Below are 51,494 nucleotides of genomic sequence, written 5' to 3'. Positions count from 1 at the left end.
TGCCGAGTTGGGCAAACTCGTTGGCCCCCCAACAAAAGGCGCCTTCGGTGTTCTTCGCGCACACATGCCCGCCGCCGACGCTGATCGCGTTCACGCCGTCAATCTGCGGGAACTGAAACTCTTCAGAGAACTCGGTTCCAGGCAGCGCGGCACCAAGCTGTCCGCGATCCGCGCGCCCGAAACACGCGACCTTGCCGGCGCTGTTGACGAAGCAGGCGAAGTCGAAGCCGGCTCCGCCATCCACGACATCGGTCACTTCGGGGATCTCCACGACCTGACTCGGCGCGACTTCGGACAAGAAGGTGATGCCGCTGCAGCGCACCGTGTGGTCTTGCATCAACGCACACATCAAGCGATCGCGCATCGGTAGGATCCGCTCAACCCCAGCCTCGAGGGTGGGCAGCTGCTCGACGGTATAGGGCTGAAGGTCGGCGGACGAATAGTCTTCCAGCGCTTCGTAACCCCAGCACTTCACGGCGTGGCTCTGAGTGAGCACGCAGGCACGGTGAAAGCCCACCTCGACCTGGATCACGCGCTCCCCAATACCTGCGATCCGCTCGGGCTCCGCGATCGCACCGGTGTTGCCGATCGGCTGTAGGCCGGTGGTAGCACTGCCCCAACAGTACACCTCGCCGTCGAGTGTCAACGCGCAGGTGTTGAACTCCCCGGCGTCCACTGCGGCGACTCGACCATCCAGGCTCTTCACGCGCGACGGTTGCTCGAACTCGGAGAAAACACCACCCCCCACCTGCCCCGCGCTGTTCATGCCCCAGCACCATACCGAGTGGTCCGCGGTCTCCGCGCACCAGTGGTAGCCGCCAGCGTGCGCCGCAGTCACTTCCCCGGGGATCTCGATCACCCGGTGAGGCACGACTTGGGGCGGAGCGTCGTAGTTCTCCAACGAGTAGTCGAGCAGGCCCCAGCACTCCACCACGCCTTCCTTCAAGGCGCACGTACTCGCCAAACCCGCCTCGAGCTCGACTTCGGTCTGCTGGATGGGCGGCGTCGGTCCGTCAGTCGCTTCAGTGGTCAGTCCCCCGCATGCTGCGCACACCAGTGCCAGCGCTCCCCATGCCTTCTTCATGAGGCAATCCTAAACTATTCGCGTCCCCCGCTCCCGATCGCAACGGTCGGTCACTACAAATGCGAGCAAACTATGGAACAGCTCAATTCAACCTCGTTGTTGCCTCGGCGGGCCTTGATGAAGGTGCCTCGCCAGCAGCGCTCGATCGAGATGGTGCACGCCATCCTCGATGCCTCGCGACAGATTCTGGAGCGCGATGGACTCGCCGCGTTCACGACCAACCACGTGGCGGATGCCGCGGGGGTCAGCGTCGGCTCGCTGTATCAATACTTCCGCAACAAGGACGCATTGTTGCTGGGGTTGGTCGAGCGCGGCTTGTTCGAAGCTCATGACGCCGCGTGGAAAAGCGAAGCGGTGCAGTCTGCGACCAGCTTCGAAGAGGCACTGACCGCGCAACTCCGGACTTTGATCGGGCATTTGCAGCCACGGCGCGCGTCGCTGCGGGAGCTGTTGGGGGGCACGCCGTTGCTCTCTGAGACGGGTTTCATGGCGGCGGTGGAGAGCATGGTGCTCGACTGCTTGGGTCGTCTGGAGGCGGCTCATGGCCGCTTGCCTGCGCCGCCCGCCGCGCGTTTCGTCACGGTAAACGCCATGGCTTTCACCTTCTTGCGTTGGCTGACGGAGTCCCCCGCACACGTGCGCGAAGAGGAGTTCGTGCACTCCGTGGTGCAGCTGGTGGTCAGCTTGCAGAAGGCGTCGCTCGCCCGCGCGAGTTGAATGCGAGTAACTATCGTCTTCTATTGAAGGGCGAGGAGAGGCCGATCGTCGGTCTCCGGAAAGGCTGTCCATGACTCGCCCTGCACTCGCCACTCCATTTTATGCGTCGATTTTTGCATTATTTCTAGCTGGTTGCGGCGCGGACGACGGTACCGCAACCGAGACCCCCGAGGGGCCCCAGCTGAAGGTCGCGTGCCAGACGTCGCTGCCAACCGCCGACGAACTGAGCGGCCCGCTGGTGCTCGGCTTCATGCACCCGGATCCCAGCGAGCTCATCGTGCTCGACGCTCAAGTCGACATCGCGGAGGACTCGAGCGAGCTCCAGATCACCATCGATGGTCCTGAGCGCTGTGGCCCCGCGCAACACTTCGAGCCGCTGCCCCTGAACGCCGACGGCACCTTCTCGGCGACGGACATCACACTGAAGTTTCCTCGCGGCATCAACGACGACCGCGCAGAAGAGGCGCTCGTCGATTTCAGCGGCGGCTTCTGCTCCAGCGTGGGATCGCTCCAAGGTAGCTACACCGGCACCTCCCTCACCCAAGAGGCAACGCCGATTGAAGGCGCCTGGTTCATCGCGCGAGTGACCGACGCAGCCAGCATCAAGCACACCTGTGCTGCGGTGGGAGAGTGAGCACCGTCAGGGCGTAGCGTGTCCCGACCTACGTCGTGACTTACAGCGACGGCTCGTCTCAAGAACACCTGCGGTTCATCACCTACTGAGCTGCTGGTACTGAGCCAGCTCAACGCAGCCGCACGCGCCGCAGCGCTGGTCCCCTGTGTTCCTTCAAAGCTCGACCCGCGTGGGGATCTCAACGAGCGGCGGAGCGGTTCCTGACGCCTGATTCCCCCAACACCAAACACCTTCCGGATTGGCGACACAGCCGTAGTTTCCCCCGGTGACGAGCTCCGTGATGTTCGGTGGCTCGAAGAAGCGCTGGGGAGGCCTTTGCTCGTTGTCCCACGCGTTGAGCTCCCCCGACTCCAGCACAACCGCAAAGTAGGAGATCTCCGGCGGCGCCGCGGCGTAACGGGGGAGCGTCGCAAGGCGCACGCCGCTCAACTCTCCAACCCAGGAGGAGGGCGTGAATCGACCGCCCTCCAACACCCGGCAGAGCTGGCTATCGCCCGTCTGACAAAGCCGAGTCACCACACCATCTGCCTCGATCGGCTTCGCGACGGGCAGCTCCGCCTTGACGCCTCCCCACGCGTAAACGCGCCCGTCGTCCATCAAGGCCCAGCTCGAGCGATCCCCCGCGGCAACGTCAACTACCCGTCCGTCGAGCCCTTCCACCCGCACGGGCTCGAAGCTGGTCATGGCCCGGCCGTCTCCAAGCTGGCCGCTGGTTCCCAGCCCCCAGCACTCCACGCTCCCATCACGGATCATGACGCAAGCGTGAAATCCACCCACAACAAGCCGATCGACTCGACCATGCAACGCTGAAACTTCGGATGGCTCGCTGGATAGGTCGTGAGGCTTCCAGCACCAAACACTCCCATGCGCGGACAGCGCGCACGCCAGGTAGTCGCTCATGCTGATGCCATGCCACTCACGCTCGCCGAGCCCCGCAACCGGAACCGCCTCGGTGTCCCCAACCCGCCACCGCACGATCGCGCCATCGCCTGAAATCGCGAACGGACCTTGAGGTCCCGCCGCAAGCACATTCTTCGGCCCCGCGGGAGGCGGCCCATCATCGAGCAGCGGACCATCCTCCGCCGCGCCACAGCCGACACACACCAGCGCACACGTCAGCACGCCGCGCGCACTCCCCCAGCCAAACATGACCGCACGGTAACGTGAGCCCATCCCCGACCGCAACGCATTCAGGTTTCCGTTGAGGATGCGTGCAATTTTGGGGGTGAGGAGCGCCGGTCGGTCACTTCATCCAAGTGCCGCTGCCGCTCGGTCGCCGAACACGACTCGCCAAGACGGCACCTCGGGCCGTACTCTTCGCGAGATGCAGCGTCTCCCGTTTCTCTTGTTCCGCACGGTCTTTGTGCTCGGCGCCGTTTCGCTTCTAGCCTCGGCATGCAGTAGCGACGGCAACGCTGGCGGCGGGGCCAGCGCGAACACGGATCTCGACTGTTCCTCCCAGAGCCACGTGAGCGCTGGGCAGCTCGAGGGGCACGACCTGCGAGGCGAAGCAGGCTTGTTGCAGGGACGGGCGGGAGACAACTGGTACCTCCAGGGTGTGGTCGACGACTTCTACTTCACCGCCGCTCGCACACCGAGCGAAGACGTGGGCGTCGGCCGCGCGCATTTCACCTCGGAGACCAGCGCAGAACAAATCTGCGTGGCAAAAGCGGAGTGGGTCGATCCTGCCGAGCTGCTCCAGGCGGGCGGCTCCGCGCTGCTGTTCTCCGGCTTCAGCACCTTGGGCTCCTGCGCCGACGTCCAGGGCCCAACGCAAAAGCTCAACTTCTGTTACTCCTACAGCGCTACCGGTACCGCCAACTGCGATTCGTACGAGGCACGCGTGTTTGGAGAGCTCTCCGGAACTCCCATTGATGAGCGTCGCCCCTGGCTGGGCGCGCGACAACACGTGTCGGAGATCCCTGAGTCACTCGACACCGACTTCGAGGGCGGTGGGCGCCTCGAATACGCCCAGCAGTCAGACGGCAGCTACAGCGGCTCACTGCGCTTGGAGCTCAACGGCGCGATGCGCGTCTACTGCGTGAAAGGTGTCACTGGGGCCGCCCCCGCCGATGCTGAACAGCAAGAGCTCACCCTCGACGTCGTCGAGCTGGGCAGCTGCCCCGGAACGCCGCTAGCAGGTGAAATCAGCGCCTGCTTGTACTGACGGCGGCTACTCCAAGAACACCTGCTTCGCGGTACCCGTGTTGATGTAGCCACCGGTCTGGCCATATTGCGTCGAGCCCCAGCACCACACTTCGTCGGCGGTGCGCGCGCACACATGACCCTGGCCCGCTGACACTTGCTCTACGCCGCTCAGCGCTGGCGCCTCGGCGTAGGGCTCGACATACCCAGACTCCCAGCAGCCGAGCTCCTGGGAGCTCGTGATGCCGCACGACTGGTTGCCTCCAAGGTGTATGTCGGACAGTGGCTGCTCGAGCGACTTCTCCATGGGGAAGTCGATGCGCTCGTCGCCGCTGCTCCCCCAGCAGAAGAGCCGCCCGTCATCGAGCAGCGCGCAGGCTTGATCCGCAGTCGCGCTGGCGAGCCGAGTGACGGCGCTCGGAAACTGAATGCGCACCGGGGTCGCCACGCTGTGCTCCGTCTGCGCTCCAAGGATCCCCGTGGTCTCCGCGCCCCAGCAGTACACTTCGCCTTCGAAGGTGAGTGCACAGCTGTTGTTGCGCCCGGCGACCACTTGCTGCGCCTTGGGGAGCCCTGCGACCTTGAGTGGCACCTCACTGTCGTCGAAGCCGTGCCCCAGCGCACCTCTCCCCCCCCGACCCCAGCACTCCACGCTGCCGTCGCGGATCAAAGCGCAGCTGTGGTAGCCGCCAGCGCTCAGCTGCTCGACTCGTCGGTGAAGCGCGGTCACTTCCTCGGGGAACTGGATCTCTTGTAGGCTCCCTGCCTGCCCCTGGTCCGATTGGCCCCAGCACCACACGCTGCCATCCATGCTGAGCACGCAGGTGTGGAGCCCGCCGCTCGAGATGCTGTGCACCGCGACGTTGAAGTTGCGCACTGGCACCGGTTCGAGCTGGCTGCCATGGAAACCATTGCCCAGCTCACCGTGATCGGCGCGCCCCCAACACGCGACCCTCCCGTCGCCGCGCAGCGCACAGGTGTGGTCAGCGCCAGCGGACAAGGTCACGGGAGTGCTCTTCGGGATGAGCTCTTCCGGGCTCAGCTCAGGCGAAGTCGCCTGGCCGCCACAGGCGACGCAGAGCCCAGCTGTTCCCAGCCAAAGCGCGGCATTCCGAACAGGCTCCTTCGTCACAGCGCGATCCTCGTCGCCGGGGACTCCTGAATCAAGTCTTGCTCGTCCACCACCAGGGTCCAGCACCACACGCCGTCTGGGTTACGCGCGCAAGAGAACGCGCCGCCAGCGGAGACGTCGGTTGCGTCTTCCGGTGCGGGGCGCCAGCGCGGGCCGTCGTCCCGCGTCCAGCAGGTGACGTGCCCCGAGGTGAGGAGCCCACAAGCCTGCACCCCACCGGTGGCGATCCACGCCACGCGATCCGGCTCCTTGAAGCCGACAATCGGGCCCACGTCGCCGTACACCACAGGCATGGCGGCGTTCGAGTAGCGACCCCAGCAGCGCACCCGCGAATCCGCGAGGATCACACACGCCAGGTCACCGCTCGCCTCGGAGAGGCTCGTCACCTGGTCCTCGATGCGGATCATCACGGGCTTCGCCGAGTCGCCCTTCACGCTCTGGCCGAGGTTGCCATAGGCCGCCGACCCCCAGCACTCAACGACGCCGCTCTCGAGCAAGGCGCAGCTCCAGTCCGCTCCCGCCACCACCTGCTGCGCCGCACCGCTCAAGCCCTGGACGCGCACGGGCGCGGCGCTGTCTTTGAACGCCGCGTTGCCGAGCTGCCCGTGTCCACCGGCGCCCCAACACCAGACGGCGCCTTCGCGGTCGAGCACGCAGTTGTGTTCTGCCCCCGCGCTGAGCTGGTTCACCAGGCCGTGCAAGCTCTCTAGCTCGAGGCCTTTCGCGCTCGACTTGCCGACGCCGTTTTGCCCGTGGGAGGCGGAGCCCCAGCAAAACACGCTGCCGTGCCCGGTGAGCACGCAACCGTGGGCGTCGCCAACCGCCACGGAGTGGAGCCCACTCGGCAGCCCCGGCACGTCCTCCGCCGCGGTGTATTGGCCAGCTTCGAGCGTCCAACACGCCGCGCGGCCATCCGCCCGCAGCGCGCAACCCGTCTCTTGCCCTACGGTAACGGTTAGCGGCGTGCCGGTAGGCGTAGGCCCTGTATCCGTCCAGCCCTCACCCCCAACGCCCGTGCCTCCAAAGCCGCCGCCAGCGGCGCCTCCGTTGCCCCCGGCGCCGAGGCTGTCCGTGTCCTCCGAGACGCGCCCGAAGCAACCGGGCACCAGCAAGACGAGTAACCCAACCCAAGCAAGACCCGCAAAGCGACCCTTCATTTTGCGGAATCTACCACGGGTGCGCGTCCCCGCGGAACTCCCGGTAGCGCTCGCATCAGCCCGCCAACTCGGTTGCCAGCGCTACCGGGTGGTACTCGCGGCGCTCACAAGTGTGTGTGGGGGGGGGCCAGGAATCGTAGCTTCCGTTCACCCTTGGGGGTGAGGGCGAGGCCAAACACCCCACCGCGGAACCGAAGGGGCCTCGGCTCAGCGCGCCACTCAGCCCCCTTCACCCGCGCCCCGAGACCAAAAGCCATACCCGCAAAACATTTCCGCAGGGACACATCCGAGAGAGTTTCGAGATCGCAATGCAACGCCGATCTGTCGCCCGCCGGGCCGCGGCAGTTGCTACCTTCGGCGCCACAGCAGGGCTCACCGCGCCGCTCGCCGTTGTGAGCGTGCGCGCAGGGCCGACCTTTGTCTAAAAGGAGACCTATCCCATGAGGAAATTCACGAGTAGAGCAGCAGCCAAGCTCTTCGCCGTCGCCGGGCTACTCGCCCTCAGCAGCCAAGCCGCCTGCGTGACCGACGTGGGCACGGAGGGCGACACCGAAGAAACCGCCAGCCAGGGCGATCAGCTTTCGTATGCTCCCATCGGGTTTGCTTCGGTTTTCGGCACCGGCGCGCCCCCGGCGCTCTGGGCCTACAACAGCAGCGGAGGCGGCATCAACGTCACGAGCTCCGGGACCGGCCTGTATAACGTGACATTCGCGGGCCTCGGCAGCGCTGGAGGCAACGTGCAGGTGGTCGCCATTGGCACGAACAACAGCCGCTGCAAGGTTGGGAGCTGGGGCGCCAGCGGAAGCGACGAGGTAGTCCATGTGCGTTGCCACACGGCAAGCGGCAGCCTCGTAAACTCACCGTTCGTGGTGCGCTTTGCGCGGCCTGACGGCGGCTACGACGGCAACGGCGCCTACCTCTGGTCGGGTTGGGCCGCTCCCCCGGAGAACACGCCCTTCAACGTCGACCCCACGTACAGCTGGAACTCCAGCGGCGGAACCAACCGCGTCGTGCGCTTGGACGACGGCCTCTACCAGGCCTTCCTACCAGGCCTGTCCGGCGCGGGCGGTAGCGTGGAGATCACTGCGTATGGCGGCGGCAGCGAACACTGCAAGGTCGGAGGCTGGGGAGCCCTGTCCGGCGAGACCTTCGTCAACGTGTATTGCTTCAGTTCGACGGGCGCACCGGCGAACACCAACTTCACCCTCAACTACTTGGCGCCCAAGCAGGTTGGCGCCTACAACTACGGTGCGTACTTGTGGGCCCACAGTTCGACGGGGAGCGACTACGTGCCGTCGTCCATCTACTCCCACAACACGGGCACCGACCTTTACTCGAGTTGCCCGGGCTACCTCGGCGACAACACCGCAGGGCGCTGGGCCACCGGTTACTACTACGCGCGGCACTCCTTGTTGAGCGCGCTGCACAGCGCGCCTCATATCACCGCCTACGGCTCCGACTCGAGCTACTGCAAGCCGTCCACGTGGGACAGCTGGGGAGACGGCACCGAGGTGCGCTTGCGTTGCTTCAACGGCACCGGCAGCCCGGTGAACACGCGGTTCGTGGAGACGTACACCAGCAGCTTGACCCGCGGCCCCAGCTGACCGCTCATCCGCGCGGCACCGTCGGACACGGCGGTGCCGGCAAGCAATGCAACGGCATGATGTTCATGCTGCGGCAAGGTGGGAAGTGCTGCGTTAGTTTCCGGGTTTGGGGGTGAGGAACGCTGAAGTGCGACCGAGCTCACCCCGCGCTGCGCTGGTCGGCCGGCAGAACCGTTTTTCCGTGGGGCAGTACCGCCGTGGCCCGAAGCCGCAGCCGCTAACGAGGTGGGCACACAGCTCGCCGAGCGCTTCCAGGTACCCTTCCACTTCCCTCACCCCCACGAGCCCGACTTCGCCCCCAGCTGGCTGGAGCTCAACGGAGCCCCTTGATTTCAGCTACTTCGCGCGCCGAGCTTGACTAAGGGGCCGCCGTGCCTAACCTTCCCGGACCTGCCGAAAGACAGCTTCGCCATGGGGGCGATCGGTTTCGACGTGGGGACTGAAGGACAATTTGCGTGTAATGGCGCCCGATCCATTTCTAAGCGGGCCGTTACTAATTGCGAACGACAACGCGATCGCTCTGGCTGCCTGAAAAACAGCCTAGCCGTCCAAGGGTAAGATTGTCTTGGTAACCTAAGGGCGTCACTACAAAGACTGGGTCACGCGAGAGAGCCCTCGATAGCGCGACTGAGATCAGTGAGGGATAGGTCCTAGCCGAATCTAGGAACCGTGTCTCAGCGGTACTGAGGCTACGCACGTGAACGAAGGTTGTTTGGATGCCTTGCGGACCCGGGTTCGATTCCCGGCGCCTCCACCAAAACGGGCTAGCGCTAACGCGCTGGCCCGTTTTGCTTTCGGCTTGGAAACCTTCACCCCTCCGGGGTGCACTCGCGCCTATCGGCGCGTGCGGGCATTCGCCCGCACCGTGGCTCTCACTGGACTCCGTCCAGCCCGCTGGACTCCGTCCAGTTCGAGTCGATTCCCCTCAGCTCGGAGGCTTGGGGCATCGCTTCGCTCGCCCGGGCCGTGGCTTTTCCTTACGGAATGGCTACTGGCGGCCAAGGTAGTCAAGCGCGCGGGCGGCGACGTCGGGCGGATTCAACAGTCGAATGGCGGCCGCCGATAACTCTTCTAATGGCGGGCTTGGGTCGGGGGCCCCCACGTCCAGATACACGCTTTCAGGCAGGATGCCGCGCTCGCGGGCCGTTGCGAGGCCACGGGTAAGGTAGGCGTGGGCCTCCTCGACTACACCGTCCGGCATGTAGCAACCCTCGCGCACGATCGACTTCTCCCTGGCGTGCAACAGCTCATCCACCGCTTCCATCGCAACCCGGCCCTCCTCCCAGCAATCCCACTCCGGAAACACGAATTCCTCGCCCTCATCCAGCCTCTCGCGGTGTCCCCGCGTGAGGCCAACGGCCGTCACGCAACAGAGCACGTCGCACGTCATCAGCGCGAAGCCGACGAGTTCAGTTGCCGGATGAGCCGCTTCAATCGCCGCGCGCGCGTTCGCTATCGCAGTAACCAAGAGCGCGTCCTGCTCCGGGGTGAACGGCATATCCCTCCATAGCCTCAACGGACTTGAGAAGCGAGTCGAGCCGAAGTCCGCACCGACCGCATCCGCAACCGCATCCGCCCCGGTGGCCTGTAGCAGCGGACTCGAAGGCTACGTCACCTCAGGGGGCGAGGAGCGCTGTCGTCAAGCGCTCCGCGTCTACGAGCGCCGCGACACCAACACCCCAGCAATCGCTGGCCGCGATCACTCGCTCATCGTCGACGGAGTGCCGTCGGAGCTCGACCTCCGCCAACTCCTGACCAGCTACTACGCCGAACAGCGCACCCCCGTCGAAGCCTCCCGCGCGCCCAACAAGAACGTCGCGGTCTCCGTGTACCCCACGGAACGACGCGCCAAGATAGGAGGCCCCGAATGGACCGGCCGCGCGATGACCTCCGGCGAACACGTCCCGGAGAAGCCTGAGCTCACCCTTCACCTCCCCGACGCCGACGCAGAGTGCACTTCGCCGGCGTGGGCTTGGAGCGTGTCGCCCAGCGTCGTTCGAATCCGCGCGGCCCAGGCGGTGGTGGCTTCCAGGCGGGCTTTTTGCCCGGCGTGCAACGACATTGGGTGTTGCCGAAGCCAAGACGGCGCGATTGAGCGCCCATTCGCTCAGGTTCGTTCAGCACTCATCGGGTGCGAGGACAGGAAGTCCGCAAACGACGCATAGTCCTCACTATGAACAAGGTACTCGCGATAGCCAGCGAAGTAGTAGCGCCATTCACGAATCGCTTCGCCGTGCTGATCCCGCACTCCAAGCGCTTCCGCTCGAACCTCAAACTCACTCAGCTCTGCGAGCAGGTCGTCACACCCAGCAACGGAGGCCCCATCCTGCCCCAATAGCACCCCTGATGGCACCTCATGGATGGCGTACTCGAACCAATCGGCACGCATGGCGAGCCAGCGTTCCCTCAGGTCCCTCGCGTTGGGCTCTTGTGTGATCGCCTGATCGACGAGTGCCCAATCCGAAACGTCTCGGTCACCGATCTGCTCGGCGCACGCGGAACCACCGTGGAGCTGATGGCGGAACCTGAGAAGGCTTCGTGCGGAGCCCGGCTCGTTGCGGTCGTAACGTTCAAGCAGCACAGGGAGCACGACTTCGTTCCAGAGTGGATGCCGGATGGGGAACTCCGAACCACCCTCGCGCCGAACGGCGTCAACCAGCAGCAGCGCAAACCGACGCCGCTCATCCTCGGAATAGGACTTGAGCCGATCAACGAAGCGCTGGAGAGCTCCAACTGCCTCACGTCGAACGCCGTCTACTTCCAGCTGAACGTACTCGTCCCACACAATCCGATCATCAGGCCGGAGAGTATCTCGCACGCTGGAACCAGGGCTTCCCATGTCGGTTCGCTGATGTTGATATGCCGTGGAACTCAGTCAAGCACTGTTTGGTCATCCCTTCGTGGTGCTTCCGTCAGGAAACGCTTCCGTTGCAACCAAGGGAAGTGGTGCTTCTTGCGAGCGAAATCGAGGAGTCTTCGCAGTCGGCTAGCAGGGACTCCTGTAGGGAGCCAGTTTACGATGGGTCCCAATGTGTGTGTGGTTGGGGAGCGCGCTCAGGCGGACTCCCAAGCGACCGTACGGCAACAAGCCGTTCGATCATTGACGCCACGCAGGGCGTCGTCCATACCCTTTGAGATGGTGGACCGAGGGTTGGGGTACGCCGCTGCGTTGGCGCTCATCGCAGTGGGCTGTGGGGATGCCAAGGTGGGCTTCGGAGACTCCGGCGGAGCGGGTGGGTCTGCAGGGGCGTCCAGCGCCGGCTCGGGAGGCAGCGGTAACGGCGGCAGCCAGACAGGCGGCAGCGGCGGCGCCGCGGGATCTGCGGGAAAACCGGGCGCCGGCTGCGGACCAATCGGCACGTGCCCTGGAGAATGGGTACATCAGTTTGGCGGAATTCCGGGCTGGGATGACAGCGCCAATGGCGCCGCGATTGACGCCGAGGGCAACGGATACATTGCGGGCACCGTGTACAACGCCACCCCAGGCGCTGGGGTGTCCGGTGGTCTGCGCGACGACTTCATCCGCGCCTATTCGCCGACGGGCGACGAGTTGTGGGCGCGAGTGCTGACCGCCGAAGAGGGAAGCGAGCAACTGTCCGCGCTCAAGCTGGATGCTCAGGGAAACATGTACATCGCGGGCACGCTCTCCGGGCTGCTCGATGGCGAAGGCTCCAAGGCCCACAAGACGATGTACCTTCGGAAACTCTCGATGACGGGCTCCGTGCTCTGGACGCGCGTGTTCGGAGCGGTCAGTCAAAACGACTTGTTTAGCTTGGACTGCGGACCGGACGGGAGCCCATTCGTGGTCGGAACCGTCGCAGCCGCACTCCCCGGACAGACCTATGCTGGTGGTTCAGACGCGTTCATTCTCAAGCACGACGCTAGCGGCAACGTCGCCTGGACCAGACAGTTCACGCATCCGTTCAACGACTTCGCCTATGCCGTCGCCGTCGATGCTTCCGGAAACGCGTACATGGGGGGCCTAGTCACCGACGGCATGCCTGGCTTCGACACCAAGCCCGGGGACGTGGACGGGTTCGTGCGCAAGTACAGTTCTGCGGGGGAGGAGCTTTGGACAGTGCCCATCGCGACGGATGACCGCGATCAGGTGCTCGCCATCGCGATCGACCCGAACGCCGACGTCATCGTCACAGGTACCACGCACTCCGCCTTTCCTGGGTTCACCAACACTGGCAACAACGACATCTTCGTGTCGAAGCTCAGCTCCGACGGCTCGCCGATCTGGACGCGGCAGTTTGGGAGCGACCGGTCGGACAAGCCGCACGCCTTGGAGGTGGACGAGACGGGCGCCGTCTACGTTGCAGGAGAGACGTTCGGTTCACTCACCAGCGAGCCGAGCGCGAGCGATGGCTTCGTAGCCAGGCTGGAGTCCAACGGAACCGTCACCTGGATCCGTCAGCTCAGCCCAAGTGAGCCTGAAGGCCTCGCGGAAATCGACGGCATCGCGGTAGGCGCAGGCGCGGCCTTCGTCGTGGGTCGGGTTCGCGGTTCCTTGCCGGGTCAAACTGGCACGGATGACTTCGACGTATTCATCGCACGCATGACGCTCTGAGACCTGCTGGTATGAGTGCCACGGGAGCGCATGGGGCTCGCCAGCCGCCGCAGCCGTTCCACCGCGGAAACGGAAGAGACCGGACCGAGCGAGGAGCCCGCAGCGGCTGAGTGACAAACATCACAGCGCCTGCACCGCACAGCGGGCATTCACCCCTCCCCGACGGGTCCGGCAACAGCGCCGGGCCCGTTTGCTTTTGTGGCTCAAAGTGTTTTAGCGCCTGTTCCTCTCCCCCAACCGACCGTTCCCCTGCGCGCCTGTGATGGGCTCTAGCGGCGCTACTGCTTGAACTTCGCGTAGGCGTCGAGTGTGGATTGGGTGAGGGAGTGAATCGCGTCGAGGATCAACTCACGATGCTCATTCAACATGTCTTTGAGCAAGACCCGTAGTTGACGGTCGTACGGCGCGGGCAGGAATCCGGTATGTCCGAGTGTGAGTTGCGCCGCCGCGAAGCTGGCGAGCTCCCGCAGCTCGGTCTCTGACTCGAGGGAACGCTGGATGTCGATCTCGGCGTAGTGTGCCCACCAGGACTGGATCCACCAGGGCGGATCGTCGACGTCCTCGGAGGCATCCCTCGGCACGATCGCCAGGAACGGATCTGCCTTCGCCCCGAGGCGTGTTGCATTGAGGATGATGCGCACGGGTAAGCCGCCTCGGCCTTCGATGCATGGATTGTCGGGGACGCTCCGCATCTCTTTGGCTTCCAGGATCACGTCGTCGTTGGGGCTGCTGGTGGGACCCTCGATGCGGTACAGAATGCGCGCGGTGGTCGCGCTACCCAGGCCGAAGTTCGTGGGGATCCCACGCCGCTTGACGCGGAAGAAGTCCGCGCTTCGGCTTGGGTCGAGTTGCAGCACGAGCGCGACGTAGCGCTGCCAGCCCGCGCGCGCTTCGCTTGCGTAGCGCGGTGGGAGTTCGGTGGTCATCAGCTTTTCCGCCTGGTTTAAGAAGTCCCCACGGTCCTCTCGGAAGCTGGAGCGGAGGCGCAGGAGCGCTGAAGGCGGTTGATCGCTGGCGGGTGGAGGATCGGTCGCGTAGGCGTCCAGGAACGCCCTCACGAGGGGTTCACTGGGCCAGCCGCGCTGCTTCGCAGCGAGCGCTAGTGACGTCCCGAAACGCACCAGATCGATCACCGGTGGCCCGGAGACGGAATAATCGAAGTCCGAGAGCCCCGCGCCTTCGTCGGTGATCGCCAGCTGTTCCACGTGGGCGTCCCCGTGCAAATTCACGATGGGCAGCGTCGCCCGAACCCGAGAGAAGCGCTTGCAGACCTCGATGGCGAACTCTGAATTAATTGCGCGGAAATATTTATGAGGGCTCTGCGAGAGCTTGGCGCGCAACGCCGGGTTCTTGCGGTACGGCGAGTCTTGAGCGAGCTCCAGCGCGTTCTGCTGCCCCGCCTCGGGAGTTGGTGCAGCCGGCGCGCTCGGTTCGCTCGGACACTTGGCATTCGGAGGCACCGCGTGCGTGGCGCAGCACCCGGTGAGTAACAACGCCAGCAGCCCGTGTCGCATGGCTTGGAGCGTACCTCGAACAAGCCGTCGCGCGGCGCTCGGGCGCCCCACTAGCGCAAGTAGACGACACCCAGCAGCGCGAGCAGGAGCGGCGGAACGAGGGCCACGCAAATCAGGATCGGTAGCGTCGCGCCAAGTCCGCTAGCTATGGCACCGATGATGGCGCTGGCCGCCCCGAGGAGGCCCCACTTGGGGCGAAAGATTTCGTCCTTCCAGGGCGGCTCACCTGCGGCGATGAAACGCGCGTTGCGTGCCCGACGCAGGGCGAGGTGGAAGATCTCGACGGCGAGCGAGCTCACGACGCCCACCCCGGCGCCAGCCACGCATCCCACCACCACATCCGTCCACATAGCCGGTGCAGCATACGACTGCTTCGGCTTCGTAGCGCGGGCCGGAGGGCGGAAGGCCTCTTCCTCTCCCCCAAACCCCTTGCTCGCGGTTCTTAGGTCAGGCGCGGCAGCAGGGACTCGGCGATGGGATCGAGCATGGCAAATAGGGCCGCCCAGCGGGGATCTTCGGTGCGCTGCTCCCAGGCAAATCGCGCCGAACGCAAGACAGTGCGCTCGGCGCTGCGAACCACGAACTCTGCAGGTGTGTGCCCTCCCCTGGCGGCTTCTGCAGAAAACGGCGGCTCCTCTCCGGGGCCGCTGAGCATGCGATACCAAGTCATCACGGCGCGCCGGGTCGCGTCGTCGAGTAGCGCGCTCGCCTTCTTCCACTGGGTTCCGGAGTTGGGCTGCTCTTGCTGCACCAACAACTCGGCGTTGCCGTCTGGGGTGAGCGTCAGGGTGTAAGCGCCGCCTTGGTACGGAGATCCTCGACGGTACTCGAACCGCAGCACCTCTGGCAGCGGCGCGAGGAGCGGCGTCGCGTCGCGCAGCGGCTCTCCACTCACGTGGGAAGCGAGCACGCGCTTGAGCAGATCTACCACGGGCGCGTAGCCCGGATCCTCTGACCAATTGTGGTGCGAGCAAGAGACGACCGTGGGCCTGTCTCCCGCGGACACGCTGATGGAGGAGTGGAACTCGCCAGGGACGAAGGACGTGCGTCCTGCTTTGAACGTCACCGGAGAACGCGGAAAGCCGGCGTATCGCAAGAGGTTGATAACCACTGGATGCACCGGCTCGCCGTGCTGGATCGAGCAACGCGTGGCTTGGGTTTGGACGTGGATCGCATGGTGGGAGGTTTCATCCCACTCGATGCGAATCGCGCTGGGGTCGTTTCCCCAATCGAAGGGCGCGCTCATGTCAACGCGTCCTACGCCAGCGAGATCGATGCGTCACGCTGATCGCTCCGTCCTCGATTTCCAAGACGCTCCACGCCCGTGGACCTCTTCCTCTCCCCCAACCCCCTTGTGTGCGCTCGCTGAGACTTCACGCGCGTCCGCGAAGGCCTCTCGCGCGTCTCCAACACCCTTTCGTGCGTCCTGAATGCCCTTTCGTGCGCTCAAATAGCTCCACGGCCCGCGAAATAGGCCTTCAGGCACGCACATTGGGCCTACGGGCGGGACGCTGAGGCCCAGCAACTCACGCAGTTGGGCTCAGTGTTGGCGCAGCTGGCATCAATCCTCGCGCATTTGGGGGTGAGGAGCGCTTGTGAAACGCTGGCCATCGACCTTGGCAGTCACGGCGCGCCGCACCGGTCCGCTCCGCTCGCGCCTTCAGTCCGTCACGCAACGGCACCGGGCCCGATCCTACCGATACGTTACCGCAAGGAACTAAAGATCAGTTTCACTGTGTTTCGTGGTTGAAAACGCACGCATGTGACGACTTGTCGCTGGCAGTAGGGGTGTTCGGTTCCGATACACTCATCGTCCCTCAACCCTCTACTTCGGCGGTTCCCCGTGACTGACGTCCATGACCCAGTGACTGAGCCGATCGAGATCGCTGACGACACGTTTTGGGTGGGTCGTCGCGATCCCGGCGGCATCTTTTTCGCGAATCCCTATCTGCGGATCTTTCGTTCCGACGATCGGAAGCGCTCGGTCAACCTGTTGATCGATCCCGGCTCGAGCAGCGAGTTTGCTGCTGTTCAGCAGAAATGCAGCCGGCTGCTCGGCAGCGTGGATCGGGTGCAGCTGATCTTCCTCAATCATCAAGATCCCGATGTGGGTTCTGTGGTGGGCACGCTGCTCGCCCGCTTCATGCCCAAAGCGCGCGTGCTTTGCTCCGAGGAAACGTGGCGCCTGGTGCGCTTCTTCAACATCCCAAAGTCACGTTACGTGTGCACGGATCCCTATGTGGAACGCGGACTACGCCTCGGCACTGGGCACTCACTGCGGCCGGTGCCGTCTCCGTTCTGTCACTTCGCCGGCGCGACCATGCTCTACGACCCCGCGACGCGCGTGCTCTTCTCCGGTGACTTGTTCGGTGGTGTGACGGCAGCGACTGCCAGTGGTCTGTGGGGGGATGAGAGTGACTGGGTCGGCATCCGCGCGTTCCACCAACTCTACATGCCGGCGCGGGCAGCCATTGCGCGCGTCATCGAGCAGGTGCGTGCGTTGGATCCAAAGCCAGAGATCATCGCACCCCAGCACGGTCGACTGTTGCGCGGGCCCTGGATCGCGGAGTGCTTGAGTCGCCTGGAGCAACTGCCTGTGGGCATCGACCTGCTCGAGCAAAGCGCCACCTCCGAAGAGGAGCTCAGAGCCTGGAACGCTGTCTTCCAGCGCCTGCTCGAAACAGCGCGAGTGCACCTCGGTGCGACGGCGGACTCGCGCCTGGTAGACGACACCGAGCTGCAAGAGCTGCTCGATGTGCGCGCCGATGGGATCCACGTCGCACGCATGGGCAAGTGGGTCGTCGAACGCGCCGTGCAGATCTTGACCCACGGCGAAGACGCGAGCGTCGCCAACGCGCTGCGCTTCGAGGCCACGTTTGCAGCAGCGGATCTGGACTTGCCCGCCCCGGCGATGGACTTCGTAGACGAGGGTGAGGGCGCAGCGCTCTCCAACGTCGCGCAGTAGCGCATTCCTCGAGCCGTCGCGCGTCGTCCGACCGCGTTTGAAACGGTTCTCGCAACTCAGCGCATGATCCCGCGCCCCTTCAAGCCAGCCTGGGCTGCGTCGCTGAGCTCCGGTTGGACCCGGTCCAGCAGCTCGCTGAGCGCTTCCCAGTTGGCCTCCGGCACCAGATCCCCGAGGTCGAGGAACTTGTCCACGAGCAGGACCAACACCTCGGCAGCCTGGGCATGTTCGTTGGCGTCAGCATGTTTCCTCGCGGCACCCAGAGAAATGATGGGCGGGGGCGCCTTCGTCACTGTGAACTCCACCACGGGGCTCTGTCGAAGAACCGCTGCCGGACTCTCCGGCACTGAAACGCCAGGCAGCGAGCAGAGCAGCAGTGAGTTGTAAGCGAAGAACTCATCCTGCAGCGCGCGTTCGCGAGCCTCAGCGAAGTCTTGGTCCGTCATGTCCCGGCCGATCGCCTCCGTACCAGCGGTCGCGACTAGCGACAGAAACGCCGCGAGATTCTGGAAGACGAAGATCTCGTCGTCCTTTAGCTGCAACAGCGCGACCATCAACTCGTCGGTGTTGGAAACGGGGCCCGTCGGCGCCACGAAACCAAACTGATTGCAGTCGACCCCGGTTGACCCGAACAGCTGGACGTTCGTCGGGGTGAAGTGCTCGAACGGCTCCGGGAAATCCAGGTAGAAGTCGCACCCCCAGTGCGGGGTGCGTTGGGTGATTGTCCCGATGGGATCGGGACTCTCCCCTGGCCACGGAAGGCGCGCCATGGCCCGAGTAAGCGGCCCCAGGTCCACACCCAAACGCGCTCCCAGTTCCTCGAACAAAGCGATCATGCCGTAACCCTCGGCACTCCTACGGAAGCGTGCCTCGAATCTCCCTACACACCAGTCACGATTTCCATGGGGGTGAGGAGCCGTTGTTTCCCGCGCTGCGCCCACACGGACGCGGGAGCACTTCGCGTGTGGCAGCTGCCGGACACCGGCATCCTCTGGCAGTGCACTTAGCTGTGCCGCCCCCGTTGCACCGCGGAAACAGGTATGGAGAAGCCTGGCGAGATCAGCATACCATGCGGCACGCTGTGCCCCGCTCCAGGGATCGCCGGCTCAAGATCGTCACGTCGGCAGTTTGCTGACAACCGCTGCGGCTTGGTGCGTCTTACCAATGCGTTGAGGAGATATCGACGACGACCGGAATAAGCGTGGATGCGCCAATGTCTCGAGAAGTCGATTCCTCCGGGTAACATCTCTTTCTTCGCGCCGCTCAATAACCAGCGGGCATTGCCCCCACCTCTACACGCACGACGCTGCTCGTAGTCCCCGGCCGACCCCCGGCTGCTGGAACACCTACGAGTGACCATCTCAATCCGAGACCCCCCGCTCGGAGCGCGCCCGCGCGCGACGCGACGTCCCCCGTCGCAAAAAGGAGCCCGACCATGTCTAACCCCCACGGCCATACTCGATTCGACAACCCCTCCGGCAACCCGCTTCGCATCCCAGATGCGCAACGGAGTACCCAAGTCAGTCTCGCGCGTATCAGTGAGAGAAATCACGCGATCCACTTTCTTCCCTGCGCAACCGCGCTCGATCCGTTTCACTCCCGCGATCTCCTCGCCTCCTTGGTCGCACGCCGAGCGTACGTGGAACTGCGCGAGGCGTCCCGCCACGTGTTGGAGCCCGAGGTTCGCGCGTCGATCGAGCGCGCCTCGGCAACACTCTGTTCCTTGAGGCAACGCGACTCCTACTCGATGCTGCGCGATCGCGATCGTACGCTGGTCGAACAACTCAGCGATCGCCTACGTAGCTGGCTCGCCGAACTGCCTAGCCCTTGGACCGAGCGAGAGGGCAAACGCATCCTCGGCGACTACTTCACGTTCGTGGACTTCTGCATGAGCGTGAATGACCGCGCTGAGCTGGTAGAGCACGACCTACGTGTGTTGAGGGTGGCGCTCGCGGCCGTAGGCACGCGATCGTTGCGAACCGTGCGCTCCCTCTCGATGCCAGCTCTCGGCCGCGACGAAGATCTCGACGCGCTGTTGCGCAGCGACAGCCATGGCGAGGTCATTCTGCGTTGCACCCTGGAACGCACGCTGGGCCACCTGGCCATCGACTGGCCGCTCGCCGTGCGGGCCGAGCGGAGCCAAGCAGCGAATTCTCGGCAGAGTCGACCTCCCGCCCGCCTTTGTCTGCGCCCTGGCTGCCCCCCGGCGGGGTCCGCGGAGCCCACATTCGAGGCGCTTCGCTCGACCCTCGCCGGCTAGCGCTGCGGCTACTTCTGATCCAGCGCGATCACACCGAGCGCATCGTGGCTGCGGCTCTTGGCGATGACTTGGTCGAGGCGAGACAACCAGAAGTTCGTGGGGCCGTCATCGGGTATGGCCTCCGCCACGTGGCGGAGCTCTTCGGCTGCGCCTGCGGCGTCGCCACTCTGGTAACAGGCAATTGCCGCAAGGAATCGCGGTTGCGACGCGCGCTTGCCTTCACGGAAGGTCTCCTCATCCGCCTCGAAGATCTCGTGCACTTCCACAGGTCGGCGCTTGCCCTTCACCGCAAAGCGCCCGATCAAGCGCGAGTCGTCGCGCATCGCTTCGGGCAGCTCCGCGGCGACATCGCCGCTCACGAGGATGCTGCAACCGAGCTGCTTGGTGAGGCCCTCCAGGCGCGCAGTCAAATTCACCGCGTCCGAGATCACCGTCGCCTCAAAGCGCTCTTTTTCACCAATCGTGCCCATCATCACCGCACCCTGGTGGATGCCAATGCCAACTGCCAGCGGCACCTCGCTCGGATGATCCAAGTTGAACTGCCGCACCTCACGCTGCATTGCGAGGGCTGCACGGACTGCACTTTCGGCTCCGTCCGGAAACAACGCCATCACCGCGTCACCAATGTACTTGTCGATGAAGCCTGACTGCGCGCGAATATGCGGCCCAATCTTCGACAAACAGCGATTGAGGAAATCGAAAGTTTGTTGAGGAGTGTAGTGCTCGGAGATGCTCGTGAAGTTCCGAATATCCGCGAACAGCACCGTGATGCGACGCTCGACGACATCACCCAGCTTGGTGGTGGACACGTCGTCGTGACCCAGGGCGTGCAGAAACTCCACCGGCACGAAGCGTGAAATCGCCGCGTTGGTCGCGGCGAGGGACGCTGTGCGCTCAACCACCTTTTGGTCCAGCTCCTGATTGAGCGTCGCCAACGCCGACTTGGTGGTCTCCAGCAACTGAAACGCGCGATTCGCCACACTCGCCGCGAGGACGCCTTCAATAGCCACCGCAAGCGCGGAGAGCATCCAGGTGCGCCCCGAGAACGCCATCACGTGGTCGGGCAAACCAAACAGCAGCGCCCCGCAGGTCAGCCCGATCAACGCGAATGGCATTGCTTTCCGCAGCAAGCCCAACCCACCCGTCATGATCGTGTTGATGGCGAGCACGGTGACGCCGAGGTTCACGAGGGGCAGTGACCACTGAGTCGCTGGGATGAGCACCCAGAGTAGTCCATCCACCGCATTCAGCAGGAATGCCTGCCGACGCCGCTTGAGCCAGAGCGTGCCGATCAACAACCACACATGGGGCCACAGCAAGAAGATGACGGCGCTCGGCAACGCGCGCTGCGTCTCCACGCCATCGGCCCACATCGACAGGAAGAGCAACGCCCCAAGCAACGAGAACGGCACACGCACGCTGTAGAGCGTCTTGTGCCAGCGACTCGTTGCCTCCTCGGAGGCATTGACGGTCGGCGCGTTGGAAGATGCTGAACTCACCACGCACTTCCCCGCGGATAATTCTGAGCGAAAACAACCATGAACTTCAAAGCTCCGGCTCCCTCGAATCGGTCGTCCAAGCAAGGGCTCCTGGACACGCCGAATCTTAGTCGAGCAGCTCCTCGAAGTCGCCTGTTGGACTTCTGTAGGGCACTGGTTTCCGACTGGCCCCGATGTGTGTGGTCGGGGGAGCGAGTGCTTACGCGGCCACACCGCGACCGTACGGCACCCAGTCGATCATTGACGCCACGCGGCGCGTCGTCCATACCCTTTGGATGGTGGGGCGAGGCTTGGGGTACGCCAGGGCACTGGCGGTCGGGTTGTTACTGACGGCCTGCGGGAGCAGCGACTCGAAAGGGCTGCTGGGTTCTGCGGGGGCGAGCTGCGATGCGGACACTCCGTGCTCCGCAGGGTACTGTGACTCGACGACCAACGTCTGTGTCTCCTGCTTGTTCGACTCTCAGTGCGGTAACTCACAGGTTTGCTTGAACCACGAGTGTGTGATGCAAGCGACCTGCGAGACAAGCTTGGACTGCGCGAATGACCAGCACGGCTTGGCGATTTGCGATCCGAACCGACACCGGTGTGTCGAGTGCGCTGCGAACGCCGACTGCGGCGCCGGGGGCGAGTGCGTCAATCAGCACTGCGTGGCTCACCCCCCGTGCAAAGACTCGCGGGACTGCGACAGCGAGAGCGTCTGCGACACGGCCAAGGGCTGGTGCGTGGAGTGCATCGGCACCGGGGACTGCCCTACAGACCACTCGTGCGTGAACTCGAAGTGCGCGTTGAACTGCGTCAGCGACAATCAGTGCACGGCGCGAAATCAACTGTGCGACAAGGCCCAGGGCCATTGCGTGGATTGCTTGGATCACAGCCAGTGTCCGGCGGATCACCATTGCGCCGCAGGCACTTGCGAGTTCGATGTGTGCGCCGGAGGGACCACCAGTTGTGAGGGCAACTCGCTGGTGACTTGCAGCGAGGCAGGCGATGGGTTCTCCGATCCAGTACCGTGTACGGCGAACCAGACGTGCTCTACAGACTCGAACGGCGCCAGCTGCAAGGCGTGGGTCTGTCAGCCATCGACGACAGAATGCGAAGCTGGAACCGACAAGCGGGTGCGCTGTGCCGCGGATGGCCTCTCGATCGCTGAGACTACCGACTGCGCCGCTTCGGGTCAGCACTGTTTCAACGGCGAATGCAACAACCAGCTGTGTGAACCCGACGCGAACTTCTGCGATGGCAAGACGCCAAAAAAGTGCGACTCGACTGGACAGAAGGCCACCCCAATCACGCTGTGCAACGACAACCAGTATTGCGACGCACCATCGCTCAGCTGCAAGCCCCAAGTCTGCACGCCGGGCGCCGCGGTCTGCAATGGCAACACCGCGACGATCTGCAACGCAGACGGCTCTGGATATGTCGGCGGAACGGACTGTAGCGCGTCGGGTCAAGGATGCAGCGCGGGAGCCTGCGTAAGCTGCCCCTCGCCCGCCGACGCACTACGTATCGTCGAGGTTCACTACGGGGTGCCTGACTACGTGATGTTGAAGAACACCCACACCAAGTGCTACGCGGAGACTGCCGGTATTGGCTTGAGGGTCGGCTACATGATTAGGACTTGCTCGTTCGGCGATTGCGACGAGGTCCGATATGAAGAGGCGATCTTGCCGTCGAGGAATATCCCGCCCGAGGGTGTGATCTACGTCACGGAACAGCCGATCTCCTCCGTCGACGTGGCGTTCCCGTTGGTGATCACCTGGACCGATTCCCAGGCAGGCATGGTGTCGTTGTGCAACGGCGCGTGCAGCGCTACCGACGGCACCAATATCGTCGACGTCTTGAACATCAAAGGCAATCAGCCAACCATTCCTCTCCCACCTCCAGTCACCTTCGGCTCTCCGCTCGTCGGCTTAGGCCCGACGGGAACCACCACGAGCTTCCTCCGCAAAGCGTTCGCGGGTCAATACCCCGACTTCAAGGGCGCTGATTGGACCTCTGGCAGCGCGACCCGCCCGGACCAGTAAAGGTCGGTGGCGAGTCGCCGCTGTGGCTGCGGGTGCGCGACCGCAAGGCAGCAATGCGCGAGTCGGTCGCCTCCGCGTGGCTTACCAGCGCGCCCACGCGTTGACGGAGAGCTACGGCGCTGGCACAACGTCAAGGTGGATCGCTCGGCCTATTGGTTTGTCGCCCTCGCCGTAGCAGCGTGCTCGAGCAACGACGCAAGTCTGTTTGGCAGCGACGGAACGGGCGGCGCTGGCGGTGCCCCCGGCACTTGTCGCAGCGACAAGGACTGCACGGCATTCGGGTTGCTGTGCGACTCGGCATCCAGTCGCTGCGTTGAATGCCTCACGGAAACTCAGTGTGCCCAAGGCGCAGAGTGCCTCTCGGGAGCCTGCCGTCCCATCACGGCCTGCTCAACATCACTCGACTGTCCACCGGGCGAAGTCTGCGACACGGCGACCGGCCGCTGCTACCAGTGCGTGTTTTCAGCAGACTGCGAACCAGGCTCCGTGTGCCTCGACCGCACTTGTCAAACCTCCGGCTCGGGTGGGACCGGAACGGGTGGCACTGGCGCAGGTGGATCCGGTGCCGCAGGTAACGGCGGAACCGCGGCGAGCGGGAGCATGGGCACCGGTGGGACTGGTTCTGGCGGCACGGGAGGAACCGCTGCAAGCGGCAACGCGAGCAGCGGGGGTACAACGAGCACAGGCGGCACAACGAGCACAGGCGGAGCGCCGACGGGCGGCAGTAGTGGCATGAGCGGCAGTGCTGGCATGAGCGGCAGTGCTGGCATGAGCGGCGGTGCTGGCGTGAGCGGCAGTGCTGGCAGTGCCTCGAGTGGAGGCAGCGCCGGCTCCAGCGGTGGCGGCAGCTCCGGAGGTGGACAGGGCGGAACCGGCGGAGGCGGTAGCTGCGGCGACGTATTCGTGTTGTCCGATCACTCCACCAGCAGTCGCTGGGTAACCGAACGTGATGGCATCACCGCGTTCCTCCAACAGGTCACGAGTGCGACCCCTCGCATGGGGCTCACGTTGCTGCCTGTCCCGGCAAGCGACCCGCAGATCCCAAGCGTTTGCCATACGCCCGCCGACTGCGGCAACTACCCTCCCTGCAACTTCCTGGGTCAGTGCGATAACGGATCGATTAATCACGATTCCTGCGACGTCCCAGACTACACGACCCCGGCGGTCGCGCTGGAGTCTGGCAACGTCGCCGCGGCGTCGATGATGAGCGCCATCGCCGTCAACCCGTACAGCGGGAAAACGCCTCTGCGACCCGCGCTCGAAGGCACGCTCGCGTACGTTCGCAGCCAGGCCAGAACCGGCTATCGCTCCGCAATCGTCCTGATCACCGACGGGACACCGAGCAGCTGCTTGAACAACAGCCTTCCGAATCTGATAAGCGTCGCGACTGACGCGTGGCAGGGCACACCCCAAGTGGCGGTTTACGTGATCATTCTCGATCGCACCGTGCACGTAGACTTCGTCGCAGAGGCAGGAGGCACTGGCAGCGCCTATATCGCCGAAACGCCTGAAGCCGTGGCGGACGCCCTCGAACAAATCCTATTGGCGGAGGGTTGCCAGTAGTCGGATGTCGAGCCGCGGCGCTCCAATGAACCACCTCGCCGATCAGTAGTCTTCGACACGGCCCTCACCCTCGCCCCAAGATCTTCGCCACCCGGTGCACCATATCCACCGACGCCTCGATCTCTTCCTTCCTCAAGGAAACGCTCTCCACGTTGCACCCGAGGGGGATCTGCTTCTCGCGGGCGAAATCGAGCAGCTCTTCAAAGCCTGAAAGGGCCAGGTCCACGGACTTCTCCAGGATGTCGTGGGCGTGGATCAGCTCATTCTGCAGCCACAAAGGCACGGAAACGCCGAGCCAGTTCATGAACTCGAGGGTCTTCTTCGAGCCGCAGGGGCTGAGCGTCACCAGGATGGGCGGAACCGCTCGCTCCTCCGCCAAGCAGCGGTAATGCAGCGAGCTGAGCAGGTTCTTGCTCTCGGTCACCGAATACACCGCCTGGGAGATGAAGAAGGAACAGCCGTGCTCGACCTTCTTCAGCACCCGCTCGTCTTCCCCTCCCCGGGACTCGTGGCGCTCGGCGATCAGCACGCCGCCCAGCGGAACCCCCGCTGCCTCCTCGAGACGCGCACGGTACGCATCGGTCAAACGCAGACTCACCGCTTGAGACTGCGAAGGCGCACCCACCAACACCGCCGCACCTCCGAGCTCGTGCAGGCGACCGAGCCACGCGACCAGCGTCTCCCGCGTCATCCCAGAGACGGAGCGATAGACGATCTTCGGTTGGGCCACGCCGCCCAGGTACTCATAGGCATAGGTCAGCGGATCGATGGCCTGCAGGAACGGAAACGGCCGCTTCGCGTCGGTGCGACTCGACTCGTCTTGCAGGTCGTAGACGACGAGGGCATCCACGGGCAGCGCCGCGATGCGCGCGCTCTGCAGCGCCGCCGTGTCGCGACGCTTCTCCTCGGAGTAAGAAATCTTCGGAGGCGTGATCCCATACGTGAGGCGCGCGTTGCCAAAGCCGGAGTCCATACGGCGCGGACTATGGCGTGTCCGGCAGAGCCGAACAACCGGTCCGCGGCACGTATTCGAACGATGCTTTCACGGTCGGTTCAGCACTGCACCAAGCGGAAGTGTGGACACTGCGGCGTCGAGATCCGGGAAGATCTCGACGCCCGCAGTTTCCTCCAGCTTGGCCTTACGCAGGGCGGTGAGCGGCTGAGCCTGCACGCCGGCGAGGCGCACGGAGCATCCGCTGGCGTGGAGTTCCTGTAGCGCGCTCTCGAGGGCCACGAGCCCAGTTGCGTCGATGGCATTCACTTGCTGGACGTCGAGGATCACCCAGCGAGTTCCAGGATCCACCACCGTGAGCGCTGCCATCGCCTTTTGCGCAGCACCGAAGAAAAGCGGACCGGAGATCTCATACGTCACGCATCCTTCCGGCAACACGGCTTTGGGCGCCGAGTCTCGAAGCTCGGTTTGCCCGACCCGGGTTACCTCCGCCATCCGACGCATGAACAGCAGAGAAGCGAGTAGCATCCCTACGGATACACCGACGACCATGTCGAAGCAGACGGTCAGGCTGAAGCAGGTGAGCAGCACTGCGACGTCGCTCTTGGGCGCGATGCGCAGCATATGCACGAAATGCCTCGCCTCGGACATGTTCCACGCCACTGTGAGAAGCAACGCTGCCAGCGCTGCCATGGGTAGGTACCCTAGCAACGGCGCAAGCACCAACACGGCGGACAGCACGGTGAGCGAGTGCACCACGGCAGCGATGGGGGATCGCGCTCCACCCCGGATGTTCGTGGCCGTGCGAGCGATGGCGCCAGTCGCCGGGATCCCACCGAAGAACGGCGCGATGATGTTCCCAACCCCCTGAGCAATCAGCTCGGAATCCGGATCGTGCTTGGTCCTCGCCATGCCGTCTGCAACGACCGCGGACAGCAGTGACTCGATGGCGCCGAGCATCGCAATCGCCAGGGCGCCCGAAATGAGCGCACGCAGCGTCTCGTGGGAAAAGTCGACATTGTTGGCCCCCGGAGAGGTGGCTCTCCAAGGCAACATCGGCAACGGGGGGAGCTGCGGGATCCCGTGGACTAGCTTCTGATCGATTTCCGTGTGAAACCGTGTCGCGATGGTCGCGATCTCGACACCACCCCAACGCTTGGAGGCGGCGGCTGCAAGCGAAGCCACGGGGAGCGCAACCAGCGGTGCGGGAAATCGTCGCGTAAGCCGAGGCACACCCAGCAGCAGTACGAGCGTCAGGCCTGCGACGCCTACCTCCCAAAGACTCGCGGTGTGTCGCGCCTCGAACATCACGGCCACACGCTCTAGGAAGTCGGGCGGGGTACGGGTCAGCGTGAGGCCAAACACGTCCTTCAGCTGGAGCACCGCGATGACGACAGCGATCCCCGCGGTGAAACCCGTGGTCACCGGATACGGCACGAATTCGATCAAGCGCCCCAGCCGCAACAACCCCAAGCCCACCAGGATGAAGCCGGCGAGCAAACCCGAGACCAGTAGCCCCGCTAGCCCGAAGCGTGCGTAAATCGGTGAGAGCACGACGATGAACGCCGCGGTCGGGCCGGTGACTTGAGTGCGTGAGCCACCGAGCAGGGCCACCACGATCCCGGCAACAACCGCTGTCGCGAGCCCCTGCTGCGGAGGCACCCCGACCCCGATCGCCAGCGCCATCGCGAGCGGCAGCGCCACGATACCAACCACGACTCCCGCCAGTACGTCTGCCCTGAGGGCACGCCACCCGTAACCTTCACGGAGCACAGCCCGCAGGGCGGAGGCCGGGAGGTGTTGCAGCGCGAGCCCCTCCTCGGATCCGACATACCGCGTGCGCGCCATGGGCGCCGTGTACTCCTTCTGGATACGGTGTCAAGAGCGTGCGCGGGCGTAGGCGGTTTGATCCCCCACGGAAACACCGATCTGACATAGGCGCGACGCCTTGAATCTGTATCAGGCTGACACGCTTTCTTGCATGAAGGAGCGTGACGTTGACAATCCAGCACCAGAGTGGCAGTTCCACCCAGCGGCACCCAGCGGCACCCAGCGGATGCGTGGTGAGTGGACACCGGAGCTGGTGGGAGAGCCGGCTCAGCATCCCTGGATGCCGCACCAACTGTTTCCGCCAGGAACGGCTTCGGCGTTCCTAGTGCCGGGGAGTTCTTAGCTCGGCAAAGCCGCGCTCGAAGCCACCGCGCATCAGCGCCCGCAAGCGCTCCGCGGCGGCGGCATCTACCTTGGGCTCGAGTAGTTCTAGTCCCGCGGTGATGCGGCTCCACTCCCGCTCCACGAACGCGCCCTTGGCGCGGTCGCGGGCTTCGTCCACGACGGCTGGCTCGAACTTGTTCACACTGCTCACCTTCGCCGCGCCGCCGTCCAGCACTTCGCGCCCATCCAACACATGCTCCCAGAGCGCCTGGCTCCCGCTGAGGTCCCGCAATTCGTACGGAAAGTCCTGATCATCCCGCCAGCGAAACAACGGTGCGTCGTCCTGCTCTCGTGGCACGCGAAACGGCTTCGTTGCGTTCTGCCACAGTTCAGCGAGCGCATAGCGCAGAGGTGGGACCCGCTCCGGGCTGGTGGCCGTCGGCTTTCTCACGGCAACGCCCAGGAAGATCCCCGCATCGTTCAGCTCGAGATCACCTCCAGCTCCCAGCAACGTGAGCTCTCTGACGCTCACCCGGATCGGGACCAGCGGGTGTACGGGCAAGCCAAAGCGCAGCGCCAACCTACCATTGAGCCACTTTCTGGCGGTGATGTACCTGGCCCGGGGTGCCCCACGGAAAGGCACTCGCAGGTAGTACTCGCTGCGGCCGACGACAGTGCGGAAGAGCGCCCAGGCGTCGCCTTGCTCCGCGGGGATCCGTCTGACGAGGCGCCCGGGGAAAACCGACGGGACGTGGAAACTGCCGACCACGACCCATTATCCAATGTTCCGCCGCCCCCCTCAAACTGACTCAGGTTGATACACAAATCACGCGCCTCTCAGTGCCCATCCGAGCGCGTCCATGTTACCGCGCGGTAAGCTCGCTCTGCAGCTGTTGGAGGTTCTGCGCCCTATTGCGCGACTCGCGGGGCTAGGGCAGGCTAGCGCCTTACGTTACGGGAGGTCTTGGTTGAACTCGTCTTCGGGTATGCAAGCGGATGTGCAGCAGTGGTTCCGGGACCTGGTCAACCCCACCGGGGCGCCCACGTTGCTGCTCGAGGCAGAGACAGTCATTGCCGCAACGCCGGCAGCCCTCAAACTTCTCGACTGCGATGAGGCGGCGGTCGTTGGACTCTCACTCGAGGAGTTCAGCGGGCCTGACGAGCACCCAGTCCAGACTCGGGACGGAGCGGTGCGCCGGGGGGCGTTCTCGACACACAGCATCCCATCCTCTCCGCAGCATCGACTGCTGGTCCTCGCTCCACCTCCCGCACCGCCGGATCTCCCACTAGCAAGCGCCCTCGACGCAATCGTCGACTACGCTCTGTTGACGCTCGACCCCGAGGGTCATGTCGCAAGCTGGAACGCCGGAGCCACGGCGCTCAAGGGCTACACGCGAGAAGAAGCAACGGGCCTCCACCTCTCGGCTTTCTACACTCCCGAGGACATTGCCGCCCGGAAACCCGATCTGGAGCTAACCGAGGCGACCCAGAAGGGGCGCTACGAGGACGAAGGCTGGAGAGTGCGCAAGGACGGCTCACGTTTCTGGGCGAACGTGACCATCACGCCAGTACTAGAAGCCGCCACCTTGATCGGGTACTGCAAGGTCACGCGGGACCTCACCGCGCGACACGAAGCGGAGGAGCGCTTCCAAGCGGCGGTCGAAGCGTCCCCAACGGGGATGGTCATGGTGGACCTCGACGGACGGATCCTGCTCGCGAACGCCCGTCTTGAGCAGCTGTTCGGGTACTGCCGAGCCGACCTGCTGGGGAAGTCCATCGACGACTTGGTCCCCGACAGGTTCAGGGCCGGGCACGCGGAGCACCGGGCGCGCTTCTCCGAGGAGTCCGGATCCCGCTCGATGGGCGTGGGGCGGGACCTCTATGGGCTACGTGCCGACGGCAGCGAGTTTCCGGTGGAGATAGGCCTGAACCCCATAAACACGACGCGGGGCCGATGCGTGATGGCTTCCGTGGTCGATATTACCGAGCGGCAACGCGCTGCAGACGAACTGCGTCGCAGCAACGTCGAACTCGAGCATTTCGCCGCGGTCGCTTCTCATGATCTCCAGGAACCGTTGCGTATGGTGAGCAGCTTCGTCGAGCTGCTCGGACAACGCTACGGAGATCAGCTCGACGAGAAGGCGAACCGATACATCTACTTCGCCGTGGACGGCGCCAAACGCATGCAACACTTGGTGAACGATCTGCTCGAGTACTCGCGCGCGGGTGCGACGACACGCCCGCTGCGCCCAGTAGCGCTCGGTCCGATCATCGCCAACGTGCAGCGAGTGCTACGAGCGGTGATCGTGAGCAAACGAGCGACGGTGCGCGTCGACGAGTTCCCTACCATCCTGGGAGACGAACCGCAGTTGCAGCGCGTCTTCCAGAACTTGCTCTCCAACGCGCTGAAGTTCTCGGACCCCGCTCGCGCCCCCGAGATTCGGATCGAGGTGGAAGGCGACGCCAGCTGGTGGACCATCCGCGTGGTGGACAACGGCGTGGGTTTTTCCATGGACTCTGCGGAGGCGATCTTTCAGATGTTTCATCGCCTGCCCGCGACCGAGGTGCAGGGCAGCGGGATTGGTTTGGCCACGGTCAGGCGGATTATGGAGCGCCACGGCGGGCAGATCCAGGCGGAATCGAAGCCCGGCGAAGGAGCAACGTTCATCCTGACTTTCCCCAACGCGCAACTGGAGGATCGTGCCCACGACTAGACGGCAGCCGCGAGAGTCCCTTGGACGCACGGCCCCGACGTCCTCCCGGGACGTGTGGGTGGTGGGGCGTTGCGACACGAACTTGCTGGCGAGTCTGACGACGGCTGGTTGGAACCTCCAGCCCTACGTGACCGACGCCCCTGGACCCCAGCCGAGCGTACTGCTGGTCTCGTGGAACAAGGGAGACGTCACTCTGGAGGAGATCCTGACTCTTGCGGAGAACCACCCTGCGTCCTCCGTCGTCCTGCTAGCGCCTCGACGCGTGCTGGCGAGAGCGGCAACGCACTCAGCCGCTCGGCGCCTCACACTGGTGTCGACACCGACGTCTCCAGCCGTACTGGCACACATGCTGGCCAGCGCGAATCACGTAGCCCGCCTCGAGGCGCTCGCCGAAGACACGTTGCTGATGGATGGGGCCGGCGCGGGTCCGCTAACCGGGCAGAGCACCGCGATCCGCCGAGCCAGGCTGCGCATGTCGGAGGCCTATCTGTCTGGCGACCCGCTCTGGGTCTCCGGTCCGCTTGGCAGTGGCAAGCAGTGGATGGTGGAGCAAATCCACGAGGCAACTACGGGGGACGCGCCATTCGAGGTCATTGACTGTGCCGAGCTCGATCCGTCCTCGCAACGTAGCGCGATCGCGAGCGCAACCGAACGCCTCGCGGCGTCTGGTGCTGGCTTGCTCTGCCTACAACAGGCGGAGCACCTCGACGCGAGGCTCCGACCGATAGCTGAAGCGCGCGCCTACGGGATCCACCTCGCCTGCTGGAGCCGAGCTGCGGACCTCGATGCGCCCACGGGCTACTGCCACATCGAGATCCCGCCCCTGGCGAGTCGACCACTCGATGTGCTCTGGGCAACCCACTCTATCTTGACGCCCCACCGACTCACGTTGGACGCCGCGGCCGCCCGACTCCTACAAGGCTACCGCTGGCCGGGTAACTACCTCGAGCTCGAACGCGTGGTGCTGCGCGCGGTTCGCTCGGCGCGCGGCGGACGCATCCACCCTCGCGACCTGAACCTGGATGTCGACTGGCAAGCGGAAGGCGCGGATCCCGAACCGAGCTGCGAGCTCAAGAAGCTCGAGGCGAGCGCCATCAGGCGAGCCCTGGAGAGCACCAACGGTTGCAAGGCGAAGGCTGCACGCCGCCTCGGGATCGGACGAGCGACGCTGTATCGACGACTCCGCGAAATGTCGCGCAACGGCGAACTCTGAGCTGAGGTCCCGAAAGCGCAGCTCAGCGCCAACGCTCAGCCGCTACCCCTCCTGGGAGCGATTTACCGCTAGAATCGCGCTGGATGTCGGATCGGCCCTCACCCCCGCTGGCTTTGGCTGTCGCGCTGGCGCTCTGCGCTAGCTGCGCGCCGACATCCGAACCCGAGTGCAGCCGCGCGGAAACGGTTGTGGCGTCGGTCGAGCCGACCACGCCCATCAGAGCCCGTAGAGTTCTCGTGGAAGCCCGATGCCTGGTCATCGCACCCCGTAGCCTTGGCGGGCGATGGAGTGCTGCTGCAGGAGCACCACGCGCTACTGTTCGTGGATCTGCGAGGCGCTCAGCGCTGGCGGCGGGAGTGGACTGAAGAGGTCGAAGTGGTCGTGCCCCTGGACGGAGGGATCGTCGCGGTGGTGGACTCCAGCGACCGCCTATCCCTCCTGGCGCTCAAGAACGGCAGACTGAAAAGCGAGCTCAAGCTCCCGCAGGGCGCTACCGCAGGGATCAAGCTACCTGGCGGTGGCGCCTCCTTCAACCGCCGCAACGTCGCGTTCTTGAGCGACGGTGAGCTCACGGAGTCTGAGTCTCGGTCCACGGGCGAACGAGTGGAAGCTGTCGTTCGAGATCTCAAAGGACGCTTCTGGCTGCAAGGCTCGACCTCCTGGTCGGTGCTCGACGCCAAGGGCAAGCTCCTGCTCGGCTGGGAGCTCGAAGGCGAGGAAGGCAACCACAGCTTTCCCCCGGCGTTTCTCGGTGGTCGCGCGTGGTTCTTTCAAAAGTCGACTGAGCCCGCGCCGCTGCTCCTAGAACGCAGCTAGAACAAATACGCGGCGCCAGTGATGGGCGCCCCGTTGTCACTTGGATTGGCAGCGCTGGCGCTCGCCTCGAGTTCCGACGTCACTCCGAGCGTCCAGCCGTGTTCGTCGATGGCGAGCGCCCTACCAAGGCGATCCGAGGCGTCCGCGTTGGGCGCCTTGAGGAAGGAGAGCGGCAGCACGCCGGGAGCCTCACCCACGACGGCGAAGGCGTATGCAGCGCCGCTGGATGGCGCGAGCTCGTTGTCTTCGGCGCCGTTGATGCTGCGCGTCGAGCTGCCCTCGTGCGGCGCAGCGACGAGCAACGTCGAACCGTCGCCGGAGAGCGCGACCTGAGCGCCGAACTGGTCGGAGTCGCTCGGGTGGCCTGCCTTGACATACGCATGCTGAGTCCAGACCCCGGCTCCGCTCCAGTCGGCGAATACATAGACGGCACCCACGCCGCTACCGCTGTCATCATTGGGATCACTCGGAACTCGGCTCTGTTCCCCGATTGCGCTGACCGCGAGCAACCTCCCATCGTTCGAAATCGCGACGGACCGTCCTAGCCCGTCGTTTATGTCCAGGTTTTCCGCCTTCAGGTAGGCCACCTCCGTCCAACCGCTGGTCCCTCGCTCGAAGACGTACACCGCACCGCTGTCCGGCGCGCTCCCACCTTGCGGGTCGCTCGCCACGCCGCTGTCGTCCCCCGGCGCGCCGATCAGCGCGTACTTGCCGTCGCCGGATAGCGCAACGGAACGCCCGAAAGCATCGCCCGCTTCCGTATGGATACCCGAAAGCGTCCCGTCGTAGGACCAGCTGTTCGCGGCCCGGGTGTAGACGTAGGCCGCCCCGGCAAAGGAACCCAGAGTGGAATCGTTGTACACCCCGACGAGCAGCGTGTTGCCGTCAGCGGAGAGGGCCAGCTCGCGGCCAAAGAGGGCGTTGTCCGTGGTGTTCGGCGCCTTGACGTACGCTTGCAGTGACCAGGTCCCTGCACTCTTGACGAAGACGTACACCGCCCCGCTTTCTGGGCTTCCATCGCTGGTCTGGTCGCCGCCGACTCCGCTCGAGGCGCCATCTTCCCGGATGGCGCTGATCGCTGCCGTCGCGCCGTCGGCAGACAGCGCCACGGCGTAACCAAACCAGTCCTGTGCGGCCGCGTTGGGCGCCTTCAGCAACGCGGTCTCCTGCCACGCCCCCGCAGTGCGCTGCACCACGTAAGCCGCCCCCGCCGACGTCAGCGTGTTCGCAGCCGCGTTGGACAGCGGGCTGCTCTCGCCACTCGCACCGACCAACCCGGTGTTGCCGTCCGCCGAGAGGCTCAGCGAACAACCGAAGAAGTCGTTGGCGTCGGCGTTCGAGGCCTTGAGCATGGCTGTTTTCCCGACGGACTCTCCGATCACGACGTAGTCGTCTTTGCGACCGCTCGGCGCAGTCGCTCCCACGCGCCAGACACCCACGCCGCTGCTCGGAGTCACCTCGTACCAGTCTCCTGGAGTCATCGGTGCCCCGTCGAGAGTCAGCTGGAGCGGTGTGCCAGCGCTACTCTCCGCACGGATCCAGCGGCGCGACCAGAACGCCGACTGGGTCTGGTAGACTTGCTCGCCGGAGGTGAGGGAGAGATCGCTCTTCAAGAGGGAGAGCTCCACGAGCTGTGTGCTGTCGCCGAGGCACTGTGCCCCCAGGCAAACCTCGTCGCTTCCGCACGGCATATCCGTGGGTGTGTACTCGCAAGCTCCTGCCACGCACGCACCCGTCGAGGCATAGCTCCTCACGCTCGACGAGTCGGCACACGCCGAGGCAGGCGGAGCGTCGCACACCACTCCGTCACACACGGTTGGCTTCTCACAGGCACCATCGACGCAGACGTCGCCTGCCAGACAGGGCAAATCCTCTTGGGGGTACTGACACGCACCGTCCACACAGCTGCCAGCGGAGTACAAGCGTCGCGTCGTGCCATCGGCGCACGCAGCCCCTGGCGCAACACACGTCGTTACGTCGCACTCGGTCCCACCGGTGCCCGCACTGCCGCCGACGCCAGCGGCTCCTCCGCTGCCGCCGCCTCCCGCGCCCGCGCTTCCTCCACTGCCGCTAACACCGCCGGTGCCCGCCGTTCCGCCGCTGCTCGGGCTCTCCTCTCCCCCACACCCGCTCACCACCAGCACCACTGCCATTCCTGGCGCCCACGCACTACGCAGCTTCACCAGAGCAACACAACAAACGGCGGCGTGCAACACAAGCGATTCTGCTCGAAAGCGCCACCTACATTTCCGCACTTGCGTCACGCTCGGCGGCGCGGCGACCGACCGGAGGCTGGCAGTTCAGGACTCAATTCGCGCGTTGCGCGCCTGTTTGTGCGGGGAACCTCTCGAGGCCGGTACGGTCCGCCTCATGCGTAACGGCGAGTCACTCTGCAGCGCGGAGCAATTCGCTGATCAAGCCGAACGTATCTTCCTCACGGCAACTCAAACCTTCAGCGCGGCTTCCACATCCGCCAGCTGCATGCGCACCAGCGCGAGGTTCGAGCGGGAGCGGTCCGCCACCGCGTAGATGAACACCTGCGGGTGCCTCTTGAGCGGACGCATCACGTGGTATTGAGCCTGGAGAGTGACCACGATGTCTTCGATCTGTTCGACCAGCCCAACGCGGTGAATCGACTTTCGGTGGGCGCTCAGGAGCTCGACGCTCGAGAGGCTCGCCAGCTCGAGGTCGATAGTCGCGCCACCCACTACAGCAAGCACGTTGCGAGCGTCTGCGTCTACGAGCGAGGCACCCAGCAAGCCGTCCAGGTCATCCAGTTGGCGAAGCGCCTCGGGGATGTTCGATATCGAGGCACCCTCAGGTTGCGCCCGCGGATCGGGGACAGGCAGGCTCCACGGAGCCGGTTCAGCCAGGGAAATGGCCCCGCGCAGCAAGAGCTTGGTCAGGCAGCGGCAGGTCTCGAAGCGGCCGACGGTGGACGTATGCACAATGTCCTCCACCGATGCGATGCCGTCGACCAGCGCGAACACGAGCGCTTCGACATCGGCCAGCGGCTCCGGTTCGCCCTGGCGCATTGGCACGCGCTCGAGATCACCGAGTCGCCGCAAATACCCGAGCAGCAGACGATCCTTGAGCAGACGGATCCCGCGAGAAATCGCTGGATCGTCCGGTGTCTCGGCCCGAGCGTGCAGCAGGAGCTCGAGCGCCTCTTCATAGCGCTTTCCCGAGAGAAGCTGCTTCAGCTCACGTTTCCTTGCGGCAGCTGCTTCGTCAGGAGCGGGAGGCTCAGATCGAACGACTGATAGCTCAGGCGCCTGTTCAACCGGTTCCGCTTTTGCTGACGTCATCGCGCTCTCCCAAGGACTTGTCGCAGGCGCTCGAGGGAGGCACGGCACCTACGTTCAGCTGCGGGGTTGAGAAGCGTTCCACCCCGTTCCGTAGCTATCACACATTAGCTACAGACGGCGCGCAATCTGTAGGAATGGCAGCTCAAACAGGGAGCCTTGACGTATTTCTGTCACCCGCACTGACAAATCCACTCATATGGGCCCACACGTGATTTCTGCCTCGGAGCGTTTGGCGCATTCGGCGAGAGAACTGGCATTGAAACAAGCGCTTGGTTCTTCGGCGCCAGCTCGGATTTGTCTCAGTTTGGGACGTATTCTCTCGGCATGCTCTAAGCCAGCTCAGACTTTTCTCTCCCCCTGTTGCCATTCCTTCACCTGCCCCTTGAGCTCGCGATAGCGCGCCCCAACCTGCTCTGCGCACTCGCCCCCGAGCGCCTCTTGAGCCAGCGCGAAGACGCGCTCCTCCTCCTCTTCGACGTGCTGGACGAAGACCTCCAAGAGCGTCTGCGCGGTCTCCGACCATTGCGGATTGGAGAATGAGTAGCCAGACAGGCACCCGACGATTACTTCCAGCTTGCGCGCTGATCGATCGTGTTGCTCCGCCAGACCATAGGTCAGGCCGCGCTCCCGCAGCAGCGGATAGAGAAGGTCCATCTCCCCCTGCTCGTGAGCCACGAGCTGATCGCGTAGCTTGGGAAAGATCTCCGCTCGAGCCTTCGCGTCTTCTGCAGCGGCGAGGCGCTTGATCATCGAGGCTAGGTCGCGGTGTTCTGCGACGAGCGTCTTGAAGATCCCGACGAATGGTTGCGACGTCGCTCCGACAAACTTGTGCTCCGGAAGCTTGCTGTAATCGAGTGAACTGCGGGTGTGCGGCATGATTCCCTCTCCTCCACGTGTGCGCTCGTGGCGCGCTCGAGCTACTGGGTCCCTCCGAGGAGACCGCTCGCCAGGGTTGAACGAGAGCCCCCCTTCGCCTTGGTTCGGCAATAGGCTTCCTTCAGCTCTGCAGCGCGCGCCGCCCCGAGCGCCCGTTGTGCCGTGGGGAAGAGCTCGTTCTCCTCTTCTCGGATGTGTCGCACGACGAGCTGGCGCAGGGTGAGCGCACTGGCGAGCCACTCTGGGTGGTCGAACGCGCGACCATCGAGCCGGCGAATCATCGACTCCAAATCGCGCGCCTCCACGTCATGGCGTTGGGCCAAGCGGCGCGTCTCCACGAGCTCGTGGAGATCAGGACACAGGATTCGCACCTCGTCTTGATCGTGACTGAGCAATGCTCGACGCAGCTTCGGCCACAGCGCCGCGCGCTGCTTCGCGTCCGTCGTGCGACAGAGGACGTCGAGCATCATCGCGGCCTCGGTGTGCTCTTCCACCAAAGTCTCGAAGATCCCTTCGAAGCCTCGCGCGTGTTGCTTAGCTCGCGCGCGCCTCGAGACTTGGTGCCTGTCGCCGCTGAATTCCGGAATTCGGTAGTCCATGTTGCCCTCCAATAGGTTCGCTTCAATCCGCCTTGATGGGTGCACACGCGATGGGGCTGCCCGCGTTGCCGCTCTCCCCGTCACCGTGGTCTTCGCCTTCGTGAATCACGATCGCCTTGCCAAGGAAACTCCGGGCGTCGCCCGCCTTCAGGTTGGCCTTCGCGACCACGATGGTCAGTGTCCCATCGCCTTCGTCGTCGACGGTCAGGTTGCCGAGATCACCCAGGTGGTGCTCCGCAGCACTGGGTAAGCCGTGCTTCTTTCCGTCTGGATCGAAGTGCGCCCCCATGCTCTTGCCAGCGATGTCGCTGCAGTCGTCCTTCTCGTGAATGTGGACCGCCTTCTTCCCCTTGGGCGCGTCCTCGACCTCAATCTGGATGCGCACCCCGTCGGCGGTCTCGCTGAGTTCTGCGTCACCTGTGAGCTTCATCTTCGGCACACTGGTGAACTCTGCCTCGGCCTCGCGCTCCTTCCCGTCGGGTGGTGCGGCGCTGGCTCCGCCTGGAACGCTGCCTCCGGGCTTCGCCACTGGAACGGAAGGGGGTGGCCGCAGAGCGCGAGTCGATTCCATCGGTTGCGCGCGATCCGGGTCGCCAGGAGAGGTCGCTGACTCGGGGTTGTCGCAGGCGATGAGGGCGAGCGGCAGTACCCCGTTGAGCAGGCAGAGCTTGAGTTGCATGCCCGAGTGGAGAGCAACTGACGTGCCACCATCCCGGGCTCCCCGGGGGCTTTGCGGCCGCACTGGGCCATCGTTTCCCCCCGGCAACTACTGAGCAAGGGCGTCCTCGAACGCCGAATCAAGGTCTCAAACTGAGGCTGATGTGCCGTCTTGGTCGCTTTCGCCCCACCCCGCCAAAGCGCCACGTCGTGTTTTGCTCGTGAAAACCATTCCGCGACGCATGTCTAAACTCGCCGCAGAGCAGCGGTTTCGCATCTCATTTTGATTCCTCAAGGTAACGTTTTTCGGTGGTCGGGCGTGAGAATGCGGCGGGCTCACGACCACAACAGGGGGCCAGCGCCTGTCGCGCCCCGGCAACGCCGAGCAACTGATATGTTAGACATCCACTCCACGACACCGCTTGCCCCGAGGCTCGCCCCCGCCGCCGCCTTCTTGACCCCAGCGACGGGCGTGAAGATCTGCAGCACCCGCGAAACGAACCACGCGATCGAGTTCGTACCCACGGCGCAGTCGTTGGATCCCTTCTTTTCCCAGAACGTCTTGGCATCCCTCGTCGCACGTCGCGCGTTCGTCGAACTCCGCGACGCATCGCGCCAAGTTCTCGAGCCGGAGCTGTCCGAGTCCTTGCAACGCGCGGCGGCGACCTTGAGCGACCTGGAGCAAGGGGACTGGTACCCGATGTTGCGAAGCCACGACCGCACCCGTGCGACGCGCCTCGCGGCTCGTATCCGCCGCTGGTTGATCACCCAACCCACCGCTTCCGCACGGCGCAAGGGTGCCAAGCTGCTTAAGCGGTACTTCGACTTCGTGGAGACGTGCATGGGCGTGAACCGGCGTCCTGAGCTCGTAGAGCACGACGTTCGGGTCCTGCGCGAGGCGTTGCGCGCAAGTGCCACGGAACCCGTGAGCAAGGTCCGGAGCCTGGCCATGGCCGCCCTCGGCCGGGACGAAGATCTGGATCGCCTGCTGCTTGGCAGCACCCGTCAACGGGTCGTCCTGCGCTGCACCATCGAACGCACGCTGCAAAACCTAGCGGCAGAATCGCCCAGAGCCGTCCGACTCACTCGCTAGAGGCACACGACCGCGCCGCTGCGTAGTATATCCTGCCGCGGATGAACGCACACCACGCCGCCATCACCCTGTGCATCGCCGCGGCAGCTGGAGTGTTCCTGATCACCTTGGCGGGCCGCCTGCGCTTGCCGTCGATCACCCTGCTGCTGCTCGGGGGGATCTTGCTCGGCCCCCAGGCGCTCGGCATCGTGCACCCGGAGACGCTCGGCGATGGCCTGGAGACCGTCGTCACCCTGGCGGTCGCGATCGTGTTGTTCGAAGGCGGGCTCACTCTCGACATCGCTGGTTTCCGTCGGGAATCGGCCGTGATCGTGCGCATGCTCACGATCGGAGTGCTCATCACCTGGGCCGGCACCTCGGCTGCGCTGATGCTCGCGATGCCTTCGCTGAAGCTCGAGCTGGCGATCATCGCGGGGAGCTTGGTGATCGTCACCGGGCCGACCGTCGTCTCGCCTCTGTTGCGACGCATTCGCTTGCAGCCACGCCTGCATCACGTGCTGTACTGGGAAGGCGTGATGGTGGACGCGGTGGGCGTGTTCGTCGCCGTCTTGTGCTTCGAGTGGATCGCCGCCGGGGGCGATGAATCGGCTTTGATCCCGCTGGGTCGCTTCGCCTCGCGCTTCGTGGTGGGCGTTGGGGTCGGTGTGGGCGTCGGCTTTGCGCTGAGCGAAGCGCTGAATCGACGCTGGATTGACGCGGATCACACGAACATCGTCGTGCTCGCTAGCGCGCTCTTGGCGCTGGGCATTGCGAACACCGTGCTGACCGAGTCGGGGATCCTTGCCGTGATCGTCGCGGGCCTCACCGTCAGCTTGCGCAGTCGCGCGCAGCTGAAGGCGCTGAAGCGCTTCAAGCTCGAGCTGACCGAGGTTGGGATCGGGCTCTTGTTCGTGCTGCTCGCCGCGCGACTCGATCTCTCCGCGTTCCCTCGCGCGGGCTCTGGCTTGCTCCTGGTGCTCGCCGTGGTGCTCTTCGTGGCGCGCCCGCTGAACATCGCGATCTCGACGTGGGGAGCCAAATTCAGCTGGCGGGAGAAGGTGTTTCTCTCCTGGCTTGCTCCCCGCGGAATCGTAGCTGCGTCGATGGCGTCGCTGTTCGCGATTCGCCTGAAGCGTCTTGGACATCCAGATGCTCACCTGTTGGAGACGCTGACCTACGCCGTGATCGGCACCACCGTGGTGCTTCAGGGTCTCACTTCGCCTTTCGTGGCGCGCATGCTCGGCCTGCAGCGGCGCTCCCGAGCGACCTGGCTCCTGATCGGCGATCCGTGGCTTGCGACGCAGCTGCATCGCACCCTGCGCCAGTGCGGCGCCCCAACCCTCGTCTTCTCCACGGGCGAAGCGGTAGTTGGGGGTGAGGGAGACGACGAAACGATCTCGGAAGATCCGTTGGACCCCGCATCGCTCAGCGATCCACGCGTCGCCGACGCGGAGGCCGTGCTCGCCGTGGCAGGCGATCCGGAGACCAACGACAAGATCTGCGAAGCCTGGACCGACGTGGTCGGTGGCGCCGCTTGCTACCGATGGGATGCACCAGGGATCAGCGACTCACGCGCGGGTCGCCCGCTGTGGCTCGATGCGCCGGGCCCCGCCGAGGTGCGATCTCAGGTCGACGCGGAGCGCCTCGCCATCGACGCGGTCGAAGTCGGCACGGGGGAGGACACCACACGTTTCGGCGACGCCTTACGTCCCCTGCTGGGCGTCGATGAGGGGCGCATCTCGATCATCGACGGAGAGACACCTGCGGAGCTGCACTCCCTGATCGTGCTGCGTCAACGCATCCCTGGCCTCCAAGGCCTCATGCGCGATGCGCTGATCCTCGACAAGCACAGCGTGAAGTTCGAGGAGGTGCTGGAGCAGCTGCTAGAGCTCGCGTCGAAGGCGCTGCCCGATTTGGACGTCGCCCAACACCGCGCGGAAATACTCGAGCGCGAGCGCAGCATGCCCACGGCGATTGGCGCGGGGATCTGCATCCCCCACGTCTACCATGGCTCGGCCCAGCGCAGCATGGCCTTCGTAGCCCTCGTTCCAGGCGGGCTCGAGCAGTTCGGCCCCGACGGCGAGCCCGTGCGCCTGGTGTTCCTCGTGATTTCTCCAGCAGATCACGCCACCGCGCACCTGCGGAGCTTGAGCGCCATCGCGCAGCTCGGACGCGACCAGGGGCTGATGAACACGCTCATACATCAAAAGACGCACGGGCGCCTTTTGACGCTGCTCAGAGAGCGCGAGTAGGCACTCACTGCGCGGTGACGTCTGGCCAGGTGAAGCGAAACGTCGAACCGTTGGCCCCATCGGACTCGACCCACGCACGGCCCTGGCGCAGATCCACGAGCTTGCGCACCACCGCCAGTCCAATGCCGGTGCCCGACGTTCCGCCGCTCGGCAGCGTCTGAAAGATCCCCCAGATCCTATCTTGCATTGCCTCAGGGATCCCTGGCCCGTTGTCGCGCACGTAGAACACCAAGCTCGATCCCTGCTGGTCGACTCCCACTTCGATCTCCGGAGCGGCTTTGTTCGCGTGTTTGAACGCGTTGCCGATCAGATTCATGAAGACCTGTGCGAGCTGCGTGCGATCCGTTAGTACGACCAAGTCTTCCGGTATGTTGACGTTAGGTTGTACTTCAGTGGCCAGCAAGGTCACCACTTCGTCTACCAGCGCCCTCACCCTGATCATTTCCGGAAGGCTATTCGAGCGGCCGACTCGACTATAGTCGAGGACGCCGTCAATCAGCTCATCGAGACGCCGGACGCGTTGCCGAAGCATGCGTAGGTGCTCGGCACCTTCTTCGGTGATGCGCTCGCCTAGGTCCTCTTCAATGAACTCCGAGAGGTGACCAATCCCCCTGAGAGGCGCCTTCAAGTCGTGGGAAACGATGTACGCGAACTGGTCGAGCTCACGGTTGCTGCGTGCCAGCCGCTCGATCAAGTTCTGCGCCTTGGTGAAGAGCGCCGCGTTGTCCATCGCGATCGCGGCTTGGGCTGCAACACCGGACACCAGCTGCTCGGCTTGCTCGGTGAAGATCCCGGGCTCTTTGTGCCCAAAGAACAAGCCACCAAGCACTTCCCCACCGCGAGCGAGCACAGGCACGGCCATGTAGCTCACGACGGGCAGGTGCCCTTCGGGCATGCCGAAGTGAGGCTCATTCTTGCCGTAGCGGGGATCTTGGCGAATGTCGTCGACACGGATCACGCCCTCGCCAGCGAAGGTTGGGCGAAACAGCGCCGTCGCTCGCGGGATGGGGAAGCGCTCGAACGCGGAACGCTCCGCGCCGCTCAGGCTGTAGAGCAGCAGCTTGCCCCCCTGGGCATCCTGCGCTGTGTAGAAGAACGCGCCAAAGTCTGCGCCAGCGAGCTGGGTCGCGGAGTCCGTGATCGCCTGGACCAACTTGTCTTGATTGAGCTCGGCCGCCAGGGTGCGCCCCACGTTGTTGATGATTTCGAGCGCCTGGCGCTTCGCGCGCACCCGCGCCTCGACTTGGGAGCGGCGCATCCCGACGGCGATCAGGTCCGAGGCAGCCAGCAGCGTCGCCAAGGTGTCTGACTCCAAGTGCCGCTCGGAGTAGACCGCCAACACGCCAATCAGCGAACCGTGGATATGCAACGGAAAGCTGGCAAACGCCCTGATTCCCTCGTGATCCGACCAGGAGGCATCCGGCGCCTCGCCCAAGGTGCGGATCGTGGCTTCGTTTGCAACGGCGGTTTGCCCCGCGGAACCGAGCCCGAAAGGTACCAAGCGGTGTTCCTCGTCTCGCTCCCGGTGCCTCCCCACGCTGGCACGCAGCCTCAACACCCGGCGCTGATTATCCGCCGCCCAGACACGCACCTGGGCCATGCCCAGGTCGCGGGCGATGGCACTCGCGCAGTCGCCCAGGGCTGCCTCGAGGGTATCGTGCCGGGTCAGCACCTCACCAATATGTGCGACGAGCAGCGCTTGCTCTTTGCCTCGCTCTGCGGCCTCGTAGAGCGCTGCGCGCTCGAGGCTGAGCGCTGCGCGCGTCGCTAGCTCCCGCAAGTACCCCATATCCTCAGCGACGAACACGCGGTTGCTCTCGGCGTGCACCAGGGAGAGGCAACCCAACACCTGCTTACCCGTGCTGAGGGGGACGACGGCGTAGCTCTTGAGGCCCAGTGACCGCATCAACTCCAGATGGTCCGGCCCTCTGGCAACCGCTTGCAGCATCTCGTCGGGGACCTCGCGCACCCACTCCGCCTGTCCCGTGCGCAGCACGCGCGCCACCACCGTATCCGAGCGGATATCAATCGAACGCTCACCTCGCAGCCGGCGCGCGAGCTCTCGCTTCTCGGGGTCACGATGGGTCACCGTGAGGCGCTGCACCTCCCCCCCTTGCCCTAAAATATCGATCGCGCACCAATCGGCGAGCGCCGGGACCAAGATGTTCGCGAGCCCCTCGAGGGTCTCTCGATAGTCGAGAGAAGAGATCAGGAGCGCGCTCGCCTCGGAGAGCAACGCCAGGCGTTGGCGAGTCTGAACCTGGTTGCGAATGTCCAGCGCCACGACGAGGTTTCGCCCGCGAGACTCTTGGGTCGACGCGAGCAAGACCGGCACGCGGGAGCCGTCCTTGCGCAGGTATTCCTTCTCGAAAGGCGCTGCCGTGCCCTCGGCGGACACCGCACCCAGTGCGTCCTCGGAGGCCCCCAACCACTCAGGTGGTGTGAGCGCCCTCCAGTTGAGCTCCCCTCGATTCAGTTCCTCGCGGGAATAACCGATCAAGTTCAGGAGCGTCTCGTTGGCATCGTAGACCTGACCTTCGGGACCGGAGAGCAACATGCCCATCATGGGCGTCTCAAAGACGCGACTGCCCGCTCGAGACTCGGGAGGGCGAGCAGCCCGCTGGCGCGCGATGCACTTCACCTGGGCCTGAAGCAGAGCGTCCGAGGGTTGCTGAAGCAGGTGCGTGCAGCCCGCCGTGCAAAACTCCGCAAGACGAGCCTCTGAGAGGCCATCGTCGACCAGTAGGACCGGGATGTTGGCTACGGCGAAGGGCTCCAGCGCACCCAAATCGTCCACGGCGTGGGGGTGGAGCACGCAGAGGTCGAAGCCCGCCGCAAAACTTGGAAGCGCGCTCGCGCGCGAAACTTGCGCGTCGACGCCGTCCAGCGCTCGGGCCAACGAGTCCGAGTGCGCTTGCACCACCAGCACTCGGAACATGTGTTTCCCTTCTGCCGCACGCGGCTTGGTCAGGCCCAGTGCCTACGCGCAGCATCAGCTAGTTGCTCCCTGACGGTCAAGCGACGTTAGCCAGAGTCCCCCGTTTCCACGTGGCATCTCTCACCGGGTGAGGCCCAATGCCCCGCAGTGCCGAATCGACGCAGCGGCCCCTACCTTGATCCACGCGCGCAGCCTCACGACGACGGAAGGGGGCGCGCCCCCCGAGACCGTGAGGCAGCCGCAGAAAACCAGCGACCTTGTCACAAACCGCATTGGACATGCGACGGCGTTGGATGCTCGCTCTTCGCTTCGTATCCGCGCTCGCGGTTGCTCTCATCGCCCTCTCCTGCTCCTGCAGTGAGGACCCGGCACCGCAGGTAGTGCCCCAACCGAACCAAGCAACGCCTCCCAGCTCTGCAAACGAAGTCGTCTTGATACCCGACCCGACGCCGAGTGAGCTGGACCCGTTGGACGCGCCGCCGCCGGAGCCAATGCCGCAAGCCTCGGCGGAGCCGGCGACCGCGCCTCAAGACGAGCCAGACGAAGACGAAGACGACTGCAACCGCGAGATGATCGGCCTCACGGTCTTTTCGCCCAATGGGCGCCGCCTGGCCATCGAGTTCGAAGGCGGGCGCGTCCAAGTCTTCGACACCACGACTTGGAAGCCGGTGTCTGAAATCAAGTTCCAAGACGCGCTCAAGAGCCTCGAGTTCTCGCCGAACGGCCGCTACCTGTTTGGCGTCAACGATCCCGACGAGTATCCAGACGTGCTGCATGTCGCGCGTGTCAGTGACGGCGCTCGGCTCTGGCGCAAACGGATCCGAGAGGGGCGCTTTTCGTTCGTCGTGGCCAAAGACTCGAGCTGGTTCGCCGCCGTGGTGCGCGCTCCGAAGCCCCCGGGCGATCCAGACGACATCTACAGCGACCCCGAACCCGAATGGCACGTGGAACTCGTCGCGCTGCCGTCATTTTCCGCGCGGCGAAGCTTTTTCGAACCGAAGCGCATCACCAAACTCAAGCGCCCCGCGTGGCGACCTCGAAAGGTGCCCAATCCGGACCCGGAACGCTTCAAGGCCCCTCCCGGTGGACCTCCACGTATGGATCCAGTGCTCCCGATCTCCAACGATGCCGCCGACTACAGTCGCGACAGCGCAATCCCCGGCGAATGTTGTGAGTTGTTCGCGAGCGGCGACTCGCGCACACTGAGCATCTCGTATCAAGAGGTCACCAGCTTGGTCGACACGCGGCGCGCCGCCGTGATGACCACGCTCGTCGGTTCCTCCCCAGCGTTCTCTCCCAGCGGACGCTTCGTCGTGCTGGGGCGCGAGTCGGGCGCCGTAGCCATCTTTGACACGCGGCGCCGCAGCGCAAAACTCTTCTACGACGCGCTCTGTGACATCGATCTCACGCACCGCTTTCCAGACCCCGACTTCAGCCCAGACGAGAGCCTGGTCGCGATTGGTGGCCGAGAAAATCGCTTGTGTTTGGTCTCGCCCACCAGCGCAAAGCTCAAGACCTTCCTGCCGAACAAGCTCTACACGCCCATGCCCACGCTAGAGCGAGGCCGCGCCGACTCCGGTGGCTGGAGCGCCGACGGCTCCGCGATCGTGAGCACCCGCGGTTTCCACGACATGATGTTCCGCGTGGATACAAATGAGGACATCACGTTCGATGCAAAATGGGATCACATCGTGCGCTACGTACGACGCGCCGACGCCAGCTTCTTCGCGATAGACCTGCAGCAGCTGCCGCGGGCCGAAGTCATCGGGCACACGGTGCGCCCTCTCCCCCCCGCCCACGAAAACTGCCAGAGCGTCCGCTGGAGCCCCGATCGCGAAAAGCTACTGAACGACTCGGACGCTGAGGTGACCATCTGCTCTACACGAAACTTCCAGCCCATCACGCGCATCCGAGGCACCGTCGATGATCTGGAGTTCGATCCGCTGAGTCGCTTCGTGTACGGCAAAGACTACAACCACGTCGTGATCTGGAGCGCCGCTGACGGCAAGCAAGTCTTCAACACCGACTCGTGCTCGACCTCCACTGACACGCAGTAACGTCGCCTACGCCGGATCGCCGACGTCCCTTCTCCTCAGGACCCGGAGACGGCTACGAAATACCAACCGTCTCGATAGCAAGGGTCGCTTCTCGGCACTTCGGGCAAGGCACGGCAACACGATTGTCGACCGGTGCGATGTTTGCACTCTGGCACTTGGGGCAGTCGACGTCGCCAGCGAGCTCTGCGGCTCGCTCGGGGAACAGCCCAGCGTTGCGCCGCTTCGTCATCCACTCCACCAAGGTGATCACCAGGAGAAACGTCAGCACGCCTCCAACCACCGCAGCCCAAATCGGTGCCCCGAGGAACCAACTGATCAGACCTACCAACGGACCGGAAGCCAGTGACGGCTCGCAACCTCCCGGGAGGAAGTACAGCTGCTTGCGCTCGAAGAACGTCCCGCAGGCCATGCACTTCATGCGCTCCACCCGTACCAGGCGCCCCTCTCGACTCGCGCGTTCATGCGTGTAGCCGTACCGCTCGAGGGTGCCCTGCTCGCTCGGGTGAGGGAGCGGCACCAGGTGGGCGTGCTGCACCTTCTCGAACTCCACGCCTGCGTTGGGAACGTTCAGCACCGCCCCGGCCAGAGTCGTCTCCAACTCCGACGGTGCCTCATCCAACCACAGCGCCAAGTACGCGGGCGGAAACAGCTCACTCTGGTAGTCGCAGTGCGCGCACTTCGCCCGAAGAACCGTTGACACGGCTACACGCCGCTCCAGCCGCGTAGGCCTCCGATTGGTTTGGTCACCTCGAGATTCTACCGCGCAACTCCGAGCGCGACGCAACGCGGAAACGCAAGCGGCGCCGCTCGTGTTCCCTCGCTGCAGTCCCTGACAGGCAGCCCGTCGACGACGCGCGCAAGCTGAAGGTCGAAGACGTGCGGAGTTGGACGCCCGCTGGCGCGTTGTTCGCACTCGATGTCTTGGGCACGCGTGACGTCGGGCTCGCGAGTCGATTGGCGGACGACTTTTGGCGCTTGGACGAAGTACGCCACGCAACCTGGTCGGATGAAGCGGTGCTAGACCGCCGAAACCGCGCGTATGCAGTCATGCTCCGGGGCTTTCACTCGTGGTCCCTGGAGGAGGTCGTGGATGCGCTGGCGCTCGGTCGTCTGCACATCGACTTCCAGTTCGATTGGGAGCACGAGCGTCGCCAGGTGCTCTTCGACCATCCCGCCTTGGCTACGCCCGAGCAACGCCTCGCTGCGCTGAAGGCGAGCGTCGAAGCTGGCGGGTGGGATGGTAATCCGGGTTGGACGACTTGGCTGCTGCACCGCCTGACCGAAGATCCGGTACCAGACGCTGGCGCGTGGCTGGCAGCAGCCTGGCAAGAGCACCGGAGCGAGACCCGCGAACATTCCCTCGCGGAAGCGGTTCTGGCCACTGGAGATGTTGCGAGCATTCAAGGCATCGCGGATACCATCGATGACCGCAAGCCTTCGTTCCAGGTCATGAAGGCGCTGATTTGCGTGGACCCAGCAACGGCAGCCTCCCGCCTCAAAGGCTGGCTCTCCCCCTTTCCAACTGAACAGCCCAAACTCAGCCAAGCCCTCGCGTTGCTCAAGGCGCTCGCCGCGGACGGCTTCAGCGCCGGAGGGCTCGGGTCGTCCAAGTCGCAGCGCGCCATGGGCTGGGTGCGCCAGGATCCTGGCTGGGTCTCGTTGCTCCTCGAGTGTCGCAAGCACAAGGACCCGAACGTTTCCCACCCGGCCCGTAGCGCCCTGGCCCACGCAGATCCTGCGCTCGTCGAGTCCCTGACGCCGAAAAAGGCAAGCAAAGGAAGGAAGATCCCCGAGGCAACGCTCAAGCCGCTTGGTTCAGTCAAGCTGGCCAGGCGCGGCTACTGGGGGACGCCAATCGCTTGGAGCGAAGACGCGATTGCGTTCTTCGCGGCGCCCGCTCGAGTCGAGGTGCGCAAGCTGAGTACAGGCTTGCCCGCGAGCTTCAGCGTCGACTTACCAGACGGCCTCAGCCTCCCGAGCACCCCGCGCGACCCAAACGACGACGGCTGGGGTCGCCCAGGCGTCCACGGGATCGCCCTCGACGCTTCCGCCGGTCGGCTCGCGATCGCAGGCAACGCAGGGGACACGGCTGGCGTTTGGGTGTTCAGCGCAGGGGGGGAGGTCAAGCGTTGGTCCATCGAAGATCACCTGCCCCATCGTCTTCACTTCAGCCCCACCGGTGCGCTCTGGGTGCTGTGTGAAGGCGACGCGCCCACCGTGTTCGCGCTCGACCCGACGTCTCTTGAAGCGCAAGGCAGCTTTGCCCTCACCCCATTCCCCCCTCCCGCGTTCGTCGAAGCGTTTCCCCATGACACCGACGATGTGGGAGTATTCCAGATCGCGTGTGGACAAGACGGCTTGTGGCTCAAGGTGGTGGAGCGTGGGCCGAAGAAGCTAAAGATACGTTCACAGAAGCTGAGCAGCGTGCACCACGACTCGCTGCTCTACGCCTTCGCCTTGGGAGGCAGTGTGGCTGTGACCCTGCTGCAGTCGAAGCTCTTGCTCCGCGAGTGGCCAACGCTGAAGCCGCTCAAGGGCAAGCTAGTAGACGGCAGCACGCGGGAAGCCGCAGCCTCCGGCGACCTGGTGCTGGTGAGCGTCGCGCGCGTGCTGAACCAAGCTGACGCCTTCGAAGTCTTCAAGGCGCCCAAGTGGGACCGCGTCGCCGTTGGTCAGTGGCCGAAGGCTCACAACCTACTCACCCTCCAGGGCGACAAGCTGATCACGACGCTCAAGAAAGAAGTCCACGTGTGGCAGCTGCGGCTCTAGCCGGCACGGGAGGCGACGTCTGATCCACACGGATATTCAACCGGGCACTGCGGAATCGTACTTCCGTGTCATGAGCGCGCGCCGCAAAAAAAGCGAGCGTTTGCAGGCAGTTGATATCGCGCGCAACGCTAGACCAAGTGCGAGCCTTCCCCGTATCAAGGGAGCATGAGTGACTTAGAATTCGAGCGCTTGGCACGCCGCATCGTTTGGTTGACCCTGGCCAGCGCGGGGCTCAGTGGATGCGGCGGGAGCGCCACGCCTCCGGGAACTGCCGCGGGTGCGAACGAACCTCAGGGGTCGCTCAGCGAACCGCCGACTTCAGAAAGCGCGGCTCCTCCCAACGTCACCCCGGCCCCTGAATCCACCACGCCTCAGTCCACGCCCCAAGGCGAAGCCTGCCTGCCGAGCGGCCAACGCAGCGTGCTTGCCGGCCTGCATCCGGCAGTCCCCGTGGACTACCTCGGCATGCTCATGCCCGGAGACAAGAACACGCTCCTTGAGAGCGTGGGCACGCCGTGCGCCGGCGCGAAGGACCCGGCTCAATGCAAAGCCGCGCTCGCGGCGCTCAAGTCGAACACTCGCTTCCCCAACACGGGCTCGCCCTTCGATCCCGGTCGCCAGATCGTCTACACCCGCGGAGACGAGGTCGGCCTGTTGACGACCACCGCAGATCTGAAGGAGTTCCTGGGCCCCATCGACACGGTTGGGGAAGCCATCCTGTGGGTCTGGGCCGACGGCTACTTCATGGAAAGCTGCTCCGAAGCGGAGAGCAACGCGAAGCAGACTGCTGACGGCTTCGAGCTCACCACGAAGAAGACCGTGACCTTCTGTCAGCCCATCGCGACCTATCGCTTCAAGCTGAACGTCAAGCCAGACGGCGCCGTCAACGTCCTGAGCAAGACCCTCGAGTCGAGTAGCCCCGCGTGTGTCGGCCGCCAGAGCGCAGGAGTGGTGCGCAGCGCGAACGCAGACGCAGATCCTCGCGGCAAGTACTTCGCAGACTGCGCTCAGCTGGAGCGTGCGGCAGTGATCGCGTTCGAGCGACTGAGTCGCGAACTCGAAGCCCTGGGCGCACCGCTCGAGCTATTGAGGGACGCGGAGCGCGCCCGTCAGGACGAGGTGCGGCACGCGGCGACGATGGAAAAGCTCGCGGCACACTTCGACACCGCCGTGGGCGAAGTGCGAGTGGAAGACGTCCCGCTCCGCAACGCGTTCGAGGTCGCCCTCGAAAACGCGGTCGAAGGCTGCGTGCGGGAGTCCTTCGCAGCGCTGGTTGGGCTCTGGCAGAGCGAGCGCGCCAGCACCGATTTGCAGCAAGCACTGCGGGAGATCGCGGTCGACGAGCTCCGTCACGCCGCGCTCTCCTGGCGTGTGGCCCGCTGGCTCGAGCCGCGCCTGAGCGACGAAGAACGCAGCCAAGTGGAGCGCGCGCGCAAGCTGGCGTTCAACGAACTGAGCACAGCAACGCAAGATCTGAGCGGTGCGCTCACTCGCGACCTCGGGGTGCCAAACGCCGCCGAGGCGCACGAGCTAGTGCAACGCCTTGGAGCGCAGCTCGGGTTGAGCTGAGCGCTCCTCTCCCCCAACCAAAGTCACGGCGCAGTCGAGGGCACTGCTTTGCCACACCACCGCGCCCGGAGACTTGGTATGCCAGGCGTCGCCATGACGTCTCTCACCCAGCGCCCCGCTTGGGCTGCACTCACCGCTCACCACGCCGAACTCGCACCGCTGCATCTGCGGGAGCTCTTCGCGAAGGATCCATCACGCGCCGAGCGGCTCACGCTGGAGGCGGCCGGCGTGTTCCTCGACTACTCGAAGAACCGCATCACTGACGAGACGCTGAAGCTCCTGGTCCAGCTCGCCGAGGAGTGTGGCTTACGCGAGCGCATCGACGCGATGTTCCGCGGGGATAAGATCAACGTCACCGAGCAGCGCGCCGTGCTCCACGTCGCCTTGCGCGCCCCCAAGGGCAGCCGTATCGAAGTCGACGGCGAGAACGTCGTACCCCACGTCCACGAGGTGCTCGACAAGCTGACTGCGTTCGCGAATCGCGTGCGCAGCGGCGAGTGGAAGGGCCACACTGGCAAGCGCATCAAGAACGTCGTGAACATCGGCATCGGCGGCTCCGACTTGGGCCCCGTGATGGCTTACGAAGCCCTGCGCCACTACAGCGACCGCGAGCTGACGTTCCGCTTCGTCTCCAACGTGGACGGCACGGATTTCGCCGAAGCCACCTGGGATCTCGA

The 51,494-nt window shown here is 64.6% G+C and carries 40 protein-coding genes and 1 other RNA gene (1 of these 41 cut by a window edge); 20 read left to right on the top strand and 21 right to left on the bottom strand.

The genetic code is table 11. The features are described 5' to 3' along the window. Window positions 1-1,084, bottom strand: a 1,084-nt coding sequence (locus H6718_20035; GenBank protein ID MCB9587703.1) for a hypothetical protein, incomplete at its 3' end; no start/stop codon positions are given. A 72-nt stretch (window positions 1,085-1,156) separates the two neighbouring features. Between H6718_20035 and H6718_20030 the strand changes: the two genes are divergently transcribed. Together H6718_20030 and H6718_20025 are read left to right on the top strand one after the other, a co-directional pair. Then, window positions 1,157-1,801 (top strand): TetR/AcrR family transcriptional regulator, encoded by a 645-nt coding sequence (locus tag H6718_20030; GenBank protein ID MCB9587702.1) that lies wholly within the window; start codon window positions 1,157-1,159, stop codon window positions 1,799-1,801. Between the two features lie 70 nt (window positions 1,802-1,871). Continuing rightward, window positions 1,872-2,435 carry a hypothetical protein gene (locus H6718_20025; protein MCB9587701.1) on the top strand — a complete coding sequence of 188 codons (564 nt, stop codon included), beginning with the start codon at window positions 1,872-1,874 and terminating at the stop codon, window positions 2,433-2,435. A 153-nt stretch (window positions 2,436-2,588) separates the two neighbouring features. Here the strand turns inward: H6718_20025 and H6718_20020 are convergent, their stop codons facing one another. Continuing rightward, complete coding sequence (locus H6718_20020; protein ID MCB9587700.1) at window positions 2,589-3,584, bottom strand: hypothetical protein; 996 nt, start codon at window positions 3,582-3,584, stop codon at window positions 2,589-2,591. Between the two features lie 175 nt (window positions 3,585-3,759). On the opposite strand from H6718_20020, the gene H6718_20015 reads away from it, so the two are divergent. Further along, on the top strand, window positions 3,760-4,602 hold the full coding sequence (locus H6718_20015; protein ID MCB9587699.1) for a hypothetical protein: 843 nt from the start codon (window positions 3,760-3,762) through the stop codon (window positions 4,600-4,602). A 6-nt stretch (window positions 4,603-4,608) separates the two neighbouring features. On the opposite strand, the gene H6718_20010 is transcribed toward H6718_20015, so the two are convergent. Then, window positions 4,609-5,712 (bottom strand): hypothetical protein, encoded by a 1,104-nt coding sequence (locus H6718_20010; GenBank protein ID MCB9587698.1) that lies wholly within the window; start codon window positions 5,710-5,712, stop codon window positions 4,609-4,611. Beyond that, entirely contained in the window at window positions 5,709-6,869 is a 1,161-nt protein-coding gene (locus H6718_20005) for a hypothetical protein (GenBank protein MCB9587697.1), read from the bottom strand. The genes H6718_20010 and H6718_20005 overlap by 4 nt, the downstream gene beginning before the upstream one ends. Window positions 6,870-7,309: 440 nt before the next feature. On the opposite strand from H6718_20005, the gene H6718_20000 reads away from it, so the two are divergent. Beyond that, complete coding sequence (locus H6718_20000) at window positions 7,310-8,473, top strand: hypothetical protein (GenBank protein MCB9587696.1); 1,164 nt, start codon at window positions 7,310-7,312, stop codon at window positions 8,471-8,473. A gap of 413 nt (window positions 8,474-8,886) precedes the next feature. Beyond that, window positions 8,887-9,230, top strand: a transfer-messenger RNA (tmRNA) gene (ssrA, locus tag H6718_19995). A 231-nt stretch (window positions 9,231-9,461) separates the two neighbouring features. On the opposite strand, the gene H6718_19990 is transcribed toward ssrA, so the two are convergent. After that, entirely contained in the window at window positions 9,462-9,971 is a 510-nt protein-coding gene (locus tag H6718_19990) for a hypothetical protein (GenBank protein ID MCB9587695.1), read from the bottom strand. Window positions 9,972-10,053: 82 nt separating this feature from the next. Here H6718_19990 and H6718_19985 point away from each other — a divergent pair, with 82 nt between their 5' ends. Further along, window positions 10,054-10,638: a hypothetical protein gene (locus H6718_19985; GenBank protein ID MCB9587694.1), complete on the top strand. Its 585-nt coding sequence runs from the start codon at window positions 10,054-10,056 to the stop codon at window positions 10,636-10,638. On the opposite strand, the gene H6718_19980 is transcribed toward H6718_19985, so the two are convergent. Next, the gene (locus tag H6718_19980; protein MCB9587693.1) at window positions 10,581-11,291 is read right to left on the bottom strand and encodes a hypothetical protein; all 711 of its coding nucleotides are present in this window, start codon (window positions 11,289-11,291) and stop codon (window positions 10,581-10,583) included. The genes H6718_19985 and H6718_19980 overlap by 58 nt on opposite strands. 318 nt (window positions 11,292-11,609) lie before the next feature. Between H6718_19980 and H6718_19975 the strand changes: the two genes are divergently transcribed. Next, window positions 11,610-13,046 carry an SBBP repeat-containing protein gene (locus H6718_19975; GenBank protein MCB9587692.1) on the top strand — a complete coding sequence of 479 codons (1,437 nt, stop codon included), beginning with the start codon at window positions 11,610-11,612 and terminating at the stop codon, window positions 13,044-13,046. A 278-nt stretch (window positions 13,047-13,324) separates the two neighbouring features. Here H6718_19975 and H6718_19970 read toward each other — a convergent pair whose 3' ends face one another. The 3 genes from H6718_19970 to H6718_19960 all read right to left on the bottom strand — a co-directional run bounded on the left by H6718_19970 (window position 13,325) and on the right by H6718_19960 (window position 15,806). Continuing rightward, window positions 13,325-14,611 carry a DUF2252 family protein gene (locus tag H6718_19970; GenBank protein ID MCB9587691.1) on the bottom strand — a complete coding sequence of 429 codons (1,287 nt, stop codon included), beginning with the start codon at window positions 14,609-14,611 and terminating at the stop codon, window positions 13,325-13,327. Then, a complete protein-coding gene (locus H6718_19965; GenBank protein MCB9587690.1) occupies window positions 14,611-14,910 on the bottom strand; it encodes a hypothetical protein in 300 nt (99 codons plus the stop codon). Before H6718_19965 ends, H6718_19970 begins: the two co-directional genes overlap by 1 nt. Before the next feature lie 92 nt (window positions 14,911-15,002). Beyond that, window positions 15,003-15,806, bottom strand: coding sequence for a hypothetical protein (locus H6718_19960; GenBank protein ID MCB9587689.1), 804 nt, complete (start codon window positions 15,804-15,806; stop codon window positions 15,003-15,005). A gap of 597 nt (window positions 15,807-16,403) precedes the next feature. Between H6718_19960 and H6718_19955 the strand changes: the two genes are divergently transcribed. Further along, on the top strand, window positions 16,404-17,525 hold the full coding sequence (locus H6718_19955; protein ID MCB9587688.1) for a hypothetical protein: 1,122 nt from the start codon (window positions 16,404-16,406) through the stop codon (window positions 17,523-17,525). A gap of 56 nt (window positions 17,526-17,581) precedes the next feature. Here the strand turns inward: H6718_19955 and H6718_19950 are convergent, their stop codons facing one another. Next, entirely contained in the window at window positions 17,582-18,361 is a 780-nt protein-coding gene (locus H6718_19950; protein ID MCB9587687.1) for a hypothetical protein, read from the bottom strand. Window positions 18,362-18,960: 599 nt separating this feature from the next. On the opposite strand from H6718_19950, the gene H6718_19945 reads away from it, so the two are divergent. Further along, window positions 18,961-19,785: a hypothetical protein gene (locus H6718_19945; GenBank protein ID MCB9587686.1), complete on the top strand. Its 825-nt coding sequence runs from the start codon at window positions 18,961-18,963 to the stop codon at window positions 19,783-19,785. Window positions 19,786-19,793: 8 nt separating this feature from the next. Here H6718_19945 and H6718_19940 read toward each other — a convergent pair whose 3' ends face one another. After that, the gene (locus H6718_19940) at window positions 19,794-21,284 is read right to left on the bottom strand and encodes an adenylate/guanylate cyclase domain-containing protein (protein ID MCB9587685.1); all 1,491 of its coding nucleotides are present in this window, start codon (window positions 21,282-21,284) and stop codon (window positions 19,794-19,796) included. A 278-nt stretch (window positions 21,285-21,562) separates the two neighbouring features. On the opposite strand from H6718_19940, the gene H6718_19935 reads away from it, so the two are divergent. Both H6718_19935 and H6718_19930 read left to right on the top strand, forming a co-directional pair. Continuing rightward, entirely contained in the window at window positions 21,563-23,308 is a 1,746-nt protein-coding gene (locus H6718_19935) for a hypothetical protein (protein MCB9587684.1), read from the top strand. A 135-nt stretch (window positions 23,309-23,443) separates the two neighbouring features. Continuing rightward, on the top strand, window positions 23,444-24,871 hold the full coding sequence (locus H6718_19930; GenBank protein MCB9587683.1) for a VWA domain-containing protein: 1,428 nt from the start codon (window positions 23,444-23,446) through the stop codon (window positions 24,869-24,871). A 64-nt stretch (window positions 24,872-24,935) separates the two neighbouring features. Here the strand turns inward: H6718_19930 and H6718_19925 are convergent, their stop codons facing one another. From H6718_19925 to H6718_19915, 3 genes are all read right to left on the bottom strand, one after another. Then, a complete protein-coding gene (locus H6718_19925) occupies window positions 24,936-25,844 on the bottom strand; it encodes a 5,10-methylenetetrahydrofolate reductase (protein ID MCB9587682.1) in 909 nt (302 codons plus the stop codon). A gap of 69 nt (window positions 25,845-25,913) precedes the next feature. Beyond that, window positions 25,914-27,671, bottom strand: coding sequence for a C4-dicarboxylic acid transporter DauA (gene dauA / locus H6718_19920; GenBank protein ID MCB9587681.1), 1,758 nt, complete (start codon window positions 27,669-27,671; stop codon window positions 25,914-25,916). A 304-nt stretch (window positions 27,672-27,975) separates the two neighbouring features. Next, window positions 27,976-28,746 (bottom strand): hypothetical protein, encoded by a 771-nt coding sequence (locus H6718_19915; GenBank protein ID MCB9587680.1) that lies wholly within the window; start codon window positions 28,744-28,746, stop codon window positions 27,976-27,978. 229 nt (window positions 28,747-28,975) lie between these two features. Between H6718_19915 and H6718_19910 the strand changes: the two genes are divergently transcribed. From H6718_19910 to H6718_19900, 3 genes are all read left to right on the top strand, one after another. Beyond that, on the top strand, window positions 28,976-30,691 hold the full coding sequence (locus tag H6718_19910) for a PAS domain S-box protein (protein ID MCB9587679.1): 1,716 nt from the start codon (window positions 28,976-28,978) through the stop codon (window positions 30,689-30,691). Continuing rightward, window positions 30,678-31,904 carry a hypothetical protein gene (locus H6718_19905; protein ID MCB9587678.1) on the top strand — a complete coding sequence of 409 codons (1,227 nt, stop codon included), beginning with the start codon at window positions 30,678-30,680 and terminating at the stop codon, window positions 31,902-31,904. The genes H6718_19910 and H6718_19905 overlap by 14 nt, the downstream gene beginning before the upstream one ends. A gap of 273 nt (window positions 31,905-32,177) precedes the next feature. After that, a complete protein-coding gene (locus H6718_19900; protein ID MCB9587677.1) occupies window positions 32,178-32,720 on the top strand; it encodes a hypothetical protein in 543 nt (180 codons plus the stop codon). Here the strand turns inward: H6718_19900 and H6718_19895 are convergent. The 5 genes from H6718_19895 to H6718_19875 all read right to left on the bottom strand — a co-directional run bounded on the left by H6718_19895 (window position 32,717) and on the right by H6718_19875 (window position 38,182). After that, window positions 32,717-34,903, bottom strand: coding sequence for a hypothetical protein (locus H6718_19895; GenBank protein ID MCB9587676.1), 2,187 nt, complete (start codon window positions 34,901-34,903; stop codon window positions 32,717-32,719). The genes H6718_19900 and H6718_19895 overlap by 4 nt on opposite strands. A gap of 261 nt (window positions 34,904-35,164) precedes the next feature. After that, window positions 35,165-36,028, bottom strand: a complete 864-nt coding sequence (locus tag H6718_19890) for a hypothetical protein (GenBank protein MCB9587675.1) — start codon at window positions 36,026-36,028, stop codon at window positions 35,165-35,167. 339 nt (window positions 36,029-36,367) lie between these two features. Next, window positions 36,368-36,904, bottom strand: a complete 537-nt coding sequence (locus tag H6718_19885) for a hemerythrin domain-containing protein (protein ID MCB9587674.1) — start codon at window positions 36,902-36,904, stop codon at window positions 36,368-36,370. 41 nt (window positions 36,905-36,945) lie between these two features. Then, window positions 36,946-37,503 (bottom strand): hemerythrin domain-containing protein, encoded by a 558-nt coding sequence (locus H6718_19880; GenBank protein ID MCB9587673.1) that lies wholly within the window; start codon window positions 37,501-37,503, stop codon window positions 36,946-36,948. 22 nt (window positions 37,504-37,525) lie between these two features. Continuing rightward, on the bottom strand, window positions 37,526-38,182 hold the full coding sequence (locus tag H6718_19875) for a superoxide dismutase family protein (GenBank protein MCB9587672.1): 657 nt from the start codon (window positions 38,180-38,182) through the stop codon (window positions 37,526-37,528). A gap of 372 nt (window positions 38,183-38,554) precedes the next feature. Between H6718_19875 and H6718_19870 the strand changes: the two genes are divergently transcribed. Both H6718_19870 and H6718_19865 read left to right on the top strand, forming a co-directional pair. Then, window positions 38,555-39,253: a hypothetical protein gene (locus tag H6718_19870; GenBank protein MCB9587671.1), complete on the top strand. Its 699-nt coding sequence runs from the start codon at window positions 38,555-38,557 to the stop codon at window positions 39,251-39,253. Window positions 39,254-39,294: 41 nt separating this feature from the next. Then, window positions 39,295-41,484, top strand: a complete 2,190-nt coding sequence (locus tag H6718_19865; protein MCB9587670.1) for a cation:proton antiporter — start codon at window positions 39,295-39,297, stop codon at window positions 41,482-41,484. Window positions 41,485-41,488: 4 nt separating this feature from the next. Here the strand turns inward: H6718_19865 and H6718_19860 are convergent, their stop codons facing one another. Next, a complete protein-coding gene (locus H6718_19860; GenBank protein ID MCB9587669.1) occupies window positions 41,489-44,422 on the bottom strand; it encodes a GAF domain-containing protein in 2,934 nt (977 codons plus the stop codon). A gap of 278 nt (window positions 44,423-44,700) precedes the next feature. On the opposite strand from H6718_19860, the gene H6718_19855 reads away from it, so the two are divergent. Continuing rightward, the gene (locus H6718_19855; GenBank protein MCB9587668.1) at window positions 44,701-46,479 is read left to right on the top strand and encodes a hypothetical protein; all 1,779 of its coding nucleotides are present in this window, start codon (window positions 44,701-44,703) and stop codon (window positions 46,477-46,479) included. A gap of 52 nt (window positions 46,480-46,531) precedes the next feature. On the opposite strand, the gene H6718_19850 is transcribed toward H6718_19855, so the two are convergent. Further along, window positions 46,532-47,179: a hypothetical protein gene (locus H6718_19850; protein ID MCB9587667.1), complete on the bottom strand. Its 648-nt coding sequence runs from the start codon at window positions 47,177-47,179 to the stop codon at window positions 46,532-46,534. A 176-nt stretch (window positions 47,180-47,355) separates the two neighbouring features. On the opposite strand from H6718_19850, the gene H6718_19845 reads away from it, so the two are divergent. From H6718_19845 to pgi, 3 genes are all read left to right on the top strand, one after another. Then, a complete protein-coding gene (locus tag H6718_19845) occupies window positions 47,356-49,248 on the top strand; it encodes a hypothetical protein (protein MCB9587666.1) in 1,893 nt (630 codons plus the stop codon). 165 nt (window positions 49,249-49,413) lie between these two features. Continuing rightward, window positions 49,414-50,817 carry a hypothetical protein gene (locus tag H6718_19840; GenBank protein ID MCB9587665.1) on the top strand — a complete coding sequence of 468 codons (1,404 nt, stop codon included), beginning with the start codon at window positions 49,414-49,416 and terminating at the stop codon, window positions 50,815-50,817. A gap of 93 nt (window positions 50,818-50,910) precedes the next feature. Continuing rightward, a protein-coding gene (pgi, locus tag H6718_19835) for a glucose-6-phosphate isomerase (protein ID MCB9587664.1) crosses the window boundary here: on the top strand, window positions 50,911-51,494 show its beginning. It continues 1,045 nt past the right edge of the window; only the first 584 of its 1,629 coding nucleotides appear in the window; the start codon lies at window positions 50,911-50,913; the stop codon falls past the right edge of the window.

The sequence above is a fragment of the Polyangiaceae bacterium genome, from assembly GCA_020633205.1.
Lineage (GTDB): Bacteria > Myxococcota_A > Polyangia > Polyangiales > Polyangiaceae > JAHBVY01.
This window is presented reverse-complemented; position numbering and strand designations above follow the sequence as displayed.

What these genes read in the sequence shown, in the direction of transcription:
- H6718_20030 (MCB9587702.1), top strand. Translation starts at nt 1,157, where the DNA reads ATGGAACAGCTCAATTCAACCTCGTTGTTGCCTCGGCGGGCCTTGATG.
- H6718_20025 (MCB9587701.1), top strand. Translation starts at nt 1,872, where the DNA reads ATGACTCGCCCTGCACTCGCCACTCCATTTTATGCGTCGATTTTTGCA.
- H6718_20020 (MCB9587700.1), bottom strand. Translation starts at nt 3,584, where the DNA reads ATGTTTGGCTGGGGGAGTGCGCGCGGCGTGCTGACGTGTGCGCTGGTG.
- H6718_20015 (MCB9587699.1), top strand. Translation starts at nt 3,760, where the DNA reads ATGCAGCGTCTCCCGTTTCTCTTGTTCCGCACGGTCTTTGTGCTCGGC.
- H6718_20005 (MCB9587697.1), bottom strand. Translation starts at nt 6,869, where the DNA reads ATGAAGGGTCGCTTTGCGGGTCTTGCTTGGGTTGGGTTACTCGTCTTG.
- H6718_20000 (MCB9587696.1), top strand. Translation starts at nt 7,310, where the DNA reads ATGAGGAAATTCACGAGTAGAGCAGCAGCCAAGCTCTTCGCCGTCGCC.
- H6718_19990 (MCB9587695.1), bottom strand. Translation starts at nt 9,971, where the DNA reads ATGCCGTTCACCCCGGAGCAGGACGCGCTCTTGGTTACTGCGATAGCG.
- H6718_19975 (MCB9587692.1), top strand. Translation starts at nt 11,610, where the DNA reads ATGGTGGACCGAGGGTTGGGGTACGCCGCTGCGTTGGCGCTCATCGCA.
- H6718_19965 (MCB9587690.1), bottom strand. Translation starts at nt 14,910, where the DNA reads ATGTGGACGGATGTGGTGGTGGGATGCGTGGCTGGCGCCGGGGTGGGC.
- H6718_19960 (MCB9587689.1), bottom strand. Translation starts at nt 15,806, where the DNA reads ATGAGCGCGCCCTTCGATTGGGGAAACGACCCCAGCGCGATTCGCATC.
- H6718_19950 (MCB9587687.1), bottom strand. Translation starts at nt 18,361, where the DNA reads ATGATCGCTTTGTTCGAGGAACTGGGAGCGCGTTTGGGTGTGGACCTG.
- H6718_19945 (MCB9587686.1), top strand. Translation starts at nt 18,961, where the DNA reads ATGTCTAACCCCCACGGCCATACTCGATTCGACAACCCCTCCGGCAAC.
- H6718_19925 (MCB9587682.1), bottom strand. Translation starts at nt 25,844, where the DNA reads ATGGACTCCGGCTTTGGCAACGCGCGCCTCACGTATGGGATCACGCCT.
- dauA (MCB9587681.1), bottom strand. Translation starts at nt 27,671, where the DNA reads ATGGCGCGCACGCGGTATGTCGGATCCGAGGAGGGGCTCGCGCTGCAA.
- H6718_19890 (MCB9587675.1), bottom strand. Translation starts at nt 36,028, where the DNA reads ATGACGTCAGCAAAAGCGGAACCGGTTGAACAGGCGCCTGAGCTATCA.
- H6718_19885 (MCB9587674.1), bottom strand. Translation starts at nt 36,904, where the DNA reads ATGCCGCACACCCGCAGTTCACTCGATTACAGCAAGCTTCCGGAGCAC.
- H6718_19880 (MCB9587673.1), bottom strand. Translation starts at nt 37,503, where the DNA reads ATGGACTACCGAATTCCGGAATTCAGCGGCGACAGGCACCAAGTCTCG.
- H6718_19875 (MCB9587672.1), bottom strand. Translation starts at nt 38,182, where the DNA reads ATGCAACTCAAGCTCTGCCTGCTCAACGGGGTACTGCCGCTCGCCCTC.
- H6718_19870 (MCB9587671.1), top strand. Translation starts at nt 38,555, where the DNA reads ATGTTAGACATCCACTCCACGACACCGCTTGCCCCGAGGCTCGCCCCC.
- H6718_19865 (MCB9587670.1), top strand. Translation starts at nt 39,295, where the DNA reads ATGAACGCACACCACGCCGCCATCACCCTGTGCATCGCCGCGGCAGCT.
- H6718_19860 (MCB9587669.1), bottom strand. Translation starts at nt 44,422, where the DNA reads ATGTTCCGAGTGCTGGTGGTGCAAGCGCACTCGGACTCGTTGGCCCGA.
- H6718_19855 (MCB9587668.1), top strand. Translation starts at nt 44,701, where the DNA reads ATGCGACGGCGTTGGATGCTCGCTCTTCGCTTCGTATCCGCGCTCGCG.
- H6718_19840 (MCB9587665.1), top strand. Translation starts at nt 49,414, where the DNA reads ATGAGTGACTTAGAATTCGAGCGCTTGGCACGCCGCATCGTTTGGTTG.